59 protein-coding genes, 2 tRNA genes and 1 pseudogene (1 of these 62 running past the window's edge) are annotated in these 57,671 nt (G+C 28.5%); 32 read left to right on the top strand and 30 right to left on the bottom strand.

What is annotated here, in order from left to right; translation table 11 throughout:
• Nucleotides 1–559: the 3' portion of a ribose 1,5-bisphosphate isomerase gene (locus tag HZY31_RS04960; protein ID WP_297318335.1), read on the top strand. It extends 353 nt beyond the left edge of the window; only the last 559 of its 912 coding nucleotides appear in the window; its start codon lies off the left edge, out of view; the stop codon is at nucleotides 557–559.
• Nucleotides 560–2,065: 1,506 nt separating this feature from the next.
• On the opposite strand, the gene map is transcribed toward HZY31_RS04960, so the two are convergent.
• The 4 genes from map to mobB form a co-directional block, all read right to left on the bottom strand.
• Nucleotides 2,066–2,950: a type II methionyl aminopeptidase gene (gene map, locus HZY31_RS04955; protein WP_297318334.1), complete on the bottom strand. Its 885-nt coding sequence runs from the start codon at nucleotides 2,948–2,950 to the stop codon at nucleotides 2,066–2,068.
• A gap of 24 nt (nucleotides 2,951–2,974) precedes the next feature.
• The gene (locus HZY31_RS04950; protein ID WP_297318333.1) at nucleotides 2,975–4,078 is read right to left on the bottom strand and encodes an OBG GTPase family GTP-binding protein; all 1,104 of its coding nucleotides are present in this window, start codon (nucleotides 4,076–4,078) and stop codon (nucleotides 2,975–2,977) included.
• 125 nt (nucleotides 4,079–4,203) lie between these two features.
• A complete protein-coding gene (locus HZY31_RS04945; RefSeq protein ID WP_214399466.1) occupies nucleotides 4,204–4,476 on the bottom strand; it encodes an ArsR/SmtB family transcription factor in 273 nt (90 codons plus the stop codon).
• 164 nt (nucleotides 4,477–4,640) lie between these two features.
• Nucleotides 4,641–5,345: a molybdopterin-guanine dinucleotide biosynthesis protein B gene (gene mobB / locus HZY31_RS04940; protein WP_297318332.1), complete on the bottom strand. Its 705-nt coding sequence runs from the start codon at nucleotides 5,343–5,345 to the stop codon at nucleotides 4,641–4,643.
• Between the two features lie 104 nt (nucleotides 5,346–5,449).
• Between mobB and herA the strand changes: the two genes are divergently transcribed.
• The 10 genes from herA (at nucleotide 5,450) to HZY31_RS04890 (ending at nucleotide 17,357) form a co-directional block, all read left to right on the top strand.
• A complete protein-coding gene (gene herA / locus HZY31_RS04935) occupies nucleotides 5,450–7,183 on the top strand; it encodes a DNA double-strand break repair helicase HerA (protein ID WP_297318331.1) in 1,734 nt (577 codons plus the stop codon).
• A complete protein-coding gene (gene mre11 / locus HZY31_RS04930; protein ID WP_297318330.1) occupies nucleotides 7,173–8,498 on the top strand; it encodes a DNA double-strand break repair protein Mre11 in 1,326 nt (441 codons plus the stop codon). The genes herA and mre11 overlap by 11 nt, the downstream gene beginning before the upstream one ends.
• A gap of 21 nt (nucleotides 8,499–8,519) precedes the next feature.
• Nucleotides 8,520–11,174, top strand: a complete 2,655-nt coding sequence (gene rad50 / locus HZY31_RS04925) for a DNA double-strand break repair ATPase Rad50 (RefSeq protein WP_297318329.1) — start codon at nucleotides 8,520–8,522, stop codon at nucleotides 11,172–11,174.
• Nucleotides 11,175–11,176: 2 nt separating this feature from the next.
• Entirely contained in the window at nucleotides 11,177–12,517 is a 1,341-nt protein-coding gene (nurA, locus tag HZY31_RS04920; RefSeq protein ID WP_297318328.1) for a DNA double-strand break repair nuclease NurA, read from the top strand.
• Between the two features lie 37 nt (nucleotides 12,518–12,554).
• Nucleotides 12,555–12,947, top strand: coding sequence for a PIN domain-containing protein (locus HZY31_RS04915; protein ID WP_297318350.1), 393 nt, complete (start codon nucleotides 12,555–12,557; stop codon nucleotides 12,945–12,947).
• A 21-nt stretch (nucleotides 12,948–12,968) separates the two neighbouring features.
• On the top strand, nucleotides 12,969–13,790 hold the full coding sequence (locus HZY31_RS04910) for a sugar phosphate isomerase/epimerase family protein (RefSeq protein ID WP_297318327.1): 822 nt from the start codon (nucleotides 12,969–12,971) through the stop codon (nucleotides 13,788–13,790).
• A gap of 100 nt (nucleotides 13,791–13,890) precedes the next feature.
• Nucleotides 13,891–15,099 (top strand): aconitase X, encoded by a 1,209-nt coding sequence (locus HZY31_RS04905; RefSeq protein ID WP_297318326.1) that lies wholly within the window; start codon nucleotides 13,891–13,893, stop codon nucleotides 15,097–15,099.
• Nucleotides 15,099–16,022 carry an adenosylcobinamide-phosphate synthase CbiB gene (cbiB, locus tag HZY31_RS04900; protein ID WP_297318325.1) on the top strand — a complete coding sequence of 308 codons (924 nt, stop codon included), beginning with the start codon at nucleotides 15,099–15,101 and terminating at the stop codon, nucleotides 16,020–16,022. Before HZY31_RS04905 ends, cbiB begins: the two co-directional genes overlap by 1 nt.
• On the top strand, nucleotides 16,019–17,092 hold the full coding sequence (locus tag HZY31_RS04895; RefSeq protein WP_297318324.1) for a Clp1/GlmU family protein: 1,074 nt from the start codon (nucleotides 16,019–16,021) through the stop codon (nucleotides 17,090–17,092). The genes cbiB and HZY31_RS04895 overlap by 4 nt, the downstream gene beginning before the upstream one ends.
• A gap of 19 nt (nucleotides 17,093–17,111) precedes the next feature.
• Nucleotides 17,112–17,357 (top strand): RNA repair domain-containing protein, encoded by a 246-nt coding sequence (locus HZY31_RS04890; protein WP_297318323.1) that lies wholly within the window; start codon nucleotides 17,112–17,114, stop codon nucleotides 17,355–17,357.
• A gap of 6 nt (nucleotides 17,358–17,363) precedes the next feature.
• Here the strand turns inward: HZY31_RS04890 and HZY31_RS04885 are convergent, their stop codons facing one another.
• Nucleotides 17,364–19,178 carry a S16 family serine protease gene (locus HZY31_RS04885; RefSeq protein WP_297318322.1) on the bottom strand — a complete coding sequence of 605 codons (1,815 nt, stop codon included), beginning with the start codon at nucleotides 19,176–19,178 and terminating at the stop codon, nucleotides 17,364–17,366.
• A gap of 134 nt (nucleotides 19,179–19,312) precedes the next feature.
• Between HZY31_RS04885 and HZY31_RS04880 the strand changes: the two genes are divergently transcribed.
• The 3 genes from HZY31_RS04880 to HZY31_RS04870 all read left to right on the top strand — a co-directional run bounded on the left by HZY31_RS04880 (nucleotide 19,313) and on the right by HZY31_RS04870 (nucleotide 20,918).
• Nucleotides 19,313–19,397: transfer RNA gene (locus tag HZY31_RS04880), tRNA-Ser, on the top strand.
• A gap of 201 nt (nucleotides 19,398–19,598) precedes the next feature.
• Complete coding sequence (locus HZY31_RS04875) at nucleotides 19,599–20,078, top strand: PUA domain-containing protein (protein ID WP_297318321.1); 480 nt, start codon at nucleotides 19,599–19,601, stop codon at nucleotides 20,076–20,078.
• 36 nt (nucleotides 20,079–20,114) lie between these two features.
• Nucleotides 20,115–20,918: a hypothetical protein gene (locus HZY31_RS04870; protein ID WP_297318320.1), complete on the top strand. Its 804-nt coding sequence runs from the start codon at nucleotides 20,115–20,117 to the stop codon at nucleotides 20,916–20,918.
• An 11-nt stretch (nucleotides 20,919–20,929) separates the two neighbouring features.
• On the opposite strand, the gene HZY31_RS04865 is transcribed toward HZY31_RS04870, so the two are convergent.
• From HZY31_RS04865 to HZY31_RS04840, 6 genes are all read right to left on the bottom strand, one after another.
• Nucleotides 20,930–21,955, bottom strand: coding sequence for an NOG1 family protein (locus tag HZY31_RS04865; protein ID WP_297318319.1), 1,026 nt, complete (start codon nucleotides 21,953–21,955; stop codon nucleotides 20,930–20,932).
• 131 nt (nucleotides 21,956–22,086) lie between these two features.
• On the bottom strand, nucleotides 22,087–22,479 hold the full coding sequence (locus tag HZY31_RS04860; protein ID WP_297318318.1) for a DUF126 domain-containing protein: 393 nt from the start codon (nucleotides 22,477–22,479) through the stop codon (nucleotides 22,087–22,089).
• A 13-nt stretch (nucleotides 22,480–22,492) separates the two neighbouring features.
• On the bottom strand, nucleotides 22,493–22,933 hold the full coding sequence (gene pyrI / locus HZY31_RS04855; RefSeq protein ID WP_297318317.1) for an aspartate carbamoyltransferase regulatory subunit: 441 nt from the start codon (nucleotides 22,931–22,933) through the stop codon (nucleotides 22,493–22,495).
• 15 nt (nucleotides 22,934–22,948) lie between these two features.
• Nucleotides 22,949–24,232 (bottom strand): CBS domain-containing protein, encoded by a 1,284-nt coding sequence (locus tag HZY31_RS04850; RefSeq protein ID WP_297318316.1) that lies wholly within the window; start codon nucleotides 24,230–24,232, stop codon nucleotides 22,949–22,951.
• A gap of 123 nt (nucleotides 24,233–24,355) precedes the next feature.
• A complete protein-coding gene (locus HZY31_RS04845; protein WP_297318315.1) occupies nucleotides 24,356–25,213 on the bottom strand; it encodes a fumarate hydratase in 858 nt (285 codons plus the stop codon).
• Nucleotides 25,214–25,257: 44 nt separating this feature from the next.
• Complete coding sequence (locus HZY31_RS04840) at nucleotides 25,258–25,911, bottom strand: histidinol phosphate phosphatase domain-containing protein (protein WP_297318314.1); 654 nt, start codon at nucleotides 25,909–25,911, stop codon at nucleotides 25,258–25,260.
• 138 nt (nucleotides 25,912–26,049) lie between these two features.
• Between HZY31_RS04840 and HZY31_RS04835 the strand changes: the two genes are divergently transcribed.
• Entirely contained in the window at nucleotides 26,050–26,805 is a 756-nt protein-coding gene (locus HZY31_RS04835; protein ID WP_297318313.1) for an N-glycosylase/DNA lyase, read from the top strand.
• A gap of 6 nt (nucleotides 26,806–26,811) precedes the next feature.
• On the opposite strand, the gene apgM is transcribed toward HZY31_RS04835, so the two are convergent.
• From apgM to HZY31_RS04820, 3 genes are read right to left on the bottom strand one after another with little or no spacing between them, the layout of a single operon-like run.
• Complete coding sequence (apgM, locus tag HZY31_RS04830; RefSeq protein ID WP_297318312.1) at nucleotides 26,812–28,098, bottom strand: 2,3-bisphosphoglycerate-independent phosphoglycerate mutase; 1,287 nt, start codon at nucleotides 28,096–28,098, stop codon at nucleotides 26,812–26,814.
• 14 nt (nucleotides 28,099–28,112) lie between these two features.
• Entirely contained in the window at nucleotides 28,113–28,922 is an 810-nt protein-coding gene (locus HZY31_RS04825; protein WP_297318311.1) for a hypothetical protein, read from the bottom strand.
• Between the two features lie 5 nt (nucleotides 28,923–28,927).
• Entirely contained in the window at nucleotides 28,928–29,590 is a 663-nt protein-coding gene (locus tag HZY31_RS04820; protein WP_297318310.1) for a sugar phosphate isomerase/epimerase family protein, read from the bottom strand.
• 100 nt (nucleotides 29,591–29,690) lie between these two features.
• Here HZY31_RS04820 and HZY31_RS04815 point away from each other — a divergent pair, with 100 nt between their 5' ends.
• The 5 genes from HZY31_RS04815 (at nucleotide 29,691) to bioA (ending at nucleotide 34,200) form a co-directional block, all read left to right on the top strand.
• Nucleotides 29,691–30,140, top strand: a complete 450-nt coding sequence (locus HZY31_RS04815) for an HAD family hydrolase (RefSeq protein ID WP_297318309.1) — start codon at nucleotides 29,691–29,693, stop codon at nucleotides 30,138–30,140.
• A 26-nt stretch (nucleotides 30,141–30,166) separates the two neighbouring features.
• Nucleotides 30,167–30,868 (top strand): 6-carboxyhexanoate--CoA ligase, encoded by a 702-nt coding sequence (locus tag HZY31_RS04810; RefSeq protein WP_297318308.1) that lies wholly within the window; start codon nucleotides 30,167–30,169, stop codon nucleotides 30,866–30,868.
• A gap of 59 nt (nucleotides 30,869–30,927) precedes the next feature.
• Entirely contained in the window at nucleotides 30,928–32,037 is a 1,110-nt protein-coding gene (gene bioF / locus HZY31_RS04805) for an 8-amino-7-oxononanoate synthase (RefSeq protein WP_297318307.1), read from the top strand.
• A 125-nt stretch (nucleotides 32,038–32,162) separates the two neighbouring features.
• The gene (gene bioD, locus HZY31_RS04800; protein WP_297318349.1) at nucleotides 32,163–32,813 is read left to right on the top strand and encodes a dethiobiotin synthase; all 651 of its coding nucleotides are present in this window, start codon (nucleotides 32,163–32,165) and stop codon (nucleotides 32,811–32,813) included.
• 1 nt (nucleotide 32,814) lies between these two features.
• Nucleotides 32,815–34,200, top strand: a complete 1,386-nt coding sequence (gene bioA / locus HZY31_RS04795) for an adenosylmethionine--8-amino-7-oxononanoate transaminase (RefSeq protein WP_297318306.1) — start codon at nucleotides 32,815–32,817, stop codon at nucleotides 34,198–34,200.
• 2 nt (nucleotides 34,201–34,202) lie between these two features.
• On the opposite strand, the gene HZY31_RS04790 is transcribed toward bioA, so the two are convergent.
• The 7 genes from HZY31_RS04790 to HZY31_RS04760 are packed head-to-tail and all read right to left on the bottom strand — an operon-like array spanning nucleotide 34,203 to nucleotide 39,402.
• Nucleotides 34,203–34,709, bottom strand: a complete 507-nt coding sequence (locus HZY31_RS04790; protein ID WP_297318305.1) for a 4Fe-4S binding protein — start codon at nucleotides 34,707–34,709, stop codon at nucleotides 34,203–34,205.
• Between the two features lie 28 nt (nucleotides 34,710–34,737).
• Nucleotides 34,738–36,153, bottom strand: a complete 1,416-nt coding sequence (locus HZY31_RS04785) for a 4Fe-4S binding protein (protein ID WP_297318304.1) — start codon at nucleotides 36,151–36,153, stop codon at nucleotides 34,738–34,740.
• Between the two features lie 28 nt (nucleotides 36,154–36,181).
• Nucleotides 36,182–36,418 carry a hypothetical protein gene (locus HZY31_RS04780; RefSeq protein ID WP_297318303.1) on the bottom strand — a complete coding sequence of 79 codons (237 nt, stop codon included), beginning with the start codon at nucleotides 36,416–36,418 and terminating at the stop codon, nucleotides 36,182–36,184.
• Nucleotides 36,419–36,438: 20 nt separating this feature from the next.
• Nucleotides 36,439–37,230: a Na(+)/H(+) antiporter subunit B gene (locus HZY31_RS04775; protein WP_297318302.1), complete on the bottom strand. Its 792-nt coding sequence runs from the start codon at nucleotides 37,228–37,230 to the stop codon at nucleotides 36,439–36,441.
• A 13-nt stretch (nucleotides 37,231–37,243) separates the two neighbouring features.
• Nucleotides 37,244–37,564 (bottom strand): hypothetical protein, encoded by a 321-nt coding sequence (locus HZY31_RS04770; RefSeq protein ID WP_297318301.1) that lies wholly within the window; start codon nucleotides 37,562–37,564, stop codon nucleotides 37,244–37,246.
• A 13-nt stretch (nucleotides 37,565–37,577) separates the two neighbouring features.
• The gene (gene ehbF, locus HZY31_RS04765; protein WP_297318300.1) at nucleotides 37,578–39,023 is read right to left on the bottom strand and encodes an energy conserving hydrogenase EhbF; all 1,446 of its coding nucleotides are present in this window, start codon (nucleotides 39,021–39,023) and stop codon (nucleotides 37,578–37,580) included.
• Nucleotides 39,024–39,045: 22 nt separating this feature from the next.
• Nucleotides 39,046–39,402 carry a cation:proton antiporter subunit C gene (locus tag HZY31_RS04760; protein WP_297318299.1) on the bottom strand — a complete coding sequence of 119 codons (357 nt, stop codon included), beginning with the start codon at nucleotides 39,400–39,402 and terminating at the stop codon, nucleotides 39,046–39,048.
• A 115-nt stretch (nucleotides 39,403–39,517) separates the two neighbouring features.
• On the opposite strand from HZY31_RS04760, the gene HZY31_RS04755 reads away from it, so the two are divergent.
• From HZY31_RS04755 to HZY31_RS04745, 3 genes are all read left to right on the top strand, one after another.
• Nucleotides 39,518–39,594 (top strand) — tRNA-Val (locus tag HZY31_RS04755).
• An 89-nt stretch (nucleotides 39,595–39,683) separates the two neighbouring features.
• Nucleotides 39,684–40,874 carry a tRNA pseudouridine(13) synthase TruD gene (truD, locus tag HZY31_RS04750; protein WP_297318298.1) on the top strand — a complete coding sequence of 397 codons (1,191 nt, stop codon included), beginning with the start codon at nucleotides 39,684–39,686 and terminating at the stop codon, nucleotides 40,872–40,874.
• Nucleotides 40,875–40,930: 56 nt separating this feature from the next.
• Nucleotides 40,931–42,109, top strand: a complete 1,179-nt coding sequence (locus HZY31_RS04745; RefSeq protein ID WP_297318297.1) for a TraB family protein — start codon at nucleotides 40,931–40,933, stop codon at nucleotides 42,107–42,109.
• 18 nt (nucleotides 42,110–42,127) lie between these two features.
• On the opposite strand, the gene HZY31_RS04740 is transcribed toward HZY31_RS04745, so the two are convergent.
• Genes HZY31_RS04740 through wtpB form a run of 3 tightly spaced genes read right to left on the bottom strand, consistent with a single transcriptional unit; the run spans nucleotide 42,128 to nucleotide 44,684 of the window.
• Nucleotides 42,128–42,982, bottom strand: a complete 855-nt coding sequence (locus tag HZY31_RS04740) for a ribose-phosphate diphosphokinase (RefSeq protein ID WP_297318296.1) — start codon at nucleotides 42,980–42,982, stop codon at nucleotides 42,128–42,130.
• 16 nt (nucleotides 42,983–42,998) lie between these two features.
• A complete protein-coding gene (locus HZY31_RS04735) occupies nucleotides 42,999–43,895 on the bottom strand; it encodes an ATP-binding cassette domain-containing protein (protein WP_297318295.1) in 897 nt (298 codons plus the stop codon).
• Between the two features lie 30 nt (nucleotides 43,896–43,925).
• Nucleotides 43,926–44,684 (bottom strand): tungstate ABC transporter permease WtpB, encoded by a 759-nt coding sequence (wtpB, locus tag HZY31_RS04730; RefSeq protein ID WP_297318294.1) that lies wholly within the window; start codon nucleotides 44,682–44,684, stop codon nucleotides 43,926–43,928.
• Nucleotides 44,685–44,764: 80 nt separating this feature from the next.
• Here wtpB and HZY31_RS04725 point away from each other — a divergent pair, with 80 nt between their 5' ends.
• Genes HZY31_RS04725 through HZY31_RS04705 form a run of 5 tightly spaced genes read left to right on the top strand, consistent with a single transcriptional unit; the run spans nucleotide 44,765 to nucleotide 48,702 of the window.
• Nucleotides 44,765–45,748 carry a methanogenesis marker 12 protein gene (locus tag HZY31_RS04725; protein WP_297318293.1) on the top strand — a complete coding sequence of 328 codons (984 nt, stop codon included), beginning with the start codon at nucleotides 44,765–44,767 and terminating at the stop codon, nucleotides 45,746–45,748.
• Between the two features lie 10 nt (nucleotides 45,749–45,758).
• The gene (gene mtxX, locus HZY31_RS04720) at nucleotides 45,759–46,499 is read left to right on the top strand and encodes a methanogenesis marker protein Mmp4/MtxX (protein ID WP_297318292.1); all 741 of its coding nucleotides are present in this window, start codon (nucleotides 45,759–45,761) and stop codon (nucleotides 46,497–46,499) included.
• Nucleotides 46,500–46,548: 49 nt separating this feature from the next.
• Nucleotides 46,549–47,352, top strand: a complete 804-nt coding sequence (gene uppS / locus HZY31_RS04715; RefSeq protein WP_297318348.1) for a polyprenyl diphosphate synthase — start codon at nucleotides 46,549–46,551, stop codon at nucleotides 47,350–47,352.
• Nucleotides 47,349–47,852 (top strand): protease complex subunit PrcB family protein, encoded by a 504-nt coding sequence (locus HZY31_RS04710; RefSeq protein ID WP_297318291.1) that lies wholly within the window; start codon nucleotides 47,349–47,351, stop codon nucleotides 47,850–47,852. The genes uppS and HZY31_RS04710 overlap by 4 nt, the downstream gene beginning before the upstream one ends.
• A gap of 49 nt (nucleotides 47,853–47,901) precedes the next feature.
• On the top strand, nucleotides 47,902–48,702 hold the full coding sequence (locus HZY31_RS04705) for an MBL fold metallo-hydrolase (protein ID WP_297318290.1): 801 nt from the start codon (nucleotides 47,902–47,904) through the stop codon (nucleotides 48,700–48,702).
• 8 nt (nucleotides 48,703–48,710) lie between these two features.
• Here the strand turns inward: HZY31_RS04705 and HZY31_RS04700 are convergent, their stop codons facing one another.
• Complete coding sequence (locus HZY31_RS04700) at nucleotides 48,711–49,997, bottom strand: flippase (protein ID WP_297318289.1); 1,287 nt, start codon at nucleotides 49,995–49,997, stop codon at nucleotides 48,711–48,713.
• Nucleotides 49,998–50,133: 136 nt separating this feature from the next.
• On the opposite strand from HZY31_RS04700, the gene rrmJ reads away from it, so the two are divergent.
• Nucleotides 50,134–50,871, top strand: a complete 738-nt coding sequence (rrmJ, locus tag HZY31_RS04695; protein WP_297318288.1) for a 23S rRNA (uridine(2552)-2'-O)-methyltransferase — start codon at nucleotides 50,134–50,136, stop codon at nucleotides 50,869–50,871.
• Between the two features lie 12 nt (nucleotides 50,872–50,883).
• Here rrmJ and HZY31_RS04690 read toward each other — a convergent pair whose 3' ends face one another.
• Together HZY31_RS04690 and surE are read right to left on the bottom strand one after the other, a co-directional pair.
• Nucleotides 50,884–51,909: an adenylosuccinate synthetase gene (locus tag HZY31_RS04690; RefSeq protein ID WP_297318287.1), complete on the bottom strand. Its 1,026-nt coding sequence runs from the start codon at nucleotides 51,907–51,909 to the stop codon at nucleotides 50,884–50,886.
• Between the two features lie 99 nt (nucleotides 51,910–52,008).
• Complete coding sequence (surE, locus tag HZY31_RS04685) at nucleotides 52,009–52,815, bottom strand: 5'/3'-nucleotidase SurE (protein ID WP_297318286.1); 807 nt, start codon at nucleotides 52,813–52,815, stop codon at nucleotides 52,009–52,011.
• 138 nt (nucleotides 52,816–52,953) lie between these two features.
• Between surE and HZY31_RS04680 the strand changes: the two genes are divergently transcribed.
• Both HZY31_RS04680 and HZY31_RS04675 read left to right on the top strand, forming a co-directional pair.
• Nucleotides 52,954–53,763: a DUF7839 domain-containing protein gene (locus tag HZY31_RS04680; RefSeq protein WP_297318285.1), complete on the top strand. Its 810-nt coding sequence runs from the start codon at nucleotides 52,954–52,956 to the stop codon at nucleotides 53,761–53,763.
• Between the two features lie 3 nt (nucleotides 53,764–53,766).
• Nucleotides 53,767–54,381 (top strand): 16S rRNA (pseudouridine(914)-N(1))-methyltransferase Nep1, encoded by a 615-nt coding sequence (locus HZY31_RS04675; RefSeq protein ID WP_297318284.1) that lies wholly within the window; start codon nucleotides 53,767–53,769, stop codon nucleotides 54,379–54,381.
• A 5-nt stretch (nucleotides 54,382–54,386) separates the two neighbouring features.
• Here the strand turns inward: HZY31_RS04675 and HZY31_RS04670 are convergent, their stop codons facing one another.
• Together HZY31_RS04670 and dcd are read right to left on the bottom strand one after the other, a co-directional pair.
• Nucleotides 54,387–55,436, bottom strand: coding sequence for a M42 family metallopeptidase (locus HZY31_RS04670; protein WP_463671220.1), 1,050 nt, complete (start codon nucleotides 55,434–55,436; stop codon nucleotides 54,387–54,389).
• Nucleotides 55,437–55,780: 344 nt separating this feature from the next.
• Nucleotides 55,781–56,392: a dCTP deaminase gene (gene dcd, locus HZY31_RS04665; RefSeq protein ID WP_297318283.1), complete on the bottom strand. Its 612-nt coding sequence runs from the start codon at nucleotides 56,390–56,392 to the stop codon at nucleotides 55,781–55,783.
• Between the two features lie 100 nt (nucleotides 56,393–56,492).
• On the opposite strand from dcd, the gene HZY31_RS04660 reads away from it, so the two are divergent.
• A complete protein-coding gene (locus HZY31_RS04660; protein ID WP_297318282.1) occupies nucleotides 56,493–57,260 on the top strand; it encodes an SAM hydrolase/SAM-dependent halogenase family protein in 768 nt (255 codons plus the stop codon).
• Between the two features lie 268 nt (nucleotides 57,261–57,528).
• On the opposite strand, the pseudogene HZY31_RS04655 reads toward HZY31_RS04660, so the two are convergent.
• Nucleotides 57,529–57,671: pseudogene (locus HZY31_RS04655) on the bottom strand (IS6 family transposase); the annotation flags it as partial.

Raw genomic sequence — 57,671 nt, 5'->3', positions numbered from 1 at the left:
TACAATACTAACTCACTGCAATTCTGAGGCGGCAATAAGCGTTATAAAAACTGCGTATGATGAAGGAAAAGATATTAAAGTTTTTTGCACAGAAACAAGACCAAGAAATCAAGGATACATTACAGCAAAAACTCTCTATGATTATAGAATTGATGTTACATTAATAGTCGATTCTGCAGTTAGATACTTTATGAGAGATATAGATATTGTAATTGTGGGGGCTGATGGTATAACAGCAAATGGTTGTCTTGTAAATAAAATAGGAACTTCTCAAATTGCATTAATTGCCAATGAAAGTAGAGTTCCTTTTTTAACAGCCGCAGAAACTTACAAATTTCATCCAAAAACTATAGTAGGAGAGTTAATAGAGATTGAAGAAAGAGATCCTAAGGAAGTGGTAGTATTTGAAGATGAATATAAAGGAATTAAAGTGAGGAATCCTGCATTTGATGTAACTCCCTCTAAGTATATAGATGCAATAATTACAGAGGTTGGTTTAATCCCTCCTCAGGGAGCATGGTATATAATTGAGAAATACTTTGGCTGGCTTGAAAAATAATAATCGATAGTAAAAAATATATACCTCTTTTTATAAATTAATAGATGTCCCGGGTGGCGACCTTCCGCAGGGGATGAAACCACCTCGGCAATCTACCCACAAGGCGGCCGTGCCGAGTAGCCACAACGGCTTCGATGAAGGCCACGGTTTTCCAAGGGTAGATACACTTTTTTAATACCTCAATGTGATGAAATTATTAATTATAGTTTGTTGTATTAATTGTTTTTTATATATGGATTAGTTTAAAAAACTTATCTTGTTCTTCTTTAATACCTTCCCTCGCTAAAAATTTTTATTTTTTAATTTAGAGGGTTTTAATTTGAAATTTTTTGATTTTAAAAATTTTTATCAAATTTCGAAGGGTCTTTTATTTTGATTAATTTGAATATTTAATTTTACTAAATTATTGGGATTTTTTAGAGATTTTATTTAATTGTTTTTATCTTCAATTTTCCCTGATAATTAGGTTTAAATTAAAAATTTTAAGGATTTTAAAGACAATAAACCAAAATAGAAAAATTTATATATAAGTTCGGAGGTATATAAATAACAGGGATAATTGACCCTCCGAACTATAACCCCCTATTATAGGAGAATTATAAGGTAATTTTAGAAAATTATCTCTTCAAATCGTGCCCTGTTTAAAATCATGCCCCAAAGGGGATGGAAATACTGATTGAGTTTTTAAAATTGATTGGGGGGTAATATGGTTTAAAATCATGCCCCAAAGGGGATGGAAATCTTCTTTTTCATACGATTTCTATTTAGAGATTATAGTTAGTTTAAAATCATGCCCCAAAGGGGATGGAAATTGTAGGTTTTGCTAAATTAGGGTGATGCCAAATCAAGTTTAAAATCGTTTAAAATCATGCCCCAAAGAGGATAAAAATATTTAAATTTTTTATTTTTTAATAACATAAAATATTTACAAATTTTTATATTTACATCTTTTTAAAAGTAATACTGACCCTCGGGAAATTCTTGATCTGAATATTATAAAATCATATAAATATCTAAAAAATATTATAGTAATATGAGAAATATCAAAATCATAATATTGCCATAATAAAAACTTAAAATTTTTTATGATTTGATATTATCAAGATCCATATATAAATATTATGTATATATGAAAATTTTCAAAAATAGTATTACAAATAGATATTATAAATTTAAATTTTCTGATGTAGTTGTAATATTTTTAGGCATAAAAGAAAGACAAAATATCCTTTATTATACCTTAAATTCATAGGTTTATATATCTACATCTTTTTTAAGAGTAATAACGAACCCTGGGAAAATCTTGATCTGGATATTACAAAATCATAAAAATTTTAAAAAAATATTATAACAATATGAGAAATTTTAAAATTATAATATTACTATAATAAAAAATAGAAAATTTTTACGATTTGATATTATCAAGTCTCGAGAGTAAATATTATGAAAATATGAAAATTTATAAAAATAGTATGAAAAGAGTTTCTAAAAATATAAAAGATTAAACTATCTTGTTGTTATTACTATTTCATTTTCAGTTATTAATATTGTATGCTCTGCTTGACTAACTATGCCATTTTTTCTTTCTTTTAATATTGGATAACTATATAGGCATGAAGATCTTACTAATGAATTTAACGCCAATCTCTCATGCTCATTTTTTATAACCCATCTTTCAGCAAATGGTAAATAAGCATAGTTTTTTGCTATAACTTCTAAGAGTTTCCTTGCTTGGGGTAATCTAACAGGTCTTTTAGCTAAAAATTTATATATATTCCCCGGCTCTCCATCTTTAACCATACCAAAACCATTAGTAGCAAATGGTTCTATTGCCACTAAATCTCCAACATCAATAACTTTATTAGTTCTTTCATAAACATTTGGAATATTAATTCCAGTATGTAATTCATATCTATACATAACATGTCCAGATAGATTGGATATTGGTTTAAATCCATAACTTTCAATAACTTCCTGTATTATTTTTCCCATCACTCCAATGTTCATAGGTGGATTTATCTCCTTAATAACAGTATATAAAGCATCTTCAGAAGCCTTTACTAAATCTCTATATGAGTTTGATAAATCTACTGTTATGGCTGTATCTGCAATATATCCATCAACATGAACCCCTAAATCTAACTTAACAACATCCTCATCTTTAAACTCCAAAGAGTCATTTAATTTTGGAGTATAATGTGCGGCTATATCATTAATTGATATATTACATGGAAATGCTGGCTCTCCTCCCAATTCTTTAGTTCTATTTTCAACGAATTCTGCAACCTCTAATAACTTAACGCCAGGTTTTATTAATTTTACTGCTTCATCTCTAACTTTTGAAGCAATTTTTCCTGCCTTTATAATCTTTTCATAACCTTCAATTTCCATAATTTCATCTCTTTAATTTTTAAATTATCTCTTTATAACAATTGTTAAAATATCTTCATCTTCTAATTTGTGATCTAATCCCACTCTCTGCCCAGGATGCTTTGCTGACTTACCCCAAACTTGGGCATATCTGAAATTTCTAACGAAATCCTTATGTAGTTTTTCACAAACATCTTTTACTGTAGCACCTCTTCTCATAATTAAAGGTTCATCAAAGTCAGGTTTTTTTCCTTGTGGCTTTAAGTAAATCTTTATAAATCCTAACTTTTCATAAATCTTTTCTTTCAATAGATCTAAATTAATATTTTTATTTCCAGAAACTAAAACATAATCCTTTCCAAACTCTTCCAATTTCTTTTTTATGTATTTTAGATATTCCTCATCTGCTAAATCTATCTTATTGACAACTACTAATGAGGGAATATATACTCTATTTCCTGCAACAACATCTATGAACTGCTCTAAAGTTATGTCTTCCCTTATAACTACATCTGCGTTGTGTATTTTATATTCATTTAATATTGCCTCTATAGTGTCTTCATCAATATGTGTTAATGGAACAGTAGAACTTACATTAATTCCTCCTCTATCTTTAACTTTAATTTTAACATCTGGAGGTTTTTGATCCAATCTAATCCCTACATTATACAACTCTCTTTCAATAACTGGAAGATGATCCAATGTATAAATATCAACAGTCAATAATATTAAGTCAGCACTTCTAACAGCAGATAGAACTTCTGTCCCTCTACCTTTTCCTGATGAGGCTCCAACAATAATACCAGGAGCATCTAAAAGTTGAATTTTAGCCCCTTTATATTCTAAGATACCAGGAACAATAGTTAATGTTGTAAATGCATATTCTCCAACCTCAGATTTAGCATTAGTTAATTTATTTAATAGTGTAGATTTACCAACTGATGGAAATCCCACAAATGCAGCAGTAGCATCTCCACTCTTTTTTACAGCATATCCTTTCCCTCCTCCACCTCCCCCTCTACTTTGAGCCATCTCCCTTAATTTTGCCAATTTTGCCTTTAATCTACCAATGTGTTTTTGAGTAGCCTTATTATAAGGAGTTCTTTTTAACTCCTCTTCTATTTTTTTAATCTCTTCTTCAATTCCCATAGTCTCACCAAAAAATAGAAAATACTAACATCTACTAAATTTAAAAAATTATAAAAAAATTACTATTATTAATATATAGATGGAAAATTTAAAAATAAAAAAGAGAGTGAAATAAATTGATAAATTTATAATTCATCTACTAATTTAATTATCTCTTTAACTCTATCATTTACTATGTAGTAGAAGTTCCAAGTCCCTTCTTTTCTTGCTTTAACTATCCCAGCCTTCTTTAAAATATTTAAGTGGTGGGAGATTGTTGGCTGTGGCTTTTTCAACTCATTAATTATATTACAGACGCACATGCTTCCATTGTCTGCCAACAACTTTAAAATCATTAACCTTGTTGGGTCTCCAAATGCCTTAAATATTTCTGCCGCTCTTTCATATTTTTCTTCCATTTTTTCACCTTTATTTTAATTTAAAATAGTATTTTATTATTTATTTTTAATTTAGAATATATATATTTTTATTATTATTACTGAATTTATATTTTTTTATATCGATGTTTAATTATTATCTAACTTTACTATAATACATTGATATTATTTAAATATTTCGGTATCTATTTTATCTTAGAAGTGTCTATAATAATCTTAATATTTTTTGGGTTTTCTACACCTTTCAATGTTTCAACCATTGCTTTAATCGTTTTACCTATAATCTTAGAAACAAAAGGCACAGTTGGAATTATTTTATCATCAACTATTATTTTTACTCCTTTACTTAATATACAGTCATCCCACTTTGCCTCTCCTTTTGCCAAAGCTTTAACAAATGATTTACAGTTGTATCCACAATATCCACAGTTTAAGTTCATTGTGGGAATAATAGACTTTTCTTTAATAATTTTTAGAATCTCCTCAATGTTATAGTTATAATCTTCAATAACTTTTACCGTGTGATCATCAATTAACTCTGAACCTTCTTTATCTTTTATCATAACGATTTTTGGAATATTTAATCTTTTTAACTCTTCTTTAAAACCTTCAATAATAACAAAATCTAAACCATAATCTACTAACTTTGATAAAATGTCTTCTAAACTCATATTTTTAGTAAAAAAAACTGTCTTATTTTGAGTAGATAGAACTGCTATTTTAGCTCCAGATGTGAAAAATCTATATGTATCTTTACCTATCATATCAATCTCTACATCCTTATCAGTATGTTTAATAACTCCAATTTTTTCATTGGAATGTTTTAAAATATCTTCAATCAATGAAGTTTTTCCAGAATTTTTATATCCAATAATTCCAATTACTCTCATAATTTCACCCTTATAATTGATTTTGCTATAATCTTTTCATCTATTATTTGATAAAGATTTATATATATATTAGAGCATATTAAAGTATGTTAAAGGTGATATTTATGAATATTATTGAGGATGTTGTTGGTATAGTCAAAGGAGAGGCAACAGTTACAAATTTTAAATTTTCTGCTCATCCAGACGCTGAATTACGATTTGGAGAATTTGTTGTAGCTCAAAATAGAGAGGATGAATGGGTTATTGGCAATATTAGAAAACTTGAAAATATAAACTGGCTTCTCAGTGGAGGAAAAAGCACATATTATGCTTTACAATTAGATTTAGAACAATATGGAGATAGTATTGAATCCAATGAAGAAATCATAGCTACTGTAAGAATCCTTGGAAAAATTAAAATTAATGGAGAAAGAGTTGAGGTTTTGCCAAATAGAGTGCCTATTCCTAATGGTAGAAAGGTTTATCGTTTAAGTGATGATATTTTAAAGGCAATATTCAATCCCGGAATTGGATATATAGAAATAGGAAATCTCCTTTTGAGAGAAAGTGTTCCAATTTATTTAAATGCTGATGAACTCGTTTCAAGACATTTTGCAGTTTTAGCTGTTACTGGGGCTGGAAAATCAAATACTGTATCTGTGATGATTAGTCAAATTGTTGAAAAACTTAGAGGGACTGTTGTAGTTCTTGACCCTCATGGAGATTATATTAAGTTAAAACTTCCAAATACTGGAAAAGAATATGTGAAAATAATTGAAGCCAAAATAAAACCAGAAGAAATGGACAGTGAAGAATTGGCTGATTTAATTGAAATTGCCAAAAATGCAACAATTCAGAGAGAGTTTTTAGCCAAGGCATGGGAAACTGTTAAACATGAAAATCCAAATGTTGGGGGAAGAGAGATTATTGAAAAACTCATGGAAAAAATAAACGATTGGATAAGGAATAAAAAAGCAGAATATTGGGATGAGGGAAAGAAGAATTACTTTACTGAGGAACTCAAAGCAGAGAGAGTTGAAACTTTAAGAGGAGTAGTTCTAAGAATTAGAAGATTTCTAAGGAACTATGGAACTTTATTGACAAGTGAAGATTTAATCTCTCAAATTGAGCCAGGTAAAGCCAATGTCATTGATTTAGGTCATTTAGATGAGAGCCAAATGAAGGTTGTTGTTGGTAAGCTTTTGTATGCCATATTTGAGGCAAGGGTAGATTATGAAAAAGCAAGAAAGAAACTTGAACGAATAAAAGAAGAATTGAGAGAAAGTAGAGTAGTTAGAACTTCAAAACTTGAAAATGAAATAAAAGAACTTGAAAAAACTATGAAGGATATTGAAACTAAGAGTAAAGCCCTTGCTGAGCCAATCCTTCTTATTGTAGAAGAGGCACATATCTTTGCTCCACAAGGAGAAAATAACGATGCTGTAAGAATTTTAAGTAGAATTGCAAGAGAAGGTAGAAAATTTGGAGTAGGATTGGGAATAGTTTCACAAAGACCAAATAAACTAAATGAGGATGTTTTAAGTCAAACAAACACGAAGATAATTTTAAGAATTGTAAATCCAAAAGATCAGGATTATGTTCTCAAAGCGAGTGAGCAACTGAGTTCTGATTTACTCTCAGATATTGCCTCTCTTGGTAAGGGTGAGGCAGTAATAGTTGGTCAAGCAATTTCTCTTCCAGCTTTGGTTAAAATACACAACTTTAAATCTATGGGTGGGGATTACGGTGGTGAAGATATAGGAGTTGTTTCAAGATGGCTCAATAGAGAGGTTGAAGAAAAAAAAGAGAAAGAAATTCAAAAAATTTATGATGATGAGGGGATAAATTATGACCTTTAAATTTGCTCATATTGCAGATGTGCATCTTGGATTTGAGCAATATAGATTACCTTATAGATCTGAAGAATTTAAAAATGCCTTTGAAACGGCTATAAAAAAGGCTGTTGATGAAAAAGTTGATTTTATCTTAATATCTGGGGATTTATTCCACAGGAGTAATCCAAGTCCTCAAACAATTAAAGAGGCTATAGATATATTATCAATACCTAAAGAAAATGATATTCCAGTTTTTGCTATAGAAGGAAATCACGACAGAACTCAGAAGAAGATTTCTGTTTATCATCTCCTTGAATCTTTGGGATTAATATATCTTATAGGATTCAGTGAGAAAAAAAAGGAAAATGAATATCAAATTACAGAAAATGTTAATGGAAAATTAATCGTTAAAGGCATTTTTGAGAAGGGTAATAATAGTATTGAAATTTACGGAATGAAATTTATGAGTGCCGCGTGGTTTGAGAGAAATAATTTAAGTGATTACTTCAAACCAAATGGAGATGCAATATTAATGCTACATCAAGGAATAAAGGAAATTATGGACAATTTATATCTTGAAACTCAGAGAGATTACTTTGAAATAAGCCTTAAAGATTTACCAGACGAATTTCTCTATTATGCAATGGGACATATACACAAGATGTGGCAAACAAATAAAGGATATGGAATTGTTGCATATCCCGGTTCATTGCAAAGATGGGATTTTGGAGATTATGAGATAAGATATAGATGGGATGGAAATAGATTTCTGCAACAATCTGGATGTGATAAGGGCTTTTTTATAGTTGAAGACTTTAAGCCTAAATTTATAAAATTAAATGTAAGACCTTTCTATGATGTTAAGATAAAGGCAGATGAAAATGTTGTTAAAAGTGAATTAAAGAGGTTAGTAAATTATATTCCAAGTGAAGCATTCTTAAGAATTAATATTGAGTGGAAAAAACCTTTTGATGTTTCCTTTCTTCATGATATATTTAAGGTTAAATATCTACACATAAGAACAAAATTTGGAAAACATAGAACAATATCTACAAAAGGAACTACTGCGAGCGAATTCTTTACTCCTATAGAACTTAAAATAATTGAAAGAGTTGGAGAGAAGGACTTTGAAGAATTTGATGATATAATAAATCTTATTTTAGAGGAGTTAAATAGACCAATTAATATTGAAAAAGAGGAAGAAAAAACTGAAAAAAATGAAAATCTTCAAAAAACTGAATTAAAATTGGAAGAAAATATAAAAGTTCAAAAAACTGAGGAAAATATTAAAAAAATTACTCCAAATAAAAAATATACACTTTTAGATTGGTTGAAATAATTTAAATATGGGTGAGAAGAAATGAAAATAGAAAAAATCATTGTGAGGGACTTTCGTTCCCATGAATTTACCAAAGTAAGTTTTACATCTGGAATAAATCTTATAATTGGACAGAATGGTTCTGGAAAAAGTTCTCTACTTGATGCTATTCTTGTTGGATTATACTGGCCCACAAGACCTAAAGACCTTAAAAAAGATAACTTCCTCCGAGTTAATGGGAAGAGTACAGAAATAACGATATTCTTCGAAAAAGATGGAGTAAAGTATCAAGTTCATAGAAACATAACGAGGAATATCGCCTTTGCTAAATACTATGATAATGGCACTTGGCACCATGTAACTGAGGCAAATCACATTTCTGTTAAAAATTGGGTAGAGAAACTAATTCCTTATGACATTTTTGTCAATGCTATTTATATAAGGCAGGGAGAAATTGATGCAATTCTTGAAAGTGATGAAAGTAGAGAAAAAGTTGTGAGAAAGGTGTTAGGGCTTGATAAATATGAAAATGCATATAAAAATCTCCTTGAAGTAAGAAAAGTGATTGAATCAAAAATTAAAGGAATTGAAGAATATTTAAATGCTATGAAAAACATAGATGATATGATTAAAGAGTATAAAAATAATTTAAATAATGTTATTAAAGAGATAGAAGAAATTTCCCCTCAAATTCCAAAAATTAGAAATGAAATTGATGCCCTTAGAAAAAAATTAGAAAAACTTGATAAAATTGCCAAAGATATTGAAAACTTAAAAGAAAAGAAATCTGAAATTGAGAAAACACTTGAAAGAATAGATACAAGGGTAAAATCCCTTAATAATTCCATAGCTGAGAGAGAGTCAAAAGTTAAAGACCTTGAAGAAAAAGTTAAAGAACTTGAGAAAATTAAAGATGATGCAGAAAAGTATATAGAACTTGAAAAATTTTATAATGAATACAGTGAAATAAAATCTAAGGCAGATAGAGAGATTAAAGGTTATGAGGGACAAATATCTCAGATTGAAGAACGACTTAATGAGTTGGAGAAAAAGGCTAATGAACTTAAAGAATTACAAGAGAAAATATCAGAAATTGATAAACAGCTTAAAGAACTGGAAGAATATGTTAAACAGTATGAGGAATATTTAAGAATTAAAAATACTATTGAATCTCTTAGAAAACGGCTTAGTTTAGATGAAGATAATCTAAAAGAACTCAAATCTGAAATTGAAAAAGCCAAATTAAGAAAAGAAGAGATTCTCAATGAAATTAGAGAAATTGAAAAGAGAAAAGGGGAATTAAAAAATGCTATAAGGGAGAAGGAAAAGGCTATTCTTGAACTTAGAAAAGCCAAAGGTAAATGTCCAGTCTGTGGTTCTGAACTAACAGAGGAACATAGACAAGAGTTAATTAAAAAATACACTTTAGAAATAGAGAATTATGGAAAAGAATTGAAACATCTACATAATAGAGAACAAAACCTTAGAGCAGAACAAGTAAGAGTTGAAAATATTTTAAAGAAAGAGAAGATTATTATAGCCAATGAAGAGATTCTCAATCAAATAAAAGAAAACGAAGAGAAACTTTCTAAATATAATCTTGAAGAACTTGAAAAAAAATTTAATAAATATAATAATCTTTTATCTGAAAAAAATAAACTCGAAGGTAGATTAAAGGGTATTCATGATGAATTAAGGAATAAAACTGTATTAGAAAAAAGAAAAACATATTTAGAGAGAAAAATTTATGAAATTAAAAATTATTTACAAAAATATAATGTTAAACTTAAAAATCTTGGATTTGAAAATATAGAAACTTTAAAAGATGAGATTGAGAGATTAAAACTAATTTATGAAAAATATATAAAACTCTCTGATTCAGTTAAAGAATTAATAAAAGAAAAAAATCTACTTGAAAATGAAATAAATGAATTAAATTTCCTTAAAAAGAAAAAATTTGAAGTAGAAAAAGAATTAAATGACGTAAAAGAAAAGTTAGAAAATCTTGAAAATAGTTATAGCAAAGAAGAACATGAAAGAGTTAGAAATGAGTATATTGAAAAGAGGGAATCCCTTAGAGAGGCAGAAACTGAACTTAAAAATCTTGAAAAGAGGAAAGAAGACCTTTCCAAAAACTTAGATAAATTAAAAAATGAAAAAGAAAAAGTTGAAATTAAGAAAAAAGACCTTGAAAACTTAAAGAAAGTTAAAGAAAAAGTTCAAGAACTAAGAGAAAAAGTTAGAAAGTTTAAAAATATCCTCAAAGAAGATGCCTTGGCAAAAGTTGGAGAATATGCAAGTGAAATTTTTGAAGAACTAACAGAGGAAAAGTATTCCAATGTAACTGTAAAGGCTAAAGATAATAAAGTTGTTCTTGGAATTGTTTATGATGGAAAAGAGAGAGAGTTATCCTTCCTTAGTGGTGGGGAAAGAATAGCACTTGGATTAGCTTTTAGACTTGCACTATCTTTATACCTTGCTGGAGAAATCCCATTACTAATAATGGACGAGCCAACACCATATCTTGATGATGAAAGAAGGAGAAGGCTCGTTGATATAATGGAGTGCTACCTTAAAAAAATTCCTCAAGTGATAATAGTTTCTCACGATGAGGAATTAAAAGATGCCGCAGATAAAGTAGTTAGAATTAGACTTGAGAATGGTGTCTCGAAAGTGGAAGAGGTTGAGGTGTGTTAAAAATGTATCGTTTAATTTCAAAAAATCACGCTGATAAAATTTTAAAAATGCTCACCGATGAACTTAAAGAGGTAGAATATATTTTAAATGAAAAAATTGATTGGAAACCTCTACCAGAAAAGAGAGAAAGTAAGGTTTATGCCATTGATGGTAGTCAAGGAAAGGCAAGGCTTAGTGGAACTATTATCTATACTGTTGCATCTTATGCCTTTGGTAATGGAAAAAATGCTCGTTTTGTCTATACTAATGCTATGACATACAATCATGGAATTTCCGACCAAATTATTAGGTTGCAGATGGAAACACTTGAAAATATGCTTGGCTCTATAGTTGGAAATAATGAATATACTATATTAATGGATGGAACTCTTACAGGTTCTTTGACGAGACCTCCAGTTTATCCAGAGAGCGTTAGAGGAATAACTACTGTGATGAATGCTTTAGGTGAGAAATGTTTAAAAAAACTTATTGATGATTTTATCAATAGACTTAATTATCACTATGAAGAACTTGAAAAAAAGCTTGAAGAAAAAAGAGAAATATATGATTCTGTAATATTGGCAGATGATGTTGTAGAAGAATATTCAGAATTTTATAAAGCTATGGAAGGTTATTCATATAGAGATGCTCCAATTCCAAGTAATCTTAAAAAACTGAAAGTTTCATTAGAAAGTCTGATGGAATCTGCTGAAAAAGGGAAGACAATTGAAGATGTTATATATCACTATCTTTCTGAATATGGAGAAGAAAGAACACTAACTATTGAAGATGCTAAAAACACTATCCATGTAGTTTTGAGTTACCTTGAATATCTCTACTCCCTTGAAAGACTTCTCCAAAGAGAACTTATATACATTGCAAAGAGCTTCTACAGTAGAAAAATTACTTCAAAACTTGGCATCAATACAGTTGATGTTCCATTCCTTGATGTATATTTATTAAAAATTTACGGTGAAGAAATTCCGGGATACTATGTTATTTACGACCCAGAAAGAGATTATAAAAAGAATATATCTCACTGCTTACCAAGGGTTTTAAGAAACTACTTTCCAACAGTTCAGGAGTTCATAGAAAAAGGAGTTCCCTCAGCATACATCAGGACGATGAAGGGGGGAGTAATATATTTACTTCAATCTAATAACCTAATTGATGATGAACTAATAGGAAAACTTCTTTGGCACGAAAATAGTGGTTACATAAGACCTCTTCAAAAATCTCATGAGGGAGTAAAGATTGAGCAACATATATTTAGGATAGAACTCGATGCCCTAATGAATTACTTAAAGAGAAAAAATAAAGAGTTGAGAGTTTTCATAAAATATGGTAGGTCTCCTTTGGAGTGATAATTTCTAAATAAAAAATAAAAGAGGGTGATTAATTATATACAAAATAGTTCCAGACACAAACTTTCTAATTTATGTTTTTAAACATAAGATTAACTTTGACTATGAAATAGAGAGGGCTATAAACTCAAAATTTGAAATTGTTATATTATCCCCTATAAAAGAAGAGTTAGAAAAGTTATTAAATAATCCAAATTTAAAAGGTAAAGAAAAATTATCTATTAAATTGGCTCTTAATAAAATAAAAAATTATAAAGTAATAAACTATGAAGGTTATGCAGACGAAGCTATTTTAAAGTATGCCCTACAAAATAAAAATGTTATCGTGGCTACGAATGATAAAGAACTTAAAGAGAAATTGATAGAAAATAATATTCCAGTTATGGTGGTTAGGCAGAAAAAATACTTTGAAGTTTTTGGAATGCTATAAAAAATAGTTTGGTGATTAAATATGAGATTTGGAGTTTCATCATTAGTTTTTTTACCAGAGAGTTTAACATCCTCATTGGAAAAGATTGCTGAGCACAACTTTGATGCTTGGGAAATTGTTTGCGAAGGAACTCATTATTTATCTCCAAAAAACATAAAGTATCTTATGGAGTTAAAAAACAAATATGAAGTTGATATTGTAGTTCATGCTCCTTTTGCTGACTTAAATCCAGCATCTATGAATGAAAGAGTTAGAAGATTAACTGTTGAGTGTATAAGAGATGCCATTGAAGGGGCTTTTGAATTAGATTCTGAAGTTGTTGTAGTTCATCCTGGATACATTCCAGAACTTTGGAGTAACTATGTAAATGACATCTTAGATAACAACTTTTCAACTCTCTCAGAAATCGTAGAAATAGCAGAAGATTATGGAATAAAAATTGGCTTGGAAAATATGCCAAATTATAAAGGGCTCTTAGGAACTACTCCTGAGTCTTTATTAGAAATTGTCAAAGAGCTTGATTCAAAAAATTTAGGAATAACTTTTGATATAGGGCATGCAAATACTGTTGGAAATCCTTCAGAATTCGTTGAAAAACTTCAAAACATTGGAATTGGGATAATTCATATTCATGCCCATGACAATAATGGATATGAGGATGAACATTTAAAGATTGGAGAAGGAAATATTAACTTTATTGAAGTTTTAGAAAAATTAAAAGAAATTAAGTATGATGGAATAATAAGTATAGAAAATAAAAATATAAGAGATGCTGTAAAAAGTAAGGACATTTTAAAGGAATATTTAGAAATTGCTAATGAAAGATTGTTTGAAAAAAAATAAAATAAAAGAGTAATTTATTATTTTATTTTTTGGTTAAATTATTTTTATTTTAATTCTAAAGTTTGGTTATTTTAACCTAAAAAAGATTTTGGTGGAATAAATGTATCTTACAAAAGAGGAGGAGAAAATTTTAGATGGAGAATATGGAGAAATTTTAAGAAAATGTATGAATTTACTTGTTTCGTTAGGAGAAATATATGGGGCTGAAAGATTAATTCCAATAAAATCTGCTCAAATTTCTGGGGTTTCATATAAGACAATAGGAGACATTGGATTGGAATTTTTAGAGGATTTTTCTAAAGAAAATGTTAAAGTTAAGGTTCATTCTACATTAAACCCAGCTGGAATGGATTTAGATATATGGAAAGAATTAGGCATAAGTGAAGAATTTGCTAAAAAACAGTTAAGAATAATAGAGGCGTTTAAAAAAATGGGCGTTGAAATTGGTTGCACTTGTACTCCTTATTTAACTGGAAACCTACCTAAATTTGGAGAACATATAAGTTGGGCAGAAAGTTCAGCAGTATGTTTTGCAAATTCAGTTATTGGAGCACGAACAAATAGAGAAGGAGGACCTTCAGCATTAGCATCAGCAATTATTGGAAAAACACCATACTATGGTTATCACTTAGATGAAAATAGAAAAGCAAATTATATTATAGAGTTAGACAGCCAATTAATAAAAAATATTGATAAAGAAGAGAGTTTTTATGGTGCCTTAGGTTACTTAGTTGGAAAAATTGTAAAAAATGGAGTTCCTTATTTTGAAAATTTATACAAACTAAATCCCAATAATGATGACTTAAAATCCTTAGGGGCGGCAATGGCAGCAAGTGGTGGAGTTGCCTTATACCATGCTAAAAATTTGACAGCAGAGTGTAAAGTTAAAAATGTTATTAATGATAAAGTTGAAAAGATAACTATTGGAATTGATGATATAAAAGAGAGTTATGAAAAATTAAATACAACAAACGAAGAGCCTGATTTAATTTGTATTGGCTGTCCCCACTGCTCTCTAATGGAAATTAAAAAAATTGCTGAAATGTTAAAGGATAAGAAATTAAAATCTGATTTATGGGTTTGCTGCTCTTTACATATTAATAGTATAGCAGATAGAATGGGATATACAAAGATAATTGAAAAGGCAGGAGGAAAAATAATTAAAGACACTTGTATGGTTGTCTCTCCAATTGAAGATTTAGGTTATAAAGTTGTAGCAACAAATTCTGGAAAAGCTGCAGTTTATTTACCAAGCTTTTGTAAAAGTGAGGTAATTTTTGATGATTTAAAGAATATAATAGGGAAATAATGTTAAATCCAGCAATACTAATTTTAGCAGTTATTTTTGATAGAATAATTGGAGAACTTCCTGAAAAAATTCATCCAACTGTTTGGATAGGTAAATTAATATATTCCTTAAAAAAAATATTTAAATCTACGAACTGTGAGAATATATATAAGGATTTTTTATTTGGTTCTATAATTACTTTAATAACAATATCTGTTGTTGCTATAATTTCAATTTGTGTAGAAAAAATTGTTTTATCTCTATATTTTCCTTTAAACTATTTAGTATATGCTTTTTTACTATCAACAACTATTGGATATAAATCTTTATTCGAATTCTGTAAAAAACCAATTTTGTACATTAAAGAGGGTAACATTGAAAAAGCAAGAGAATCAGTTCAGCATATTGTAAGTAGGGATGCATCTAAGTTAGATAAGGAACATATTCTCTCTGCTGCTATAGAAAGTTTGTCTGAAAACATAACTGACAGTATAATTGGAGCTTTATTTTATGCAATTATTTTTGGATTGCCTGGAGCTTTTGTATATAGAGCAATAAATACATTAGATGCAATGATTGGCTATAAAAATGAAAAATATTTATGGTATGGAAAATTAGCAGCAAGATTGGATGATATAGCAAATTTTATCCCTTCAAGAATATCTGGACTATTATTAATAATAACTGCTCCATTTTATAAAGGAAGCATAAAAAAAGCAATATATGGATTTTTAAAGGAAGCTAATAAAGTTCCATCTCCTAACTCTGGCTATACAATGGCTACATTGGCTAACGCTCTAAACATAACCTTAGAAAAAATTGGGCATTATAAATTGGGTTCTGGAAAAATAGACATTGAAAAATCTCTAATGGCTTTTAAGGCTGTTGATTTTACAGTAATTACATTTTTAATAATTTACAGTTTAATCTGGTGGTTACTATGATGAACAAATCTCATTATCCATCAGAAGTTCCAGATGATAGATTTGAGGTTTTAAATAATCTTAAAGATAGTCAAAAGCCCATTAAAATTTTAATACTTGGAGGATTAGACAGTGGAAAAACTACTCTAACTACTTTTTTAGCTAATGAACTTTTAAATTTAAATTATAAAGTGGCTATAATTGATTGTGATATCGGACAAAAAAGTATTCTACCCCCAGCAACTATAAGTTTAGCATTTCCAGAAACAAATTTTAACAATTTGTATGAACTTAAACCTTATAAAAGTTATTTTGTTGGTTCAACTACTCCAATTCAATTTTTTGGGGAGATGATTGTAGGAACTAAGTTACTGTGTGATTGTGCTAAGGATATGGCAGATGTTGTTATAGTTGATACAACTGGATTAATTTCTGGCTCTGGGGCAGAGTTAAAGAGGATGAAAATAGAGATGATTAAGCCAGATGTTATAATAGGTTTGCAAAAAAGAAATGAACTTAAACCTATATTAAAGGTCTTTGAAGATAAAATTAAAATTTTTTACTTAAAAGTTTATGAAAATGCAAAATCATTTAGTAGGGAAGAGAGAAAAGAACTTAGAGTAGAAAAATGGAGAGAATACTTTAAAACTTCAAAAATTTATAATATTGGTTTTAATGATGTAATTATTAGTGGAACTAAGATATTTCAAGGAGAGAAGATTTTGGAAGATGAAAAATACCTATTAGAATCACTTTTTAAATGGAAAATACTCTATGGAATTAAATGTGAGGGAAGATATACAATAGTAAAAAGAGATTTGGTAAATATGCCAAGACAGGTTGATAAAAACATTCTATACTACATTGAGCCAGAAAGATTTAACAACTTAATAGTTGGATTAATTGATGAAGAGGGCTTTTGCATTGGATTGGGTATATTAAAAAATATAAATTTTGAGAATGAAACATTAGAGATACTATCCCCCATTAATGAAGATGAAATTAAAAATCTTAAAGAAATAAGGTTTGGAAGAATAAAAGTTAATGAAAATGGGGAAGAACTTGGTTTATTAGATAGAGATTTAATATAATACTTATAGATCTGGAATTATGCTCAAGGAAATATTAAATAAACTCTTTTGGCATCCAAATTATAAGGATAACATAGATAATTTTGAGATTGTTATAATACATAGAGGAGGTAAAGATAATAAAAAAGTAATTCCATTAAGTGAGGTTAAAATTAAAGGAAATTATTTGTATTTGATATATGAAGATACTTACATTCCATTACATAGAATATTAGAGATTAGAAACAAAATGACAGGAGAAGTTTTATATAAAAAGATTAAATAAAATGATTTATGAAGATAAAACTTTTCTTGAGAAATAACCTCCAGTGAATCCAATTAATCCTCCAACTATTGCAGAAATTATTATATCAGAAATATTGTTATTTGAAGAACTTTCATTAACTACATAACTACTGTTAGATATTATAACTTCATTTTCCAATACCTTTTGAATCTCTTTATTATTTTTATTTAACTCTTTTATAACATCTACATCCATTTGAGCATAGTATGAACTATATTTATAGTACATTATTTTTAATAAATCATTATCTAAACTTCCAGCATATTCATAATAACTTAAGGCTGAAATTGGGATAATTCCTAAGGCTTCAGCCATATTTATTTTATTCCGTGCATATTCTTTTAAGTAATTTAGATAATCTTTATCTTCAAAAATTACTAAAGGTATTTCAGATTCTACACATGAATCTATACTTTTAGCAATTGTTAGTAAATAATCTCCATGATTATATGCTTTTTTAGCGGCATCTAAATCATCTATAGCTTCATCACTTACTAAATTAGGATATAAGGTGTCAACATATGTTGTAATTGTTTCAGCATTATCTAAATATTGCTGAGCTAAAGATTTTAGAGAGGATTCATTTATTATTTTATTATTGCTATTATTATAATTATTTTCACATAATGTAACCCACCAAATTGCACTTTCACCTCTCAACTTTGCAAAACTACCGTATTTTATAGCATCATCATAGTTTCCTAAATAGTAAGATTTCCATGCTTTATTTAATAAACTCTCAGCCTCAGATATTCTAACTCTTCCAGCTAAAATCTCTTCAAAGTTATTTAAAGTTAAATTTTTTGAATAAACTACTTTTTTATCATAATCTATTTGACTCTGAACATTGTTAAGATACGTTTTAATATTTTCATCTCCTGTAAGATATTTTATTGTATGGTCGATTGTTTCTAATTTAATTAGTGCGTTAAATGCTGAACATGTTGCTGAATAATATTTTTCATCCATATATTCATCGTTTGCCTTATCTAATAATTTTTTAGCTTCTTTTAATTCAGATGATAGCTTATTTTGATAATTATATCCAAAATATTCGTTATTTAATTCATTGGAGATATTATCATATTTCTCATTTGCTGTTTTCAAAATTTTATCACATAATTTTTTCATTATTTTTTGATATTTTTCTTCAATAATTGGATTTTCAGGATATTTCTTCATAGTAATCTTTTTATTTGTAAAGTATGGAAGTGCTTCATAAATACTTCCGACCTCTATAACCTTAATACCCAATTTTTGTCCAAATTTAACAGCGTCTATTTTCATATTATTTTCAGTAACATATCTTTGCCCTTTTGGGATTAACATAATTGTACAGTTTGCCTTTTTAGCGGCTTCTATTTTTTCTAATATTCCTCCAACTGGGCCAATACTTCCATCTGGGTTTATAGTCCCAGTCATCATAACATTGTGGTTAATGCTCCAATTCATTAATGAACAGATAATTCCAATAGTCATTGTTGCTCCGGCAGAAGGTCCTCCAACTACTGGAACATCACTTCTTACAGTAATATAGACATTATATTTATTCATATCCTTTCCAGTAATCTCTCCAGCAACTTTTGCCGCAATTCTTGCTGAACCTTGCATATCTAACTGTGTTAATGGCAAAGTATCCATAAAAACACGTCCATTTCCTTTAGTAACATTTATTTGTATACTTATAGGGACCCCTTCTGGACCTCTATCAGTTAAAGAAACTGCTGGAGCTTTTATAATTATAGCAAGGGATGAATTTAAAAATATAAATAAGAATAGCAATGTTAGTATTTTTTTCATAATATCACCTACTTATTATTTAAAGATAACGTTATAATTGTTATAATTATTTTATATATTATTTTTCACAAATTACATTTCGAAACGAAAAATATATATATATCTTATAACCAAATACTGTTTGCTTTCTTAGTGCGGGGGTGGCCCAGCCTGGTACGGCGCGGGACTGCTAATCCCGTTGGGCATCGCCCAGCCCGGGTTCAAATCCCGGCCCCCGCGTCATACTTTTACTTTTTTATTTGAGCTTATTTGTTTAAGTCCTACAATATTTTACTCTCCTTTTATGTAATATCTCAATGAATCTTTGAAAGGACTATATTTTGATATAGTAGATATTATATAGTTATAAGATTTTAAATCCAAGTATATCCAAATATTTCCATAAATTAAATTATGTAAAATTAAGCAAAAAGTGAAACTATGAAATTTAGAAAATTAAAAAAAAGAGAAATTGATTTGATAAAAGAGGAGTTATGTAGATATACTGAAAAAAGTTACGCTAATAATTTTAAATATGAAAATTTAGTTGTTTTAGAGGGAAATTGGTTAACTGTTTGCTACACCAATGAAGAAACAATAAAAAATTTAAATAAGTTTGAGGAGATATTTTCAGTAGGAAATATATTTGGTGAAATTAAAAGAAAATTTAGATTATCTTTAGAGGGTTTTACATTAATATCTCCATATATAATAAATAACTATGCAGTTGTAAATAAAAAAGGTGAAACATTATTTTTATATGGAAGAGATATATTTAAAGAGTCAATTATAGAGGTTAAGGGCTCTGGGAGAATAGTTGTCTTTAATGAGAATAAAGAAGTTTTAGGTATAGGATTTTTAGAAAATAATATTATTAAAAATATAAAAGATAAAGGATGGTATTTAAGAGAAGGAGGATAAGTTATAGATACCATATAACTAATTTAGGTGAAATTAATGAAGTCTAAGGAATTAGCTCAAAAAATTTTATATGATATTTACAAAAATTTAGATGAATTTTCAAAGGACATAATTAGAGGAGATCTTGCTGAAATTGAATTTAAAGGATTTTACATAAAAGGAAAAAATGGGGAGAAAGTTTATATTAGAAATTTAGAAGATTTTAAAAACTTGGAAGATTTTGAAGTAGAAATGAGGAAGTATAAATTAAAAAGTATTAATTTAAAAAATTTAGACGATGGTTTAATGATTATTAATTTATCTTCAAGAGTTAGTAAAAACTACAAATTTGAGGGAAATAATTACTCAATAGTTTATCCTTCAAATAACAACACAACAATAGAACTTAAAGAGAGACTGTTAAAATGGATGGAGTTAAATGATGAAGAATTAGATGAAAAGATTATTGAATTTGATACTAAAATTAACAATATACTTGAAGATTTATTGGAAAATATAAACATAAAAGAAGAAATATCAGTTTATGTAGATGTGTTTATGGATATAAATAAAATAGAGAACTTTGTAGAAAAATATGATGATGACAAAATAATAATTTGGATACATCCTGTATTTTTATTCTCAAATGATGATGTTTTAAGAGGTCTTTTATCTTATGAACTTTCAAAATTTAAAAGTAAAGTGTTAGAGATAGGATATAGAGATGTTATAAAATACTGTAAGGAGTTAAAAAAATTAACTAACAAAAAGCCAAAGATTCTCGAAAAAATCAAAAATATTGCTAACAAATATGGTGATGCTGATTCATTAAACTTAATTAACGAAATTGAAAATGAATAAAAAATAAAAAATTAATTACTATTATTTGGAGATAAAAGTTTTTTAAAGAAATATTCTTTTAACTCCTCCAAACCAATTCCTTTATCAGCAGATATTTTAAATATTTTCTCCACTCCTATCTCTTTTAACTTTTCCTCTATATTTTTAATTTTTCCTTCATCCTCAACTAAATCAATTTTATTTATTGCTACAACAATAGGAACCTTAAATAATTCTTTTATCTCTTTTAATAAATTTAATTGCTCTTCAATTGTATAGCCGCAAAACTCACTTGCATCTATAATAAACAAAATTAAATTTGCTAAATAGTTTAATGCCAATATTGCCTGCAACTCTATATCATTTCTTTCATATAATGGACGATCTAACAATCCAGGAGTATCTACAATTTGAATATCTTCCATATATCCCATATTTATTCCTTTAGTTGTAAATGGATAGTTGTTTATTTCAACATCCGCCCCTGTCAATTTTTTTAACAATGTGGATTTTCCAACATTTGGATAGCCAGCGATTACAACAGTTGGAAGATTTTTAAATGTTGGTAAATTTTTCAATTTCTCCCTTGCAACTGCTACAAAAGCCATTTTTGGATGAATTTGATTTAATATAGACTTTACTCTCCCAACGAATTCTTTTCTTAATTTTCCTGCCTGTTGTGGAGTTCTTGCTTTTCTAATCTTTTTAGCATACTCATTACCTAATTTTCTAACTAATTCAGAGGCCCACTTAAATGCACCCATTGACTTTTTAAATTCATCTACTCCTACTAAAACTTCAACCATTTCCTGATAAAATTTAGGTAGTTCTCTTACTGGGGGAGTTTTATCTATAACCTTTTGTAAATTGTCTGCCACAACTGACGCAATAGTTCTAACTTTATGCTCCTCTACATATCTCGCCTTTAACAACCAAGGTAATTCTTTTTTTCTCATTTCATTGGCTACTTTTTCTCCCCTTCTTAATGCCTTAGATATTAATTCATCAGGCATCAATATAGTAGGCATTTTTTTAAAAGGATTTTCTTCTTTACTCATAAATTTCACCACATTTTAGTTTAAAATTTTAAAAATTTAAAAAATTTGACCTACAAATAAATTATATCAAAATCATTAAAAACTAAAAATAACGAACTTAAAATCCAATTAAATAATTAAAAATAAATATATTACTCTTTGTTTAAAATCTTTACAACTCCTCTATTTCCATCAACTATTATTGTATCTCCTGTTTTTATTTTTTCTATATCTACTTTATCAACCAATGGAATTCCTCCTAAAATAGCACCAGTAGCTACAATAGGCTCACATTCATTATTAACTATCCCTTTTAAAATTCCTCTTTTTGCCAAACCATATATAACATAAGAACCAACAGTACTCCCTTTTCCATAAGGGAATACAAAAATTTTTCCTTTCAATGATTGTCCATATATGTCGCTATCTTTGTCTATAACCTTTCCATCCTTATCAACTCCTCCCAAAAAAGAGAAGGGTTTTTTTGAGACAATTGCAATTCCCTTAACAACTCCTTTTGATATACTTCTACCTTTTAATTCCATAAAAATCCCTAAATTATTCAAAAACTATTTTATTTAAAACTTTTTCACAATAGTAACATCTAATTTTTAATGGATTTTTATTTTCTATTATAAACTTTCCTTTAATTTTCTCTTTATTTGTTATGCAGTTTGGATTTGTACATTTTAATATTCCCTCTATGTTATTTGGTATCTGTGGTTTAAGTTTTTTGACGACATTTCCATTTCTAATGATATTTATAGTTACATCAGGAGAAATTAAAGATATTTTATCAACATCCTTCTTTTTTAATTCAATTCCTTCAATTTTTAGAATATCTTTTTTACCCTTCTTTTTTGAAGGAACATTTATTGCTATCATTACAGAGGTTTCATTAGGAATGTTTAAAATTTTATATACCATTAACGCTTTTCCTGCATCTATGTGATCAATTACAGTTCCATTTCTAATTTTTTTTACTTTGAGTTCACTCAAAAGATCACCAAGGTGTTATTTTTCTTTATTTTGTTCTATATTTTCATTTTCTTTGGTATATTCTTCGGGAACATATTCTTCATATAGTTGCTCTTTAATTTCTCTTCCTATATGTTTTGGATGATATTTATCAAAATCAGCCTCCAACTGTCTTAACACTGAGTCTAATGATTCCTTTAATATGTCTATAAATTCCCATCTTTCGTGCTCTGAAATATATGCGATATCTTCCCCTTCTGCTTCTAATTTATTAGGTAATGAAGCTTTTGGTCTGCCTTCTCCAACATACAACTTATTTGGAGTTTTTACATATGTTGTAATTCTATAATATGGAACTCCTCCCTTATCTCTATCTTTTTTAATATTTATCTTTATCCAGTGAATTTTTCCTGCCTGTTTAACCATCTTTTTGACTTCTGTTGCAATAATTCTTTCTGCAAGATCTTTAACTTCTGGATCTAACATTCCATGAATTTCTACTTCAATCATTGCTCCTTTTTTCAAATCAGCTATATACTTTATAATGTCTAACCTTGTAACAATTCCCTTTAAAGACTTACCTTTTACAACAGGAACTCCCCTAATATCATACTCTTGCATAACTCTTGCCGCATCTGCTGCACTTGCATCTACATCAACAGTTATTAATGGGGTATTCATAATTAACTTAACTGGCTGTCCCATTCTTGGAACTTTTTCTCCTTTTACTTCTCCATAAGTCATTCTTCTTTTTGGTTTGTAAATCTTTTTGATAATATCTACCTCAGTAACCATTCCAACAGGATTTCCTTCATCATCAACAACTACCAACCTACCAATGTTATTATCTCTCATTAATGCTCTTGCCTTACCAATAGAATCATTTTCATTGATTGTTATTATATTTCTCGTCATTATCTTTGTAATTTTAGTATCTTTCATTATCTTTGATCTTGCGGCTCTTGCCATAATGTCATAGTCAGTAATTATTCCTACTAATTTTCCTTCATCATTTACTATTGGTGCTGCTCTTTGCCCACTTTCAAGCATTTCACATACAGCGTCTAAAACAGGAGTATCTTCGTGTATGTAGTGTGGCTTATACATTAATGTTCTAACTTCTTCCTGAACTGATGATGCTAATAATAAATCTCTTATACTTATTAAATAGTATTCCTCTTTATCATCTTTCTTATCAACTACAATTAAATGGTGAAAGCCATTCTCTTCCATTATACCTATTGCTTTTGATATTGGGGTTTCAGGAGTTACTGTAACAACATCTCTTGTCATTATTTCCTTTACTGGTTCTGTAAACATTTATCTCACCTTTAACTTATAATTTTATAATTAAATTAAGAGAATTGGCATTTATAAACCTATCTACCAAAGGCTATAAAAATATAGAACTTTGCATAATTTATATAATTTTTCGATACTTAATTAGATGGTTATTTCATCTATTTTTACTTTTTTATATGCTTTTCTATCCGCCCAGCATTGAATGCAAATTCCTACTGGTAATGAGGCAGTATGACATCCAGATATTTCAATAAATACATCTAAGGCAGTTATTTTGCCTCCCAAACCCATAGGTCCAATACCCAATTTATTTATATCTTCTAAAAGTTCCCTTTCCAATTTTGCTATATTTTCATCTTTATGTCTCTCTCCTATATTTCTTAACAATGCTTTTTTAGCTAACTTTAATGCTACATCAGATGTTCCTCCAATACCTATGCCTATAACTATTGGAGGGCATGGCTTTCCCCCAGCATTTGCAACAGTTTCAAGGACAAATTTCTTTATTCCTTTAATTCCCTCTGAAGGAGTAAGCATCTTTAAAGCACTCATATTTTCGCTACCAGCACCTTTTGGGAAAACAGTTATTTCTATCTCTCTATCCAAGTTTTTATCAAATTCAATATTTATAAATGGAGCATTTAAACCAACATTAGTGCCAAAATTTTCTCTCGTCAATGGATGAACTACATTAGGTCTTAATGGAATTTCGTTTGTTGCTCTTTTTACACCTTCTTTAATTTCTTCGATAATTTTTATAATTTCTGATGAATTTATGTTTTTTCCAATTTTTAAAAATATTATTGGGACTCCAGTATCTTGACATAGTGGAATCTCTTTTTCCTCTGCAATTTTGTTATTTTCTATGATTGCTTTTAAAATGTTTTTTGATATCCCTTCCTCTTTATTATAGGCATCTTCAATTGCTTTTTTAACATCATCTGGAAGGTAGATAACTGCCTCCTTAAACAATTCAACAACAATATCAGAGATTTTCATTCTTTCACCTAATTTTGAGTTTTTTTATTTTTGTTTATAAAATATTAAATTCTCTTCAATAACTCTTTTGGATAATGTAATAAAGTATTTTCCAATTCTTTATTTGTTAATCCTGCTCCTAAACCAACCTTTTTTGCAAATTCTATATCTATTAAATCATCTGGTGAATGTGCATCAGTATTTATTAAAGTTTTTAATTCAAACTCTCTGGCAATATTGGCAACAAAACCATTTGTTATATTATGCCCTCTTCTTGAAGTAATTTCAACAAATACATCATTTTCTTTCAAATTTTCAGCAGTTTCTTTATCAATAAATCCTGGATGAGCTAAGATATCAACATCTTCAGATATTGATGCATAATAATTAGTTTTTTCTTCAACTGGCTCAACAACTGTCTCTCCATGAACAACAACAATCTCAGCCCCCAAATCTTTAGATTTTTTTGCCAACTTTGGAATAGATTTTGGTGGGATGTGTGTTAGCTCAACTCCAACAATAACAATAATATCCCAGTATTTTTTTAATTCTTCTTTTGCAAGGATTGTTTTTTCAATTAACTCCTTATAATTACTCGCATCTGCGTGGTCAGTTATTGCTATTGCCTTATGCTTTAAAACCATAGCCCTCCTAACTAATTCAGAAGGTATTAACTCTCCATCGCTAAATACCGTATGCGTATGAAAATCATATCTCACCTTATCACCAATTGTTTGATACAGATTTAGATAAAGTTAGATAAAGTTAAATATCTTTATTAAGATTTTTCAACATAATCTGGCTTAATTATATTAATATTTTTTAATTGATAATTAGTCCTAATGGTGAGTTTTATTATGAACAGTGAAAAAATAGAGAAACTAAAATCAATATTAAAAGAACTTGGTATAAATACTGCAAGAGAATTAGAGGAAAATGTTGATTTACAGTATTTGTATTTAAAAAATCTCCAAAAAAATCTTAAAGATGATGAATTATTTATTAAATTGGTTATTCTCAATGCATTGGTTAGTTATCAACTATCGTCAACGGGAGAACTCTGGTGGAAAGAATTTTCAAATTATTGGTCAGATAAAGAGATTAAAGATGATGATATTTTTAAAGAATACAAAGATTTTTTATTAAATTGTAAAAGTAATAGAAGACTTTTAAATATAAAAATAAAAAGAATTGATAAGATAAAACCCTTTTTAGAAAATCTAAATATTGAAGATATTAAAGAATATTACAAAAATATGAATATATTTAGAAATCATATAGCAAATCAATTAAAAACAAAAAAAGAATCTAAGACAGTAGTATTTACAGTTAAAATGTTTGGATATGCTTCGAGAATATCGTTTAATAACTTCATCCCATACCCTATGGAAATAGAGATACCAAAAGATAGTAGAATTGAAAAATATACAAAAAAATTCACTAACGAAGATCCTATAAAATTTTGGAAAAAAATTGGTAAGGAAACTAACATTCCTCCACTACATATAGATTCTATTCTTTGGCCTGTCCTCGGAAAATCTTATGAAGTTAGAGAAAGATTAAAAAAATACTGTAAAAAATCAGATTTAATTTTTAAGTTAGTGGATTTATAAGATTAGTTACTCAACTCTTAAATGTTTTGTTTTACTGTCATCTGGAATGTATCTTAAAATTTTATTTGGCCTTAAACCATACAATAAAGCCCTATCTGTGTAATTTAAAATAATATTCATCAAATCATTTGCTTTTATATATAAACTTCCCTTTGCACAGGCTCTTTCATTAAATTCCTTAACATCATCTCTCCTAACATTCTTTCCAACTATTGCTATTGGAACACTCTCCCCAGAGTGGATTAAGTTCCCAACAGAAGGAGTAGAGTGATCTCCAGTAATAATAATTAAATCGTCCTCTAAACTCAATAATGGCTCTAAACATGCGTCAATTTTCTCAATAACTTCCTTTTTAAATTCTGGATTTTTTGTGTGGGCAGCTTCATCTATCTCCTTAGTATGGATGTGAATGAAATCATAATCTAAATCAACAGCCATCTCAACTGCCTTTTTAAAATCTCCACATTTAATATAATCCATTCCTAAAAACTTAGCCAAACCTCTAAAAACTGAACTATTTGCAATAACAATCCCTCTCATTCCCCACCTTTCACTAAATTCCTCTACTTTTTTATATTTCCCAGCCCATTTTGTTAATAGCATGTTTGCCTTTTGTTTTCCAATTTTTGCCCTTTTTCTATTTATATCATGGTTATCCAATTCTTTAAAACACTTTATTAAGTATTCATTTAACGCCTCTGCTGTAGATTTTGCTTTATTATACTCTATTTTACTATCACAAAGCTCTTTTACTGGACAGATTTTCATAACATGCCTATCTTTATAAAATGGGTCACTATCTGAAATTTTGTCAGAAATCCAACCATTTTCTTCTCTAACTATTAAAATGCAATGAGTATCATAAGAATATTTTAACTCAAACCCATAACCATTGACATAGTTTGGCAAACTATCTATAAGTTTTTCTATTTCCTCTTTTGTTATGTTTTTTGTTCTCCTGTCTTTTACGAGCAATTCTCCATTGTGTTTTTCAACAAAGCCAAAAGTAGCTCTTAAATAAATCTCATTTTCTTTAACCTCTATATCTTCACCAACAGCCTCAATTAATCCCCTTCCAGGAAATTCTTTTAAACTGTATCCCCAGAGTAAAAAATGAGCTACTTCTGTCCCTAATGGAACTCCCTCCTTATAAGGGACAATTAATCCAGTAGAGCCTCTTTTTGCTAACTCATCTAAATTTGGAGTATTTGCCGCCTCCAAAGGAGTTTTATAATCTAAAATTTTTGAGGGTCTATCTCCTAAACCATCCAATAAAACTATTATTGCTCTCATAATATCACTTTATTTTAAATAAACTCTTTAACGATTTCAATATATCTAAAATCTCCTTTATAACATCTCTTAATAATCTCAACAGAAACAGGATATATAAACTCATCTAAAAATTTTCTAACTTTTTCTTCTTCAAATATAACTTTTCCTTCTTTATCCCTGTAATTTCCACTAAATACACATGAAAATTGCCTCTTTCCCTGTTCCCAATCTACACCAATAATTTCCTTTATTTTTTTGTTTTCTTTAACATATTTTATTGGAAGTTTTAATTCTACATTGAAATCTTTACATATTTTTTCATACACTTTTAAAACCATCTCTATTTGATCAATTTTAAAATCACCGTTATGATAAACTCTTTCTCCTCCTATTATTATTCTCCCTAACTGCTTTGATAATGGTATTCTCAAAATTCTTAAATATGCGTGACAACCTATACATGGAGTATAGAAACCAAATTTTTTAATGATTAATGAGACAAATCTTCCATTTAGTGCATTCCACAATTTTGGCTCAAACATGTAATGCAGAGGTAAAAGAATTTTATCATCATTGTAAAGATTTTTTACTCTTTTGTTTATTAATTCCCAATTTTTGTAAAATATATTTTTATCTCCATAATCTGTTCCAGTAAATGCAACCACCGGTAGTATAACATCAACTTCTTTAAATGCCTCTATTATTGCAGCAGCACTATCCTTTCCAGAAAATTCTCCAATTGCTATATCTTTCAGATTTATTCCAAACTCTTCTATAATTTTAAATGTCTCCTCTGAAAGTTCTAACTTATTAAATGAAGTTTTAAAATCAATGTAATACATTTGATTCACCTATACTCTTTTAAATATTCTTCACACATCTTTTTAGTTCTTATTATATCATCAATATTCATCAACTCAATGAGCCAGAAATCACACCCAACATCTAAAAGTTTATCTAATGTTAATTTTAAGTTTTTAAGATTTTTTGGAGCAATATGTCCAATTTTTGGAATCTCTAATTCATAAACATGGACATTATATATTCTATCTGAAAAAATCTCAATGTATTCAACTCTATTTTCATAATCAACATGTCCAATGTCAAAAGTTATTAAGCAATCTGTAAGGTCTGCTATCTCAATTAAATTATTTGGATTTGATGAAAATCCTACCCTTAAATTCTCAATGCAAATTTTTACATTTCTTTTTTTAGCATAATCAACCAATTTAGATAAGTTAGAAATTAAAACATCAATATTTGGCTCTTTTCTATTAGTTATATGAAGTGTTAAATAATCATAGTCAGAAATTTTATCAATGATATTTTTCAATATATTCAGAGCATTGTTATTTGCTTTTCCCAAATCCACGATTGGAGCGTGAAAGCCAACAATATTATCCATTTTTTTATTGTATGGGCAGAAATGTAAGCCCCAATCGATATATTCAAATTGTTCAAATTTTTTAATCTCTTTATTATTTTTAATTCTAACACATGCCCCAATCAAAAATGACCACCATCTTTATAAGATATTATGCACCTAATATATTTATAGTAATTAGAATATATAAACATATCATTAAAAAATCTAATAACAGGGTGATAATTTGATCATAATTTTTGACTTAAATGGAACAATAGCAACAGATGGAGTTATAAAAGATTCAACGAAAGAAAAAATAAAAGAATTATGTAAAAATCACCAAATTTTTATATTATCTGCTGATACATTTGGAACATTGAAAGATATAGAAAGAGAGTTAGGAGTAAAAGGAATAAAAATTGACAAAGAAAAGTTTAAAAGTGAAAAAATAGCAAAAAATGAAATTTTGAAGGAGATTAGAGAAAAATACAAAAATGAAAAAATTGTAGCCTTTGGAAATGGGGCTAATGATGAATTATTATTAAAAAATGCTGATTTAGGAATATGTGTTTTGGGGGATGAAGGGGCTTGGACTAAAACTTTACTAAATGCTGACATTGTTGTTAAAGATATTGATGACGGTTTAGATTTAATTTTAAAGGAAAAAAGATTGAAGGCTACAATGAGAGATTAAACTAAAATGAATTAAAATGGGAGAATATGTATAGCATAAAAATGAGGGCATCAAAAGATGGAAAACACATTTCTGGGGCTGAAAGAATTGTAAATAAAGAGGAAATTGAGGATGTTGCAAAAGAATTAATAAGAAGGGCATTAATGCATGAAAATGGAGTTCCTGACTTTATAAACATAAAAATTGAGGAGATTAAAGAAAATATAACCTACATTAATCACTTACCAATAAAAACAATAGAATGTAAAAATAAAGAGGAGGCAAGAGAAAAGGCAAGAGAGTTATTAAGAAATGAGGGCATTCCAGATGAATTAATAGATTATGCATTTAAGATTATTGATAAAGGAGGAATGAGAGGGGCGGCAATTTTAAATTTAAGAGGGGAGAGATTAGAGGTAGATAAAGAAAGAGGAATTAGAGTTAAAAATATAGATACGACAAAAGAACTAAAAGAGAAGATTTTAAATGAAAAATTAGGGACTGAAAGGACTGTTGATGCTATTGCAATAGCATCTAAGGTTATTCACTTAGGAGTTATAGCTGAGTTATGCACATCTGATAATAAGAGTTATACTACTGGTTATGTTGCAACTAAAAAGGGCTATTTTAGGATTACAAATTTAAAAGAAAAAGGAGAGAAAGGGGGGAGAGTATTTTTTGTTAAAAATGATGTTGATATAGAAGATTTGATATATAAATTAGAAAACAAGCCATTTATTATAAAATAATTTAAATTTAAAAATTAAAAGTTTCCTTTTTTTGCTCACAACTATAAAAGGGATTTCCTATGTTTAGAGAAAAATTGAAAAGAGAGATTGAAGTCATAAAAAACAATGGATTGTATAGATTTTTAAGAGAAAAAGGAGATAATATTTTAGATTTTTCCTCAAATGATTACCTTTGCTTATCAAAACATCCAGAGGTTATTGAAGCGGTTAAAGAAGGGCTAAAATATGGAACTGGTTCAACTGGTTCAAGATTAACATCTGGAAATATAAACCACCAAAGATTGGAAGAAAAAATAGCGGAGTTTAAAGAAACAGAGAGATCTTTGGTTTATTCATCTGGCTATGCTACAAATGTTGGAGTTATCTCTGCATTATGCAAAAAAGGAGATTTAATTTTAAGTGATAAACTTAATCATGCCTCTATCATTGATGGCTGTAGGTTAAGTAAGGCAGATGTTTTGATTTACAATCATTGTGATGTAGAACATCTATACAATTTAATTGAGGAAAATTGGAAAAAATACAACAATTTATTTATTATAACTGACGGCGTTTTTAGTATGGATGGTGATATAGCCCCACTTAAAGATTTAAAAAAGATAGCGGATGAGTTTAATGCCATTTTAATTATTGACGATGCACATGGGACAGGAGTTTTGGGAAATGGGAAAGGAAGTTTAAAACATTTTAATTTAAAACCTTCTGATAATATTATACAAATTGGGACTTTATCAAAGGCAATTGGGGGATTAGGAGGATTTGTTTGTGGAATTGAGGAAGTTATAGAGTATTTAATAAACACTTCGAGGAGTTTTATTTTTTCAACCGCTCTCCCTCCTCATGTTGTTGAAGGTTGCACTAAGGCATTTGAGATTATTGAGAGGGGAGATGTTGTTAAAAAACTTCAAAAAAACATAAAAATAGCAAATGAGATTTTTAAGAAAAATGGGTTTATTAAAAATAATAATTTAACTCCAATTTATCCATTCATTTTTAAAAAAAAGACAATGGAAATAGCAGAATATTTAATAAAAAATAACATCTTTTGTGTGGGAATTAGATATCCAACAGTTCCCAAAGGTTCAGAGAGGATAAGAGTAAGTATAAACGTTGGGCATAAAAAGGAAGATTTTGAATTGTTGTGTGAGAAGATTAAAGAGGCCTGTTGAAATCTTTTTTAGATTTTTCTTAAATAAAATAAGCATTTATTTGGTTTTCAATATCAATGATAATTGTAATTATCATTTTAGTAAGTTATTTAAATAACTGATTAAAATTTTTAATGGGTGAGATTATAATATTTGTAACAGGAACAGATACAGATGTAGGAAAAACTTATGTTTCAGCAATTTTGGCAGAGAATTTGAAAAAAATGGGAGTTAATGTTGGATATTTAAAGCCAGTTGAGACCGGAGGGAGAGAAGATACTTTAACTTTAAAAAATGTATTAAAAAATGATGATGATTTGGATTTGATGAATCCCATTAATTTAAAACTACCTTTGTCTCCAAATATTGCTTTTGATGTTGAAAATGTTTATTTAACTTTAGATGAGATAAAAAAGAAAATAAAAAATGCCTATAAAACTTTAAAAAACAAATACGATTTTTTAATTGTTGAAGGGGCAGGAGGAGTTTATGTTCCAATAAAAGAAAACTTTTTAATGAGTGATTTGATTAAGTTTTTAAATTTGGATGCAGTTGTGATTTCAAGACCTAATTTAGGGACTATAAACCATACATTATTAACTATTGAACATTTGAGGAATAAAGGAATTAATGTTAGAGGAGTTATTATTAACTGCATAACTGATTTAAATAAAGTTTTATATTATGAAAAAACATTTGAAACTATTGAAAAAGTTGGAAATATTGAGATAATTGGTATTGTCAAAAATAAAGAAGATTTTGTGATTGACTTTAAAAAAATATTATCAGGTGAATAAAATGAATATTGATAAAAATTTACTTGAAAAATGGGATAAAGAATATGTTTGGCATCCATATACACAAATGAAAGAATATAGAGAATCAAAAAATTTAATTATAGAGAGAGGGGAAGGGAATTATTTAATTGATATTTATGGAAATAAATATTTAGATGCTGTTTCATCTATATGGTGTAATCTATTTGGACACAATAGGAGGGAAATTATTGAAGCAATAAAAAATCAGGCTGATAAAATTTGTCACTCAACACTCTTAGGTTGTGGAAACGTCCCTTCTATTTTATTGGCAAAAAAATTAATAGACATTACTCCAAAGCATTTAACAAAGGTGTTTTATTCTGAAGATGGGGCAGAGGCTGTTGAGATTGCAGTTAAAATGGCTTATCAATATTATGTTTTGAGAGGAGATAAAGGAAGAACTAAATTCATTTCAGTTAAAGAGGGTTATCATGGAGACACTTTTGGAGCAATGAGTGTTGGAGGAAGCGAATTATTCCATGGGGTATTTAAACCTCTTTTGTTTAAAGGATATCATGCAAATCCTCCATACTGTTATAGATGCAAATACTACAACTTTAAAGATACTGATGAGAGAAATGAAAAAGGCTGTAATATGGAATGTTTAAATGAGATGATTAATTTAATTGAGAAGCATGCTGATGAGGTATTTTGTGTTATCCTTGAAGGAGGAGTTATGGGCTCTGCTGGAATGATACCATTCCCAGATGGATATATTGAGGAAGTAGCAAAGGCATGTAAAGAGAATGATATAATCTTTATTCTTGATGAAGTAGCGACAGGATTTGGAAGAACTGGAAAGATGTTCTTTTGTGATAATGAGAAATTAAAAAAATTAGAAAAGTCAGATATTCTCTGCTTAGGTAAAGGTATAACTGGAGGATATTTGCCATTAGCGGCAACTCTAACAACTGATGAAATATACAATCAATTCTTAGGAGAGTTTGGAGAGAGCAAACAACTATATCATGGACATACATATACTGGAAATCAACTTCTATGCTCTGCGGCATTGGCAACCTTAGAAATTTTTGAAAAAGAGAATGTAATAGAAAAAATTCAACCAAAAATAGATCTTTTGCATAGAGAATTAAGAAAATTAAAAGAACTTGAACACGTTGGAGATATTAGAGGAAGAGGTTTTATGGTAGGTATAGAGCTTGTAAAGAACAAAGAAACAAAAGAGCCATATCCTTATGGTTATAAGGCAGGATATAGAGTTGCTGAAAAACTTCTTGAAAAAGGAGTGTATATGAGACCAATAGGAAATGTTATTATCATATGTCCTCCTCTGTCAATTACTGAAGAAGAGATTAAATATTTATGCAACGCTTTATACGAGGCAATAAAAGAGGCTGATTTATAAGTTTATTTATTTTTACCCTCATTAAGTATCTTTCTTAAATTAATTGATAATATAGAACAAATTCTATTTAATTGTTCTTCAGAAATTTCAACTTTTTTCTTTAATATTTTTGAAATATCAATCTCTACATAATCCTCTCCAACATCTCTTGGGTGTATTGGAGATATTTCATTAAATACAGAAAAAACAGGACAAAAATCGTGACAGTATAGGCAATATACACATTTTTCATAATTAATTTTTGGAATCTTGTCCTTTACATAATTTTCAGTTATTTTGATAGTCTCAATAGGTATCATCTCAATTGCCTTAGTTGGACAAACATTTGCACATCCTTCACAACCTATACAGAGATCTTCAATTACTGTTCTTGGAATCTTAATCTTTCCAGATAATATAGCCTCTCTAATTTCTAAACTTGTATATCTTCCTGAACCAAAAATAATTCTTTCTAAGTTTTCATATATCCCAGTTAAAAATATTTTAGCAAAATTTTTAATCTCTTCCAAGGTAATCACCAAATTTTTAAAATTTATTCTAATCTCTTATTGGCTCTTTAACTTTCCACTTTCTGTGGAGATATATAGCTCTTGTAGGACAAATGTTGTAACAGGCTCCACAGTATTCACAAATATCTGTATCAATAACTCCATAATCTATGCAGTTGTTTGGACAGACTTTATTACATAAGCCGCATTTTATACAGAAATCCATATCAGTTCTAATAAATGAATTTTCTCTATCAACTATTTTCTTATAACCTGTTGTATTTGGAATTACATCTCTTGGACAATGAATAGCACAAGTTTCACACAATATACAGTCATCAGTAAATAAAACCACTTTATTACTCCTATCTATAATTATGGCATCTTTTGGACACACATTTGAGCAAGTTCCACAGAGTATGCAGTTTTCATCTTTAATACTCTTGAATTCAACAGTTGTTATTGATATTGCCTCCTCTTTACAGTTATTTATACATATACCACACAAAGAGCATCCTCCAACAATTATATCGTTTTTTAACCTTCTAACATCGTTAGGGCAGATTTCTACACATTTAAAACATTTCCAACACACATCTGGGCTATAAAATAAGTTTCCATTCTCAAATCTCAAAGATCCACTTGGACAATTCAGAGAGCACAATCCACAGTTTATACAGTAACTTGTAGGTTGAATCTTTTTATCTTCCTTAACTTTAACAACTTTAAAGTTTTCAACTTTTAAAGCATCATTTGGGCAGATTTCTACACATTTAAAGCAAAGAATACATTTATCATAATCTACTACTCCATTTTTAATAGCGTCTTTTGGACAATTCTCCCCACAGAGATTACAGGAAGTACATCCATTTATAGAATCAGGAATTATTGTTTCTCTTGGACATAGATAGGAGCATCTTAAACATCCAACGCACTTATCTCTATCAATTTTAATAGATTTTCTCTCTTTCTTCTCAATAATAATATTTTTTTGTGGTTTTGAAGATTCTACAAGTTTAACTTTTGTGAGAGTTTCTAATACTTTTAAATAACTTTCTGATAATTTTTCTCTTTTAGTTTGTATTAATTCATAAGAACTTACTCTCGCATTATAAGGACATACTTCAACGCAAACTCCACACATCGAACAAATTCCCATTGGAAACTTTTTCCCATCTTTTTCTACAATTTTTATTATATTTATAGGACAGACATTTGCACAAATTCCACAACCGTTACATCTTCTCCTATCAACATAAAGTCCTCCAAACTTGTTTCTTTTAATTGCCTTATTTGGGCAATTTCTCTCACACTCTCCACAGGTTAAACAGGAAAAACTCTTATTATTTAACAAAAATATCGCATCGGTAGGACATGCTTCAATGCATTTTGATGTTTTACTATAAAATGGGTAGGTTTTACACTCTTCATTTACTCTACATCTGTCCAATATTGTTATGATCATAACATATCACCAAAAAATAATTAAGATTTTAGGACATCTTTCCTCCAAATACTCTATTGCCCAAAATTATTCCAATTACAGAAGAGACAAATGTCAAAGATAATGGTAAATTGTAGTAAGGAAATGCCTTTAAAAAATAGGCAATAACTATGGATAATACAAGATATCCAAAAATATTTTTTATTTTCATTCTATACTTTGCCCCAATAAATACTCCAATAATAAAGGCAAGAATTGAGGGATAATATAAAGAGATATCTAACATTTTCCTTCACCACATTAACATTATTTGTTTAAAATTTCTTCTGACTTTTCAATTCTCTCAATAATAACTTTTTCACAAGATAGTAAAAAGGCAGCAGTAGATAATCCTGCTAAAACTTTTAATCCAACGGCAATATTTAGATATGGTATTATTCCAGCAGTAACTATTTCTTTTGGTGCTGGGAATATTGGAATATTATCAAAACTTGTAAAGATAAACAGATAATAGCCACCAATAAACATTCCTACGACTCCCAACAACAGATATGTTAAAGCCCCTATTGCCTCTAACTTTTCTAAGTATTTGTGATCAAACCACAATGGACTTTTAGAACCAAATGCTACAACTGACAATATCAAAGCAGATGCTATTAATGCTCCTCCTTGAAAACCTCCCCCAGGAGTTATGTGTCCTCCTAATATTGTTACAATTCCCAAGGCAACCATAAAAACACTTGCAGGAAATGCTAAAAATTTAATTATTGGTGTATATTCTCCCCATCCTTTTAAAGTTATATAATCATCAGTTTCCGGAGCCTTAAAAAGTTCTTTTAAGTATGTATTATCATATAAAGATTTTCCAAATACTACCCAAGAAACCATAACTGCAACAACTAAAACTAAACATTCTCCAAAAGTATCATACGCCCTCCATCCAAATATAACTGAACAAACATAGTTTGGAATAATATAATGAGTTAAATAAACTAAATTAACTCCTGGATTTACATGCATATTAGATAAACTGTATAGTATAGACGCTCCAAACACAAAGAATGATATTCCAGCAACTAAATCTCTTTTAGAGTTCATTTTACCACCCTAATTACATAAACTCAAAGTTGGTCATATAAATGCAGAAGGCTATTGCTCCCAAAAATATGGAGAGCCAGAATAGTTGATAATTTATAGCATTTGAATTTTCCTTTTTAAACCTAAAAATTAAAGGAGATACAGATAGAGAGAAAGCTAAGGTGGCTAAACCAAATAAAGTCATTAATGTTTTTCCATATATTCTACCAATAATTATAGAGCCAAATATAAACAATAAGTATAATGTGTATTCTCCAGCAAACACTGCTCCAACAGTAATTCCATCGCCATGTGAATCTTTATCTAACTCTTTTTGAAATTTGTCATAGTCCATAAAATCACCTAACTTATTTTAAACAATAAGAAACTCCCAATTCATTTGCATAGTTAAAAAGATACTTTGTTACGATCTCTGGATAAATTCCAAGGATTATACACAATGATGTTAATATAAATAAACTAAATATTGCAAGTTTAGGAACTCCCTTACTTTGATATTCTTTTATAGTCTCTTCATCAACTGGCTTTAAATATATCAAATAGAATGCCTTCATCATAGAAACAAAAGTTCCAATACTAACAATTATCATTATTATAGCTATTTCTGGCATATTTACTTGCATTGCCGCCTGAGCAAGCATCCATTTACTCTGAAACCCATTAAATGGTGGAACTCCTGAAATGGCAAGTTTAGCACACAAAACCATAAACGCAACAGAAGGTATTATTGGTAATAACCCCCCCAACTTGTGTAAATCACTACCTTTTTTATGGCTTACAATATACGCCCCCAAAAACAAGGCACTTTTATAAATAACGTGGTTTATTGCGTGAAAAATTCCAGCAACTATTCCCAAAGGCGTTCCTAATGCCAATCCTGTGGCAACATATCCCGCCTGACTTATAGCGTGATAAGATAAAAGTTTTTTATAATCACTCTGTAATAGAGCCATTACTACTCCAAACACCATTGCTAAAATTCCCAATGCCAATAAAACTGCATGAGTTCCTGAAAAATAAGGCAATCCATTGAATAGTTTTAAAATAATCAGCATAAATCCAACTAATATAAATTTTGAATATGTTTGCAGTATTGCAGAAATAAATCCCTTTGCCTTTGCATATATGTCTGCTTTAACATTGTGGAATGGAGGAAGTCCAGAACCATAAGCTAAACCTACTACTAATAGTAACAAACCTCCATATATCATAGGATTGTCAGACAAAATATATTTTTTCATATCTGTTATGTTTAAAGTTCCCGTAGATGCCAATAAAAAGGCAATTCCTAACAGCATTAACGAAGCGGCAATATTCCCCATTATAAGATATCTTAATCCAGATTTATATGCCTCTTCAGTTCCAGATAAGAATAATAATCCTACTTGAACAATTGATATTATTTCAAAAAATACATAGAAGTTAAATAGATCATCAGCTAAAACCATTGCCGCAACGCTTGCAAATCCCATTAAAGAGAGAGTTACAAACATATTATTTTTTAATTTTTCTCCCATTCCTGTAATTAAAACAAGAGAAACAATTATTGCTAAAACTACAAGAACAACCTGCTTTAATGGATTGTAGTAATAGGCAATCCCTGAAACCCATCCATCAAGAACTCCATAGCCTCCAAAGTAGTAATATCCATACTGCCCAATAAATGGAAGAATAATTAAAATAATTGCTATTAAAAATGTTAGATATTTAACTATCTTTTCCTTTCCATGCAGTAAATTCATTATTATTGCCATAATGAGTGGAAATATAATTATCATTGGAAGATAATTCATTCTCTCCCCTCAAAAAATTATATTAATCTTCTTTCAATATTACAGAACTTTTTAGTGTTTTATACTTTTTATATAAAATTATAGAAACTCCAAGCATTACTGCAAGCATAGATGCTTCAATAACTATGTTGGTTAAAACCAATGCCTGAGTTAAAGGATATGCAGATTTATTAGCAAAAACCTCTACTGGAACATTTGGAAGTTTTATAGGAATTGTTCCTCCATTGTATCCAATGGTTATTAAAACTAAATTTATTCCACTTCCCATAATTTCTAAGGCTATTATTTTTTTCAAAATATTATCAACAAAAAATACTCCATACAACCCTATAATTACTAAAATTCCTGATGCTATAAAGGAAACAATCTGAAAATCCATTTCCTTCACCAGAAATTTATCATTATCATTAATGACAGATTACAACTAAAAGTATATAAATATTGCGTTGGAAAATTTTATATTGGCAAACAGTAACTTTTTAAATAATTACTATGGGCTCGTGGTCTAGATGGCTATGATGCCGCCCTCACAAGGCGGTGGTCGCGGGTTCAAATCCCGCCGAGCCCACCAATCTTTATAACTATACTTTGATTTTTCTTTATTTTAATATGATTTTAATTATTTTAACTTTTTTATTTTAATTATAGATGGTGTATATTATGAAACTTAGGATGAAACCGGAGGATTTTATCGTTGAAGAAATTATCGATTTTAATAAGATATCAGGAAAAAAATGTTATTTATATAAATTAACAAAGAGAAACATTGAAAGTTTAAAAGCATCTTCATACATTTCTAAGAAATTTAGAATTCCCTTAAAAGATATTGGATACTGTGGATTGAAAGATAAGCATGCATTAACTACTCAATATATCTCTATCCCAAAAAAATATGGAAAATTACATTTAGATGAGATAAATTTAAAATTAGACCTCGTAGGGGAGTCAAAATTTTTATTATTAGGGGATTTAGAAGGAAATAAATTTACTATAACTGTTAGAGGATTAAAAAAAGATGATATTCCAAAAATTAAAAAAAATTTGAAATATTTACATTATGGAGCACCAAATTATTTTGATAGTCAGAGATTTGGAAGCGTTTTTGATAGAAAATTTATTGCAAAGGAAATTATAAAAGGAAATTATGAAGAGGCAGTAAAAATAATATTAACAAAGTATAAAAAGTCTGAAAAAAAGATAATAAAAGATTTAAAAAGATTTATAAATAAAAATTGGGGAGATTGGGAAAAAGTTTGGAACTACATTAAAGAAAATAATATAAAGGCAAGATTATATGTAAATATGGTTAAAGAATTAAAAAAGAGTAATGATTACAAAAAAGCATTGAGTTATGTTGATGATAGATTAAAAAAGATATTTGTAGCGGCATATCAGAGTTATCTATGGAATGAATGCGTAAAAGAACTTTTAATAAGTTATATTCCCAAAGAAGATAGAATTTATTACGAATATGAGGCAGGAACTTTAATGTTTTATAAGAAAATAGATAATGAGATTTTTGAAACGCTAAAAGATAAAAAATTTCCAACAATAGCCCCTGATATAGAATATAATGAACAACATAAAGAAATTATAGATAAAATTTTAAAAAGGGAAGTTTTATCAATGGAAGATTTAAACAATATAGGAGATTTCGGTAGATTTATATACACTGAGAGGAAAATTTTATCAATACCTAAAAACTTAAATATTGGTGAATTTGAAGAGGATGAATTAAATAAAGGTAAATACAAAATAACTTTAAGTTATGAATTGGAAAAAGGTAGTTATGCAACAATTATAATAAAAAGAGCATTCTTAGGAGTTAAAACTAAAAAAAGATTCAGATAAAATATATTATTAAAATTTTAAATTAAATTTAAGGTTTTAAATTAAAGGTGGTTGTTTTGAAACATATAAGAATATTTAATGGAGTTAATGAATGCGATATTTACCTAATTGGAACTGCTCACGTCTCTAAAGATAGCGTTAAAGAGGTTGAAGAAGTTATTACAAATTTAAATCCTGATGGTGTTGCAGTAGAACTTGATTATAAAAGATTTTTATCCTTAATTTCAGAGGAGAATAAAAAAATAGATGTTAAAAAGGTATTAAAGGAGGGAAACTTTATAAAATTCTTTATTTATTTAATTTTGGCTAATTCACAAAAAAAGATTGGAGAGAGTTTTGGTATAAATCCTGGAAGCGAAATGAAAAAATCCATAGAAATAGCACAAAAAAATGGAATTCCTATATATTTAATTGATAGAGAGATAGATATAACATTATCAAGATTATTAGACAAAATGTCTTTTAGAGAAAAAATAAAAGTTTTGTGGAATTTATTAAACACTGAAGGGGAAAATTTGGAACTTAATGAAAATTTACTAAATGAGATGGTTAAAAATCCTGAAAAATTTACAAAGATGTTAAAAGATATTTCTCCAACTATATATGAGGTTTTAGTAGATGAGAGAGATAAATATATGGCTAAGGAGTTATTTGAACTTAGTAAGGGTAAAAATTCAATCGTTGCCGTAATTGGGGCTGGGCATGTTGAAGGAGTTATAAGATATTTAAAACAACTTGAAAATGGAGAAGACATTGATATATATGAATTAACAAAAGTAAAGAGAAAAAATAAAAGATTTACAAAGATTTTAACTTATGGAATTTCATTTACTATATTTTTAATATTTTTATATGCTATATACTATGCATTTAATAATCCAGAGTTGTTAAAGATGATAACATTTCAATGGGTATTATTTACTGGTGGATTGTCTGCTTTAGGTGTTCTTTTAGCGAGAGGTAAGTTAATAACCGCATTGATAGCATTTCTTTCAGCACCTATAACTACTCTAATCCCACTACCCTTAGCGGCTGTTGGAACTATTGCTGGACTTGTAGAGTTAAAGTATAGAGAAATAACTGATAAGGATATAGTTGGCTTACTAAATGCTGAATCAATTAAAGAACTTTTTAACAACAATTTATTTAAAGTTTTGTTAGTGGCCACTCTCTCTAATATAGGAGCATCTATTGGTGTTTTCTACTGCTTGGGTAAGTTTGTAGGATTTTTATAAAATTATAAAATAAAAAGTTTATAATAGATTAACGATAATATCTGCAACGCTAACTTTACTTACCTCTGATAAATATGTATCTGTTCCAACAACTTCCTCAACACCTGCTGAGTAAAGTTTATTTAAAGCGTCTCCAATTAATAATGGATGAACGCAGGCAGAGATTATTTTTTTAGCACCTTGCTCTTTTAATAATTTAACCGCAGTCGCCATTGTTCCTCCAGTTGAGATAATATCATCTATGATTAAAACATCTCTATTATTAACATCTAATGTTTTTGGAGCTATTTGAATCTCAGTTGGAGATAATCTCGTTTTTTCTAAGTAGTCATATTCAGCATTTAACACTTTTGATGCAGTTTTAGCAAATTCTAATGCCCCCTTGTCTGGGGCTAAAACAATTGGATTATCTAACTTATCTTTAACATACTCTGCCAATTTAGGAATAGCGTCTCCATAAACAAAAGGAATTGTAAAAAAGTCCTTTATATGTATTTCATGAGGATTTATAGTTATTAATTTGTCTGTTATGTTTGAATATATTTTTGCCAATGCTTTAATACTTACAGCCTCTCCAGGATTGAATTTTTTATCTTGCCTTGCATACGCCAAATAAGGAACTACTAATGTTATTTTTTCAACGCCTTCATCTCTCAAAGCGTCGCACAATAAAATAGTCTCTATTATCGCATCATTTTGATTTTTTTGCGTGTTTATTACTACTGCTTCATTATCATTTATCTCATCTACAATCCTAACATAAATCTCATTATCTGGGAATCTTTTATACTCTACTCTTGTTAATTTAGTATCTAAAAGATTAGATACTTTAAAAGCTAAATTTTGCGACTGACTTCCTGAAACTACTATCACACTATCACCTTATTTCTTATGAAGATAATTTTATCTTATTTCTAAACTCTAAACCTACTCTATCACCAATATTTAAATCCATTTCTGTAAATGACTTGATTAAGTAATTTTTATATTTAATGAACACCTTTTTATACTTTCCATAGTCAATAACATTTATAACTATTCCATCATTTCCATTTTTTATAATTACATCTTCAGGAGATATTGCCTCATTATCTATTACATTAAATCCTAAGAACTCTGCTACTTTTCTATTATTAGGTTTTTTTAATATATCCTTATCTCCAAAGGCTATAAGTTCTCCGTCCATAAATATGCCTACTTTTTCTCCCAATGTTCTTGCCTCTGCTAAATCGTGAGTTATATGCAAAACAGGAATATCTTTTATTTTTTTTAGTTCTGATATTATGCTTTCTTTGATTCTAATATCTAATGCAGAAGTTGGCTCATCTAAGAGTAAAATAGATGGATTTAATACTAACGCCCTCGCTAAAGATACTCTTTGTTGCTCTCCTCCACTCAATGTTTTAATATCTCTGTCTAATAGATGAGATATATTTAAAAATTCTGCAATTTCTTTAACTTTTCTATCAATCTCTAACTTATCAACTTTCCTTATTATTAAACCGTAGGCAATGTTTTTATATACATTTTTATTTGGAAATAATGCATAATTTTGTGGAACATATCCAACATTTCTTTTTTCTGGAGGTAGGTTTGTTATATCCCTACTATTTAATATAATTTTCCCAGAGTTTACCTTTAGAATCCCTGCAATGCATTTTATAAGAACTGACTTTCCCGCACCACTTGGTCCTAAAATTACGCAGTATTCATTACTTATTTCAAAAGAAACATTTTTCAATTTAAAATCTTTCCAAATCTTTGATAGATTACAAACTTTAAGCATCTTTATCCCTATTAACTTTAACTTTTTATTTTATCCAGTATTTTTTATTCTCTGTTTTCTTAGCATTCTAAGTATTGCAAACAAAATAATGCTAACTATAATCATTGCTACAGATATTGGTTTCGATGCATTTAAACCAAAACTCATAAATCTCTCCAATATTAAAACTGGAACTGTTTTTGGATAGTATGCAATTATTAATAATGCTCCAACTTCACTAATTCCTCTTGCAAAACTTAAAATTACTCCAGAAATAATATTATTTTTTATTAATGGTAGGGAAATTTCAAAAAATGTCCTTATCTTTGAAGCCCCCAAAGTTCTTGATACATATTCAATTTCTTCATCTACATTTAAAAACCCATCTCTTATACTATTAACCATAAAAGGAATCCCTACGAATAGATAAACAATAACTATTCCAAAAAAGTTATCAACAACATAATTTTCAATAAACTTTATTACATTAACTCCATAGATAAAAGATAATATTAAAATCCCAATAACGCTATGAGGAATTGCCATTGGCAAATCAAAAACAGCCTCAACAAAATTTTTAAATTTAAAATCGTATCTTGCCAAAATATATCCAGTAGGAATTCCAAAGATTAAGGCTATTAATGTAGATACAGTCCCAGCTAACAATGTCGTTTTAAATGCATCTATAACTTCATTATCTAACAACACTCTTAAATCTCCTGGATTTATTAACATATAGACAATTGGCAAAAATATGAACAGAAATATTATTATTAAAAATATTGACATTAAAATGTCGAATTTTTCCATACTCATCCCCAGTGGTAATTAAACTACTTAACTATATAAAATTTATGTTAATTTATATTAATGAACATAAGGTGAAGAGTATGATAACAGTAGGCATAGATCACGGAACATCTGGAATTACAACATGTATAAAAAATAATCACAAAAAAATAATATTCAAATTAAAAAGGAGTGAATTAAAAGAAAAATCTTATTTAGATGAGTTAAAAAAACATGTTTCTTTGGAGGATATTGATTTAATTGCTTTGACTTACTCAATGGGAGATGGTATAAACAAAATTCTACCAATAGAAAAAGTCAAAAACAGAGGAGTTTTAAGCATAGAAGGGGCTGGAGAAAAGGTTGGAGGAGGAACAAAAGTTTATGATGAAATTAAAGAATCAAATATTCCAACAGTAGTTATTCCAGGGCTACATAGAGGAATAGAGTGCTTAGATAGGAGATTTAGAGCGTTATATTCCCACATCGCCTCTCCAGAGAAAGTTTCAATTTCTTATTATGCTCACAAATTATTTGGATTTAAAGATTTTGTTTTATCAGACATTTCATCAAATACTGTAACTTTGCTAATAAAAAATGGCAAAATTTTTGGAGGGTTTGATGCCTGTGTAGGGGCATTAGGTATTTTACACGGCCCTATTGATTTAGAGATGATTAGAGATATAGATAGTAAAAAAATAACGGCAAATGAGGCTTTTTCTAAGGCAGGAGTTGTTAAAATAGCAAAACTTTACAAAGGTGTAGAAAATACAAAAGAAGAAATTATTAAAAATTACCTTACTGATGAAAATTGTAGGTTGGCTATTGACAGTTTAATTTTAAGTGTTTCTATGGAAATTAACAGTTTATTACCTTTGTTAGATAAAAACAAAAGGAGAGTTGTTTTAGCAGGATCTATTGGAACTCTCAAAGAGCCTATAAACATTCCAAAAAGAATTAAAGAATTTGTTGAATATAAAATATATGTTTTATATGGAGAGAGTGGAGCAATTGGAGGGGCGTTAATAGCAGAAGATATTTTAAAAGGGAAGAGAGATATTTTAGGTATTGAAGTGGAGTTTTAAAGTGATAACTATGTATGCGATAGGTTTAGGAAAAGAAAATAAAGAAGAAATTTTAAAAGCATACAATAAATTAAAAGAAGAGGGAATTGATGTTGTATTAATTGATAATGCAAAAGAATTGGTTGATAAATTATTATCAAAAGAATTGAAAGGGGCTATTAGAGGTTCTTTATCTTCATCAAAAGTTATTCCATATTTAAGAGAAAAAATAGGGAAATTTTATAGAGCATCTATTTTAAAAAACCCTTTCACAAACAATATTTTTTTACTTTCACCAGTTGGCATTGATGATATATCTGAAAATAAAGATGAAAGAATAAAAGACAAAATAAAAATTATTAATTATTCAATTAAATTTTTAAAATCCTATAATATTGAGCCAAAAGTTGCTTTACTCTCTGGTGGAAGATTAAATGATTTAGGTAGAAATAAAATAGTAGATGAGACAATATACGAAGCTGAAAAGATCTTAGAGTATTTTAAAGGTAAGTTTAATATAATACATAAAGGTATATTAATAGAAGAATATTTAAAGGATGATTGCAATATTATTATAGGTATTGATGGAATTTCTGGAAATCTTATTTTTAGATGCTTAGGATTAATTTGCAAAGTTCATGGGTATGGGGCAGTTATTTTATCAGATAAAAATATAAACTTTATAGATACGAGTAGAAACGCTAATTGGGAGAGATATTACAATGCTGTCAAATTTTTAGCAGGTGAAAGTTTTGATTTATTCAAAAAATAGCTCAATTAATGTAAAAAATAACTATAAATTAACCAAAAAATTAAAGAGTATTGGTAAAAGGGTAGTTTTAGATTTTTATAAATTTTTGGAAAAGTCAAAGATTTTAAAAATTTACGAGAAAATATTAGAGGAATCTATTGATAAAGATAATTTACCAAAACACATAGCCATAATTATGGATGGTAATAGAAGAACTGCTGAAATTTATGGGAAGGATAAATATTATGGGCACTACTTAGGGGCTGAGAAAGTTAGAGAGGTTTTAAAATGGGCGAGAGAATTGGGGATTAAAGTAGTTACATTATATGCTTTTTCAACTGAAAATTTTAATAGACCTAAGGAAGAAGTTAATAAACTTATGGAACTCTTTGAAAAAAAGTTTTATGAAATTGCTGATGACAAAGAAATACATAAATATAAAGTTAGAGTTAGAGCAATTGGTAGAATTCACTTATTACCTGAAAATGTTCAAAAAGCCATAAAATATGCTGAAAATAAAACGAAAAACTATAACAATTTTTTTGTAAATATCGCCATTGCCTATGGAGGACAACAGGAAATAATTGACGCAGTTAAAAAGATAGCATGGAAAGTTAAAATTGGAGAAATTGATCCAGAAGATATTGACAAAGAATTAATAGATAAACATCTATATACTTCTGATTTACAATATCCAAACCCAGATTTAATTATTAGAACTTCTGGAGAAGAGAGAATTAGCAATTTTTTAATTTGGCAGAGTTCCTATTCAGAGTTATATTTTTGCGATATATACTGGCCATTATTTAGAAAAATTGATTTTTTAAGGGCTATAAGAGAATATCAAAGGAGACATAGGAGGTTTGGTAAATGAAAACTATAAAAATATTCTTCCTTTTTCTTATTTTTGTTGTATTATTCTGTGGATGTTTTGAAAACCCTGAAATACATAAAAACTATTCTATTATAAATAAATCAAATATAGAAAATTCATCTTGTTATGATTATAATAATACCGTTTATTTTAATAATTCTAAATTACAAAATATAACTGAAAATAAAATTAAAAATAACTCAGTAAAACTTTTAAATTATGAAATAATCGCCTATGGCTCTTTTGGAGAAAAACATAGTGGATATTATTTCTATAATAAAGATAATAAAACCTTTATAGTTATAAATTTAGGAGAAATGCCCACAGCAGGATATAAAATAAACATTATAAATGTAACAAAAACATCTAATGGAATTATAGTTTATTATAATGTTACTCCTCCAAAGGATTTTGCTACGATGGTTATAACTTATCCCTATATAGAGATATGTGTAAATGGATCATACAACAATGTGAAATGTAGGAATGTTAATAAATAAGTTTAAGACTATAAAATTATAAATTTAAAATAAATGGAGTTGTGGTATTTTGAGGGTAGAGATTATATTTTTAGGTAGTGGTGGTGGTCGATGGGCTACAATTACTCAAAAAAGAGCCACAGGAGGATTTAGAATACATACTAATGAACTTAGAATGCATGTAGATCCTGGACCAGGGGCTATTGTAAGATTAAACGAACTAAAAATATCTCCTTGGAGAACTAATGTTTTATTTATCTCTCACTGTCATCCAGATCATTATACAGATGGAGAGATTATTGTTGAGGCTATAACTCAAGGAATGACAAAAAAAAGAGGAATTTTTTTAGGAAATCTCTCAGTTGTTGAAGGTTTTGGAGAGTATGAGTATGTTATATCTAAGTATCATCAGTCAAAACTTGAAAAAGTTCAGGTTTTATATCCAGGAGATGAAATAAGTTTATATGACACTAAACTTAAAGCAACTCATACTAAGCATGGAGATCCTTTTGGTATTGGTTTTAGATTATCAACAATTTTTGGAGATATTGGTTATACTTCGGATACAGAATTTATTCCAGAACTTATTGAGGATTTTGACGGAGTTAGGATTTTAATAGCGAATGTTGTTAGAAAGAAAAATGAAAGAATTAAAGGACATTTATGTTCAAACGACGTTATAGATTTAATAAATTCAATGAAGAAGAAGCCAGAATTGTTAATAATGACACATATGGGAGTTAGAATGACTAACCCCCAAATAGAGGCGGAGTATATTTCACAAAACACAGGAATTGAAGTAATTCCAGCAAAGTTAGGATTAAAAGTTGAACTTTTAAATGGCTATTATAAGTATCAGTTAATGAAATAATTTAAAAATTAAAGATTTCTATTTTTCTTTAAAATTACAAAAACTCCAACTAAAAATATGGTTATTGATGTTATTAATGTGGCTAAACTACCCCCAACGATTCCATAGAGTTTTACTAAAATTAAATTTAGAATAATATTTAAAATTATTCCAAATAAAATTATATAGAAGGATATTTTTGCATATCCTAAGCCCTGTAATGTTGTAGATATTAAGGTATAGTAACTCATAAATAATGAAGAGATTGCTAAAATTCTTAAACATAAGACACCTTCTGGATTTACAACATTAAAAAATGCCTTTAAAGGAATTTCTGGGAAAAATAAACAACCAATAACAAAAATTGATGAAAAAAGAGTATTTTGAATTATACCATTTTTTAATATCTTTAAATCTTTGGATTTTGAAATTCTTGGAAGTAAAGGGATAGAAATAGCAGAAGCAAACATAAAAATTCCTCTTGATATTAGAGAAGAGTATCCATAAATTCCACTCCAAAATCCCCCCATAATAGACATTATTATAATGTTATCAATGTCTCCAAATAACCTGTAAGATGATGAAGTTAAGGCGATAGGTATAGAGTATTTCAAAACCTTTAAATTGAAATCTGAGAAAATGTTTTTTATACTGCTTTTTACTATGTTTTTTATTTTTTGAAGTTTTAATTTAAGTTCTAATTTTACTTCTTTGTTTGATTTATTACTTTCTTTATATAATATCCTATAAATCAAATAAACTCCAAAAATCCCAGATATTAAGTAAGAGAGAGATATAGACAATAATGAGCCAAAAATTTTAAAATATAATGTTAAAACAAATACTAAAATAACCTTTACAGTGTATTCAACTATCCATGTAGTTGATAGATGTTTAATTTTTAATAATCCTTGTAGTATTCCTCTTGAAAAGGCTATTAAAGTTGATGTTATTATACATAAACCAATCGCAAAATATAGTGAGTTATTTATAGATAAATAGTATCCTCCCAATATGTATTTTATGTAGGGAGTTATTAAAAAGCCAATAATAGAAAGTAAAACCATAGATAACAGTATTGGAATGTATTTATTAATATTTACATCTTTTTCCTCTGCTAAGAATTTTGCTATTGCAGGAGGAATTCCAGAAGAGAAAAAAATAGTTAAAGTGTCAGCAATTGGCATTAACCCTTTCAAAATTCCAAACGCCTCTGTTCCTAATAAAATTGCAGTTATAAAATAAAATAAATAAGCCATACCTTTTGAATACAAATTTGCCAATAATATGTAAATGCTATCCTTTGCCAAACTCATAAGAATCAACTTTTTTAATTTTTGTTATTTTTTATTGGTTTTTATTTTTTATAGCATTATATTTAAACATTGAACAACAACCTACAAATAAAACAAATAAATATATAAAGATATTAAAAAATTATTGGTGAAATTTATGGGTAGAAAAGACAAAAGATGGTTATTACAAAGAAAGAGAGATTTTTACTACAAATTGGCTAAAAAACTTAAATATCGTTCAAGAGCCTCATTCAAACTTATGCAGTTAAGCGAAAAGTTTAATATTATCAAGCCTGGAAAGATAGTTTTAGATTTAGGATGTGCTCCTGGTGGCTGGATGCAAGTTGCAAGAGAAATCGTTGGAGATAAAGGTTTTGTTATTGGTATAGATTTACAACCAGTTAAGCCATTTGAATATGACAATGTAGTAGCAATAAGAGGAGATTTTACTTTGGAAGAAAATCTAAACAAAATTAGGGAATTAATTCCAAACGAAGAGAAAAAGGTAGATGTAGTTATATGTGATGCTTCTCCAAACATAAGTGGTTATTGGGATGTAGATCACGCTCGTTCAATAGATTTGGTAACAACTGCTTTACAGATAGCAACTGAAATGCTTAAAGAGAGAGGAAATTTTGTTGCCAAAGTATTCTATGGAGATATGGTAAATGATTATGTTAATTTGGTTAAAAAATACTTTGAAAAAGTTTATATTACAAAGCCACAGGCATCAAGAAAGGAAAGTGCTGAAGTTTATGTTATAGGTAAGAGATACACTGGAAAAAAATGGGAGGAGAAAGATAGAATAAAAAGAATGGAAAAATTAAGTGAAGAGGATAATGAATTGTTAATTAAAAAAATTAAAGAAATGAAAAAATTAAAATCTAATAGTTAAATGTATATTAAATTACTTCAATTTTTCATCTCTTAAATCTATTGTTTGATGCATTTCTGGGCCAGTAGAAATTATAGTAACTGGAACTCCAGTAACTTCTTCAATCTTGTTTATAAACTTTTTTGCCTTATCACTCAATTTATTATAATCTGTTACTCCATAACACTCCTTATCATATTTATCCAATCCAGTTAAAGCAATCTGTGTCGCTCCATTCAACCTACAAGCTTTTCTTGCTAATTCAAAATCAAAATAACCTACTCTTCTCCTTCTTCCAGTAACTGTCCCATACTCTACTATTCCCAATTTCTCTGCTTCTTCTAAAGGCATCTCAGTTGGAAATGGTCCTGAACCTACTCTTGTAGGGAAACTTTTGAATACTACAATAACTTCATCTACTCTAGTAGGACCTATTCCAACATCAGCGGCAAATGATGATGCAGTTGTATCCTTAGAAGTTACATAAGGATAGGTTCCATAATATAATGATAATAAAGTCCCTTGTGTTCCTTCAATTAAAACATTTTCTCCTCTATCTAATGCATCATTTACCTCCTCAGAAACATCTCCTAAAAATTCTTTTAACTCCTCTATATCTTTTGCCTGTTTTAGAACTCTCAAAACTCTATCAACATTTGCAGGACCACAACCGCTTCCAGTAGTTCCAATTTCTTTGGCTAAGTGTTCATCACTTCTATCCATAATTTTATGTTTTTCTTCAATAATTCCACATCTATAATCTACAATTAATCTCTCTTTAACATTAAAATCTTTGAGCATTTCAACTTCTTTTAGTAAAACTTCTGGGTCTACCAAAACACCAGCCCCTATTGCTAATTTTGCTTCTTTGTATGGAAATCCCGTTGGAATCATCCTAATACCATAAGATTTATTTCCAATAGTTACTGTATGTCCTGCATTAGGTCCTACTCCACCTCTTGCAATAATTGAGGGCTTATCTTTATCACAAATATAGCTTATTATCTTTCCTTTCCCTTCATCTCCCCATTGTCCTCCAACTATTATAGTGCAAGTCAATAAAACCACCTTTTTTACTGTTCAAAACCTTATATTTTTTTGTGATTGTAATATTTAAAATTAATCAATATTAAACAATAAGGATTAATAAATTTAACATTATTTTTTAATATCACATAAAATTTTTCCATATTTCTTTTTAAATTCCTCTAAATTTTTAATAGTAGTATCTAATGTTAGGGGAGTTATTGAAATATGTCCTTTTTTTCTCAAAACATAAACATCAGTATCTTCCTCATCTTCGTATATTGGATATCCATCAATCCAGTAATAACTTCTACCTCTTGGATCTATTCTCTCCTCTACATGAGTGGAATACATCTTCTTAGCCAATCTTGTAATCTCTATTGGTGTCTCTAAGTTGGCTTTTTCTGGAATATTTACATTTAAAACATCGCAGGGCATATCATAATCTAAATATTTTTTAGCAATTTTTGTGGTAATCTTTGCAGGAATTTCAAAATTTATAGGAATTTCTAACTCTCTAAATTTTAAATGGTCTGATGTTATCTGTAAAGATGATGCTATTGCCTTAGATCCATGGTGAGCAGCTTCAAATGCCGCTCCCAAGGTTCCAGAGGTCATTATTTCAGTCCCAAGATTTTCTCCAATATTTATTCCTGATATAACTAAATCAGGAACTTTTTTTAATATTTGATAGATTCCTAAAATTACGCAGTCAGTAGGAGTTCCTGAAACAGCATAACCAACAATATCTTTAGTTAATTTAACTTTTGTCATCCTTAAAGGTTCAAATAAACTTATTGCTCTTCCAATACCACTCTGCTGATTTGTTGGGGCTACTATGGTTATGTTAGCCTCAGGAAACTCTTCTTTTAAAGATTTATATAATGCTATCAATGAGGGAGAGTAAATACCATCATCATTTACTAATAATATATCCATATCTAATCACCTATAATTTATAATTCAGTTTCACATTTTTATAGATACATTATATTAATCTATTAAAGTTATCTTTAACATTTAAATAGCAGGGAGATATAGATTATATTACAAACTAAATTTTATGAGGGAGTTCTTATGAAGAAGAGAAGTATAACTGAATTTCAAGTTTTATCTGAAATTATAAGAAAACAACCACACATAAAACAAAAGGATATTGCTGAAAATTTGGGAATAACAGTTCAGGCAGTTTCAGAGCATATAAGAAATTTAATCAAAGAAGGTTATGTTAAGTCAAGAGGTAGAGGAGAGTATGTAGTTACTGAAAAAGGTTTAAGAAAGTTAAAAAATTGGTTATCTGAATTTAAAGAATATTTAGATGAAATTAATTCTGCGGTTTATAGATATAAAGATATATGGCCAGCAATTGCAGATGAGGATGTTAAAGATGGTGATACAGTTTATTTATATATGAAAGAAGGTTTATTGTATGCTTCAAAGAAACCTAAAGGAGAAGCAAAGGCTAAAGTATTGTATGGAGGTAAAAAGGGAGAAGATATTTCTATCTGTGAAATCAAAGGAATTATAGATGTTCCAAAGGGTAGAGTTATAGTATTCAAAATCCCACCAGAAATTATTGGTGGATCAAGGGCTGTCAATTTTGATTTAATTAAAGATTATCTTAATAAGACCGATAATTATGTTGTAGCGACAATGGGAACTGTTGCCTATGTTGTAGCGAGAAAGTTAAATATTAAACCAGATATAAGATTTGCTGTTTTAGAAGGTATAGTAAATGCTTGCAATAGAGGATCTAATGTTATCGCTTTAATAACTGGAAAAATGGCTGAGAAAGTTATTAAAAGGTTAGATAATGCAAAAATTAGTTATACAGTATTAGATGCTACTAAACAACAATATAAAGATTTAATAAAAACTGAGGAATAAAATATGTATAATATAATTTTAGCAAAATCTGCCCTTGAATTGATACCTGAGGAAATAAAAAACAAAATAAAAAAGTCCAGAGTTTATAAATATGATATATTAGATTCTAATTATCATTATAAGGTTATGAAAAACTTAAAAGATAAAAGAATGAGAGGTAGGCCAGATATTATTCACATCTCCCTTTTAAATATTTTAGATAGTCCTATAAATCATGAAAGAAAATTAAACATTTATGTTCATACTTATGATGATAAAGTTTTAAAGATAAATCCTGAATTAAGGTTACCAAGAAATTATTTTAGATTCTTAGGAGTTATAGAAGATGTTTTAAAAGGGAAAAGAAATCCTTTAATAAAAATGGAAGAAAAAAGTTTGGAAGAGTTGTTAAATGATATTAACGCTAAAAAAATAGCCTTAATGACTAAACAGGGAAAATTAACAGAACCCTCTCAATTAAAAAACTATGACACCTTTATAGTTGGTGGATTTCCTTATGGAAAATTGAATGTTAATAGAAAAAAAGTTTTTGGAAAGATAGATGAGGTATCTATTTATAAAAAAGGTTTGATGGCTTGGACAGTTTGTGGAATTATCTGTTATGCTTTAAGTTTTTAAAAATCTTAGAAGAAATTATTAACCTCTTTTATAGTGTAATAAACTAAATAAGCAGTTTTTTCTAAATCTCTTTTATCAATAACTTCAACTGGTGTATGGATATATCTTGCTGGAACTGAGATAACACCAGTAGGAATTCCCTCTCTTGTTAAATGTATTGCTGTAGCATCAGTAGTCCCTCCCTCTCCAACTTCCCACTGAACATCTATCTTATACTTTTCAGAAACTGCTTTAATCATCTCTAAAACCTTTGGATGAGCTATTAATCCTCTCCCTGATGCATCTACTATTCCAACAACTGGCCCTTTCCCTAAATCAATTGGAGCATCTTCTTTTTTAATTCCAGGGTGGTCTCCTGCTATTGTTACATCTAACGCAATAGCAACATCTGGATTTATTTTAAACGCTGAAACTTTTGCCCCCTTTAATCCAACTTCTTCTTGGACTGTTCCAACTGCATAAACTTGGCAGTCAATATCTTTTTTAGATAATCTTTTCATAACCTCTAAAAGTATAGCACAGCCTACTCTATCATCAAATGCTTTTCCTGCCAATCTATGTTTTCCTAACTCATAAACTTCACTCAAAAAGGAAACCCATGTCCCAATATTAACTCCCATCTTTATAGCCTCTTCTCTACTTTCAGCTCCTATATCTATAAACATATCTTCATATTTTATTAATTTATTTTTTTCATCCTCTTTCATTTTGTGTGGTGGCTTAGAACCAAGAACACCTATTAAGTCTCCTTTTTCCCCATGAACTACAACTTTTTGATTTAATATAGTTGGGTCATAAATTCCTCCAATTTTTGTGAATTTTAAGAAACCATTTTCATCAATGTATTTAACCATCAAACCAATCTCATCCATATGAGCGGCAATCATTATTTTTTTTCCTTTATCTCCTTTTTTGGCAATTAAGTTCCCAAAGTTGTCAATAATTACCTCATCACAGTATTTTTCTAATTCTTTTTTCATAAATTCTCTAACGCTGTCTTCTCTCCCAGAAATTCCGTGTAATTTTGAGAGTTTTTTTAAATATCCTATAATCATAATTTTCACCCTAAACATTTATTTTCAATATTTTTCATTAATGTCAGAAAATAAATATTTTTTGAAACACCTAATAGTTCTGTTTTGATATCTTATAAATAATACTATTTTTATGAATTTTCATATTTGTATAATATTTACTCTCGAGACTTGATAATATCAAATCATAAAAATTTTCTATTTTTTATTATAACAATATTATGATTTTGATATTTTTCATATTGCTATAATATTTTTTTGATATTTTTCTTATTTTGTATTATTCAAAAGGAAATTTTCCCGAGACTTGTTATTACTCTTGGAAAGTATATAAATATGTAAATATAAAAATTAGTTATGAACACTTAAAACCCTTTAAAATCATTATGTATTAAGGAAGGCATGACAGTTTTTTGATATGCATATTTTGAGCCTTTTTTCTCACAATAGCCAATTTCTGCGGGGGTATTTAATTTGAAAAATATTAACTGTCCTATTCTCATTCCAGAATATAATATAACTGGTTTATCATGAGCTACTATCTCTAAGGTAATCTTTCCTTTAAAACCTGCGTCAATAAATCCAGCAGTTTGATGTGATGTTAAAAATACCCTTCCTAAGCTACTTCTACCTTGATAAAAAGATGTTATTTCCTTAGGTAGTTCTATATACTCGTTTGTAGATCCTAATATTCCTCCTTTAACTACATAATCAACATTATATTTTTCTTTAAAGTATTCTATTTTTTCTTTATTTAGAGTATAATTTATAGGACAAACTAATATAGATTTTTTTATTTTTATCTTTTTATATTTCAATTCTTTTGATAAATCATAAATTTCATCATCATATATTATAAATTCATCACTCAATGTTACATCATAAGATGACGGGCCTAAATACTCTCTATTAAAAGGTTCTATAATTAATTTATTTTCATTTATCAACTTAATAATATCTTTGTCGCTTAAAATCATAATATCACCTTACATTATATCTATGATAATATGTAAGGATAAAAGGAAGTTAGTTTAAAGTAAATATACGAACTATATAAATTAACTTTTTGGTGATGAGATGGATATTATAACATTAACAACTGACTTTGGATTTAGTGAAGGATATGTAGGAGCAATGAAGGGCAGAATTTTAGAAATTTTAAAAAAACATAATAAAGATGCAAAAATAATTGATATTTCTCATGAAGTAAGGCAATTTAATATATATCATGGGGCTTATGTTTTATTAACATCTATCCCTTACTATCCACCATCAGTTCATATTGCTGTAATAGATCCAACAGTTGGGAGTGAAAGGAATTCAATTGTTGTTGAAACAAAAAATGGTCATTACTTAGTAGGTCCAGACAATGGGTTATTTACTTATGTTGTAGAAAGATTAGGAATAAAGAGGATTATAAAAATTGACGAAAGTAAATATAATCCATCTTCAACCTTTCATGGCAGAGATGTATATGCAGTAGTTGGAGCAGAGATATTAATAAATAACGATTATGAGGGAGAGAAATTAAAAAGTATAGTTACATTGGACAATGAAAAAAAGAGAGTTATTCACATAGATAGGTTTGGAAACATAGTAACAAATATTAAAGCTTCTGAAGTTAAATTTAAATATTATGAGGATGTTTTAATTAAAATAAAAACAAAAAATGGAGATAAAATAATTAAATGCAAATTTGTTAAATCGTATTTTGAAGGAGGAGATAACTTTATATGTTTAATAAATAGTGAAAGATTTTTAGAAATATCTAAATTTATGGACAATGCTTCAAAATTATTGGGCGTAGATTACTTAGATGAGGTAGAAATTATTAATATTCTTTAAATATTTAAATTTTCACATCTCAATGCTTCCCTCGCTAAAAATTGTTATTTTTTGATTTAGGGGATTTTAATTTGAGATTATTGGATTTTAAAAATTTTTATCAAATTTCGAAGGGTCTTTTATTTTAATTAATTTGAATATTTAATTTTATTAAATTATTAAGATTTTTTGGAGATTTTATTTAATTGTTTCTATCTTCAATTTTCCACGATAATTAGGTTAATATTAAAAATTTTAAGAATTTTTAAGTAAATAAATAAAGAGATTGTCAAGATAAGGATAAGAGGTAGTTATAGATGGAGGCGAAAGAATTAAGCCAGGAGATAATGGTAATAAATTTGAAATTATTAGGGAATCTATTATAGAAGGACTTAGTTTTTCGTTTAAGGAGGGAGAAGAAGCTTTCTACAC

The organism is Methanocaldococcus sp. (genome assembly GCF_024490875.1).
Taxonomy (GTDB): domain Archaea; phylum AGJL01; class Methanococci; order Methanococcales; family Methanocaldococcaceae; genus Methanocaldococcus.
The sequence above is the reverse complement of the archived record's forward strand: the minus strand, read 5'-3'. Positions and strand labels throughout refer to the sequence as shown.

What these genes read in the sequence shown, in the direction of transcription:
- map (WP_297318334.1), bottom strand. Translation starts at nt 2,950, where the DNA reads ATGGAAATTGAAGGTTATGAAAAGATTATAAAGGCAGGAAAAATTGCT.
- HZY31_RS04950 (WP_297318333.1), bottom strand. Translation starts at nt 4,078, where the DNA reads ATGGGAATTGAAGAAGAGATTAAAAAAATAGAAGAGGAGTTAAAAAGA.
- HZY31_RS04945 (WP_214399466.1), bottom strand. Translation starts at nt 4,476, where the DNA reads ATGGAAGAAAAATATGAAAGAGCGGCAGAAATATTTAAGGCATTTGGA.
- mobB (WP_297318332.1), bottom strand. Translation starts at nt 5,345, where the DNA reads ATGAGAGTAATTGGAATTATTGGATATAAAAATTCTGGAAAAACTTCA.
- herA (WP_297318331.1), top strand. Translation starts at nt 5,450, where the DNA reads ATGAATATTATTGAGGATGTTGTTGGTATAGTCAAAGGAGAGGCAACA.
- mre11 (WP_297318330.1), top strand. Translation starts at nt 7,173, where the DNA reads ATGACCTTTAAATTTGCTCATATTGCAGATGTGCATCTTGGATTTGAG.
- rad50 (WP_297318329.1), top strand. Translation starts at nt 8,520, where the DNA reads ATGAAAATAGAAAAAATCATTGTGAGGGACTTTCGTTCCCATGAATTT.
- nurA (WP_297318328.1), top strand. Translation starts at nt 11,177, where the DNA reads ATGTATCGTTTAATTTCAAAAAATCACGCTGATAAAATTTTAAAAATG.
- HZY31_RS04910 (WP_297318327.1), top strand. Translation starts at nt 12,969, where the DNA reads ATGAGATTTGGAGTTTCATCATTAGTTTTTTTACCAGAGAGTTTAACA.
- HZY31_RS04905 (WP_297318326.1), top strand. Translation starts at nt 13,891, where the DNA reads ATGTATCTTACAAAAGAGGAGGAGAAAATTTTAGATGGAGAATATGGA.
- cbiB (WP_297318325.1), top strand. Translation starts at nt 15,099, where the DNA reads ATGTTAAATCCAGCAATACTAATTTTAGCAGTTATTTTTGATAGAATA.
- HZY31_RS04895 (WP_297318324.1), top strand. Translation starts at nt 16,019, where the DNA reads ATGATGAACAAATCTCATTATCCATCAGAAGTTCCAGATGATAGATTT.
- HZY31_RS04890 (WP_297318323.1), top strand. Translation starts at nt 17,112, where the DNA reads ATGCTCAAGGAAATATTAAATAAACTCTTTTGGCATCCAAATTATAAG.
- HZY31_RS04885 (WP_297318322.1), bottom strand. Translation starts at nt 19,178, where the DNA reads ATGAAAAAAATACTAACATTGCTATTCTTATTTATATTTTTAAATTCA.
- HZY31_RS04875 (WP_297318321.1), top strand. Translation starts at nt 19,599, where the DNA reads ATGAAATTTAGAAAATTAAAAAAAAGAGAAATTGATTTGATAAAAGAG.
- HZY31_RS04870 (WP_297318320.1), top strand. Translation starts at nt 20,115, where the DNA reads ATGAAGTCTAAGGAATTAGCTCAAAAAATTTTATATGATATTTACAAA.
- HZY31_RS04865 (WP_297318319.1), bottom strand. Translation starts at nt 21,955, where the DNA reads ATGAGTAAAGAAGAAAATCCTTTTAAAAAAATGCCTACTATATTGATG.
- HZY31_RS04860 (WP_297318318.1), bottom strand. Translation starts at nt 22,479, where the DNA reads ATGGAATTAAAAGGTAGAAGTATATCAAAAGGAGTTGTTAAGGGAATT.
- HZY31_RS04850 (WP_297318316.1), bottom strand. Translation starts at nt 24,232, where the DNA reads ATGTTTACAGAACCAGTAAAGGAAATAATGACAAGAGATGTTGTTACA.
- HZY31_RS04845 (WP_297318315.1), bottom strand. Translation starts at nt 25,213, where the DNA reads ATGAAAATCTCTGATATTGTTGTTGAATTGTTTAAGGAGGCAGTTATC.
- HZY31_RS04835 (WP_297318313.1), top strand. Translation starts at nt 26,050, where the DNA reads ATGAACAGTGAAAAAATAGAGAAACTAAAATCAATATTAAAAGAACTT.
- apgM (WP_297318312.1), bottom strand. Translation starts at nt 28,098, where the DNA reads ATGAGAGCAATAATAGTTTTATTGGATGGTTTAGGAGATAGACCCTCA.
- HZY31_RS04825 (WP_297318311.1), bottom strand. Translation starts at nt 28,922, where the DNA reads ATGTATTACATTGATTTTAAAACTTCATTTAATAAGTTAGAACTTTCA.
- HZY31_RS04810 (WP_297318308.1), top strand. Translation starts at nt 30,167, where the DNA reads ATGTATAGCATAAAAATGAGGGCATCAAAAGATGGAAAACACATTTCT.
- bioF (WP_297318307.1), top strand. Translation starts at nt 30,928, where the DNA reads ATGTTTAGAGAAAAATTGAAAAGAGAGATTGAAGTCATAAAAAACAAT.
- bioA (WP_297318306.1), top strand. Translation starts at nt 32,815, where the DNA reads ATGAATATTGATAAAAATTTACTTGAAAAATGGGATAAAGAATATGTT.
- HZY31_RS04785 (WP_297318304.1), bottom strand. Translation starts at nt 36,153, where the DNA reads ATGATCATAACAATATTGGACAGATGTAGAGTAAATGAAGAGTGTAAA.
- HZY31_RS04780 (WP_297318303.1), bottom strand. Translation starts at nt 36,418, where the DNA reads ATGTTAGATATCTCTTTATATTATCCCTCAATTCTTGCCTTTATTATT.
- HZY31_RS04775 (WP_297318302.1), bottom strand. Translation starts at nt 37,230, where the DNA reads ATGAACTCTAAAAGAGATTTAGTTGCTGGAATATCATTCTTTGTGTTT.
- HZY31_RS04770 (WP_297318301.1), bottom strand. Translation starts at nt 37,564, where the DNA reads ATGGACTATGACAAATTTCAAAAAGAGTTAGATAAAGATTCACATGGC.
- ehbF (WP_297318300.1), bottom strand. Translation starts at nt 39,023, where the DNA reads ATGAATTATCTTCCAATGATAATTATATTTCCACTCATTATGGCAATA.
- HZY31_RS04760 (WP_297318299.1), bottom strand. Translation starts at nt 39,402, where the DNA reads ATGGATTTTCAGATTGTTTCCTTTATAGCATCAGGAATTTTAGTAATT.
- truD (WP_297318298.1), top strand. Translation starts at nt 39,684, where the DNA reads ATGAAACTTAGGATGAAACCGGAGGATTTTATCGTTGAAGAAATTATC.
- HZY31_RS04735 (WP_297318295.1), bottom strand. Translation starts at nt 43,895, where the DNA reads ATGCTTAAAGTTTGTAATCTATCAAAGATTTGGAAAGATTTTAAATTG.
- wtpB (WP_297318294.1), bottom strand. Translation starts at nt 44,684, where the DNA reads ATGGAAAAATTCGACATTTTAATGTCAATATTTTTAATAATAATATTT.
- HZY31_RS04725 (WP_297318293.1), top strand. Translation starts at nt 44,765, where the DNA reads ATGATAACAGTAGGCATAGATCACGGAACATCTGGAATTACAACATGT.
- mtxX (WP_297318292.1), top strand. Translation starts at nt 45,759, where the DNA reads ATGTATGCGATAGGTTTAGGAAAAGAAAATAAAGAAGAAATTTTAAAA.
- HZY31_RS04710 (WP_297318291.1), top strand. Translation starts at nt 47,349, where the DNA reads ATGAAAACTATAAAAATATTCTTCCTTTTTCTTATTTTTGTTGTATTA.
- HZY31_RS04700 (WP_297318289.1), bottom strand. Translation starts at nt 49,997, where the DNA reads ATGAGTTTGGCAAAGGATAGCATTTACATATTATTGGCAAATTTGTAT.
- rrmJ (WP_297318288.1), top strand. Translation starts at nt 50,134, where the DNA reads ATGGGTAGAAAAGACAAAAGATGGTTATTACAAAGAAAGAGAGATTTT.
- surE (WP_297318286.1), bottom strand. Translation starts at nt 52,815, where the DNA reads ATGGATATATTATTAGTAAATGATGATGGTATTTACTCTCCCTCATTG.
- HZY31_RS04680 (WP_297318285.1), top strand. Translation starts at nt 52,954, where the DNA reads ATGAAGAAGAGAAGTATAACTGAATTTCAAGTTTTATCTGAAATTATA.
- HZY31_RS04675 (WP_297318284.1), top strand. Translation starts at nt 53,767, where the DNA reads ATGTATAATATAATTTTAGCAAAATCTGCCCTTGAATTGATACCTGAG.
- HZY31_RS04670 (WP_463671220.1), bottom strand. Translation starts at nt 55,436, where the DNA reads ATGATTATAGGATATTTAAAAAAACTCTCAAAATTACACGGAATTTCT.
- dcd (WP_297318283.1), bottom strand. Translation starts at nt 56,392, where the DNA reads ATGATTTTAAGCGACAAAGATATTATTAAGTTGATAAATGAAAATAAA.
- HZY31_RS04660 (WP_297318282.1), top strand. Translation starts at nt 56,493, where the DNA reads ATGGATATTATAACATTAACAACTGACTTTGGATTTAGTGAAGGATAT.